The sequence below is a fragment of the Phaeobacter sp. JH204B genome (assembly GCF_048055755.1).
In the GTDB taxonomy this organism is placed as follows: domain Bacteria; phylum Pseudomonadota; class Alphaproteobacteria; order Rhodobacterales; family Rhodobacteraceae; genus Phaeobacter; species Phaeobacter bryozoorum.
Window position 1 is genome coordinate 57672 of record NZ_JAYMXF010000032.1, and the last position, 57382, is coordinate 115053.

49 protein-coding genes (2 of these 49 only partly in view) are annotated in these 57382 nt (G+C 62.4%); 25 read left to right on the top strand and 24 right to left on the bottom strand.

What is annotated here, in order from left to right; translation table 11 throughout:
• Positions 1–690 carry the 5' portion of a cobaltochelatase subunit CobS gene (gene cobS, locus VXL81_RS18050; RefSeq protein ID WP_416536769.1) on the bottom strand. 297 nt of this gene lie to the left of the window's left edge, so the window shows 690 of its 987 coding nt (coding positions 1–690); it begins with the start codon at positions 688–690; its stop codon lies off the left edge, out of view.
• A gap of 427 nt (positions 691–1117) precedes the next feature.
• On the opposite strand from cobS, the gene VXL81_RS18055 reads away from it, so the two are divergent.
• Complete coding sequence (locus tag VXL81_RS18055) at positions 1118–3265, top strand: DEAD/DEAH box helicase (protein WP_416555501.1); 2148 nt, start codon at positions 1118–1120, stop codon at positions 3263–3265.
• 224 nt (positions 3266–3489) lie between these two features.
• Here VXL81_RS18055 and VXL81_RS18060 read toward each other — a convergent pair whose 3' ends face one another.
• Positions 3490–4113, bottom strand: coding sequence for a DnaJ domain-containing protein (locus tag VXL81_RS18060; RefSeq protein ID WP_340545061.1), 624 nt, complete (start codon positions 4111–4113; stop codon positions 3490–3492).
• A gap of 118 nt (positions 4114–4231) precedes the next feature.
• Here VXL81_RS18060 and VXL81_RS18065 point away from each other — a divergent pair, with 118 nt between their 5' ends.
• Entirely contained in the window at positions 4232–4486 is a 255-nt protein-coding gene (locus VXL81_RS18065) for a BolA family protein (protein WP_340545062.1), read from the top strand.
• Between the two features lie 74 nt (positions 4487–4560).
• On the opposite strand, the gene VXL81_RS18070 is transcribed toward VXL81_RS18065, so the two are convergent.
• Both VXL81_RS18070 and gatB read right to left on the bottom strand, forming a co-directional pair.
• Positions 4561–5232, bottom strand: a complete 672-nt coding sequence (locus VXL81_RS18070; protein ID WP_416545368.1) for a DUF4177 domain-containing protein — start codon at positions 5230–5232, stop codon at positions 4561–4563.
• 232 nt (positions 5233–5464) lie between these two features.
• On the bottom strand, positions 5465–7024 hold the full coding sequence (gene gatB / locus VXL81_RS18075) for an Asp-tRNA(Asn)/Glu-tRNA(Gln) amidotransferase subunit GatB (RefSeq protein WP_416555538.1): 1560 nt from the start codon (positions 7022–7024) through the stop codon (positions 5465–5467).
• 287 nt (positions 7025–7311) lie between these two features.
• On the opposite strand from gatB, the gene VXL81_RS18080 reads away from it, so the two are divergent.
• Positions 7312–9693 (top strand): Tex family protein, encoded by a 2382-nt coding sequence (locus VXL81_RS18080; protein WP_416555503.1) that lies wholly within the window; start codon positions 7312–7314, stop codon positions 9691–9693.
• A gap of 19 nt (positions 9694–9712) precedes the next feature.
• On the opposite strand, the gene VXL81_RS18085 is transcribed toward VXL81_RS18080, so the two are convergent.
• The 3 genes from VXL81_RS18085 to pepN form a co-directional block, all read right to left on the bottom strand.
• A complete protein-coding gene (locus VXL81_RS18085; RefSeq protein WP_416555540.1) occupies positions 9713–11047 on the bottom strand; it encodes a hypothetical protein in 1335 nt (444 codons plus the stop codon).
• Between the two features lie 177 nt (positions 11048–11224).
• Complete coding sequence (locus tag VXL81_RS18090; RefSeq protein ID WP_416555505.1) at positions 11225–11701, bottom strand: hypothetical protein; 477 nt, start codon at positions 11699–11701, stop codon at positions 11225–11227.
• 105 nt (positions 11702–11806) lie between these two features.
• Positions 11807–14371: an aminopeptidase N gene (gene pepN, locus VXL81_RS18095; RefSeq protein WP_416555507.1), complete on the bottom strand. Its 2565-nt coding sequence runs from the start codon at positions 14369–14371 to the stop codon at positions 11807–11809.
• A gap of 121 nt (positions 14372–14492) precedes the next feature.
• Between pepN and VXL81_RS18100 the strand changes: the two genes are divergently transcribed.
• The 4 genes from VXL81_RS18100 (at position 14493) to VXL81_RS18115 (ending at position 18537) form a co-directional block, all read left to right on the top strand.
• Entirely contained in the window at positions 14493–14693 is a 201-nt protein-coding gene (locus tag VXL81_RS18100; RefSeq protein ID WP_340545069.1) for a hypothetical protein, read from the top strand.
• Positions 14694–14929: 236 nt separating this feature from the next.
• The gene (locus VXL81_RS18105) at positions 14930–17062 is read left to right on the top strand and encodes a malate synthase G (RefSeq protein WP_416555509.1); all 2133 of its coding nucleotides are present in this window, start codon (positions 14930–14932) and stop codon (positions 17060–17062) included.
• Positions 17063–17128: 66 nt separating this feature from the next.
• Positions 17129–17554, top strand: coding sequence for a GlcG/HbpS family heme-binding protein (locus VXL81_RS18110; RefSeq protein WP_340545071.1), 426 nt, complete (start codon positions 17129–17131; stop codon positions 17552–17554).
• A gap of 203 nt (positions 17555–17757) precedes the next feature.
• On the top strand, positions 17758–18537 hold the full coding sequence (locus VXL81_RS18115) for a gamma-glutamyl-gamma-aminobutyrate hydrolase family protein (RefSeq protein ID WP_340545072.1): 780 nt from the start codon (positions 17758–17760) through the stop codon (positions 18535–18537).
• Positions 18538–18624: 87 nt separating this feature from the next.
• Here the strand turns inward: VXL81_RS18115 and VXL81_RS18120 are convergent, their stop codons facing one another.
• Together VXL81_RS18120 and VXL81_RS18125 are read right to left on the bottom strand one after the other, a co-directional pair.
• On the bottom strand, positions 18625–20865 hold the full coding sequence (locus tag VXL81_RS18120; protein WP_416555511.1) for a molybdopterin cofactor-binding domain-containing protein: 2241 nt from the start codon (positions 20863–20865) through the stop codon (positions 18625–18627).
• 3 nt (positions 20866–20868) lie between these two features.
• A complete protein-coding gene (locus tag VXL81_RS18125) occupies positions 20869–21333 on the bottom strand; it encodes a (2Fe-2S)-binding protein (RefSeq protein WP_416536778.1) in 465 nt (154 codons plus the stop codon).
• A gap of 60 nt (positions 21334–21393) precedes the next feature.
• Between VXL81_RS18125 and VXL81_RS18130 the strand changes: the two genes are divergently transcribed.
• Positions 21394–22017: a TetR/AcrR family transcriptional regulator gene (locus VXL81_RS18130; protein ID WP_416555513.1), complete on the top strand. Its 624-nt coding sequence runs from the start codon at positions 21394–21396 to the stop codon at positions 22015–22017.
• An 83-nt stretch (positions 22018–22100) separates the two neighbouring features.
• Here the strand turns inward: VXL81_RS18130 and kynA are convergent, their stop codons facing one another.
• From kynA to VXL81_RS18150, 4 genes are all read right to left on the bottom strand, one after another.
• Positions 22101–22934 carry a tryptophan 2,3-dioxygenase gene (gene kynA / locus VXL81_RS18135; RefSeq protein ID WP_416555515.1) on the bottom strand — a complete coding sequence of 278 codons (834 nt, stop codon included), beginning with the start codon at positions 22932–22934 and terminating at the stop codon, positions 22101–22103.
• A gap of 152 nt (positions 22935–23086) precedes the next feature.
• Complete coding sequence (gene kynU, locus VXL81_RS18140; RefSeq protein WP_416555517.1) at positions 23087–24280, bottom strand: kynureninase; 1194 nt, start codon at positions 24278–24280, stop codon at positions 23087–23089.
• Between the two features lie 99 nt (positions 24281–24379).
• Complete coding sequence (locus VXL81_RS18145) at positions 24380–24763, bottom strand: MmcQ/YjbR family DNA-binding protein (protein WP_416539214.1); 384 nt, start codon at positions 24761–24763, stop codon at positions 24380–24382.
• On the bottom strand, positions 24763–25515 hold the full coding sequence (locus tag VXL81_RS18150) for an SDR family NAD(P)-dependent oxidoreductase (protein WP_340545079.1): 753 nt from the start codon (positions 25513–25515) through the stop codon (positions 24763–24765). The genes VXL81_RS18145 and VXL81_RS18150 overlap by 1 nt, the downstream gene beginning before the upstream one ends.
• 248 nt (positions 25516–25763) lie before the next feature.
• On the opposite strand from VXL81_RS18150, the gene VXL81_RS18155 reads away from it, so the two are divergent.
• From VXL81_RS18155 to VXL81_RS18190, 8 genes are all read left to right on the top strand, one after another.
• Entirely contained in the window at positions 25764–26717 is a 954-nt protein-coding gene (locus VXL81_RS18155; protein ID WP_416540413.1) for an MBL fold metallo-hydrolase, read from the top strand.
• Positions 26718–27016: 299 nt separating this feature from the next.
• The gene (locus VXL81_RS18160) at positions 27017–27478 is read left to right on the top strand and encodes a methyltransferase family protein (RefSeq protein WP_340545081.1); all 462 of its coding nucleotides are present in this window, start codon (positions 27017–27019) and stop codon (positions 27476–27478) included.
• A gap of 137 nt (positions 27479–27615) precedes the next feature.
• Positions 27616–29187, top strand: a complete 1572-nt coding sequence (locus tag VXL81_RS18165) for a Re/Si-specific NAD(P)(+) transhydrogenase subunit alpha (protein ID WP_340545082.1) — start codon at positions 27616–27618, stop codon at positions 29185–29187.
• 13 nt (positions 29188–29200) lie between these two features.
• Positions 29201–30634 (top strand): NAD(P)(+) transhydrogenase (Re/Si-specific) subunit beta, encoded by a 1434-nt coding sequence (locus VXL81_RS18170; RefSeq protein ID WP_416539218.1) that lies wholly within the window; start codon positions 29201–29203, stop codon positions 30632–30634.
• Between the two features lie 98 nt (positions 30635–30732).
• Positions 30733–31107: a VOC family protein gene (locus VXL81_RS18175; RefSeq protein ID WP_416536785.1), complete on the top strand. Its 375-nt coding sequence runs from the start codon at positions 30733–30735 to the stop codon at positions 31105–31107.
• Positions 31108–31177: 70 nt separating this feature from the next.
• Positions 31178–31546 (top strand): MerR family transcriptional regulator, encoded by a 369-nt coding sequence (locus tag VXL81_RS18180; protein WP_416539220.1) that lies wholly within the window; start codon positions 31178–31180, stop codon positions 31544–31546.
• Positions 31539–31910 (top strand): carboxymuconolactone decarboxylase family protein, encoded by a 372-nt coding sequence (locus VXL81_RS18185; protein WP_340545086.1) that lies wholly within the window; start codon positions 31539–31541, stop codon positions 31908–31910. Before VXL81_RS18180 ends, VXL81_RS18185 begins: the two co-directional genes overlap by 8 nt.
• A gap of 131 nt (positions 31911–32041) precedes the next feature.
• Positions 32042–33322: a DUF3422 family protein gene (locus VXL81_RS18190; protein WP_340545087.1), complete on the top strand. Its 1281-nt coding sequence runs from the start codon at positions 32042–32044 to the stop codon at positions 33320–33322.
• Here the strand turns inward: VXL81_RS18190 and VXL81_RS18195 are convergent.
• The 4 genes from VXL81_RS18195 to VXL81_RS18210 all read right to left on the bottom strand — a co-directional run bounded on the left by VXL81_RS18195 (position 33258) and on the right by VXL81_RS18210 (position 38423).
• Positions 33258–34331 (bottom strand): YeeE/YedE family protein, encoded by a 1074-nt coding sequence (locus VXL81_RS18195; protein WP_416555520.1) that lies wholly within the window; start codon positions 34329–34331, stop codon positions 33258–33260. The genes VXL81_RS18190 and VXL81_RS18195 overlap by 65 nt on opposite strands.
• A 266-nt stretch (positions 34332–34597) precedes the next feature.
• Entirely contained in the window at positions 34598–35569 is a 972-nt protein-coding gene (locus VXL81_RS18200; protein ID WP_416536789.1) for an ABC transporter permease, read from the bottom strand.
• Positions 35562–36569: an ABC transporter permease gene (locus VXL81_RS18205; RefSeq protein WP_416536790.1), complete on the bottom strand. Its 1008-nt coding sequence runs from the start codon at positions 36567–36569 to the stop codon at positions 35562–35564. Before VXL81_RS18205 ends, VXL81_RS18200 begins: the two co-directional genes overlap by 8 nt.
• A 153-nt stretch (positions 36570–36722) precedes the next feature.
• Complete coding sequence (locus VXL81_RS18210; RefSeq protein WP_416536791.1) at positions 36723–38423, bottom strand: peptide ABC transporter substrate-binding protein; 1701 nt, start codon at positions 38421–38423, stop codon at positions 36723–36725.
• Between the two features lie 329 nt (positions 38424–38752).
• Here VXL81_RS18210 and VXL81_RS18215 point away from each other — a divergent pair, with 329 nt between their 5' ends.
• The 5 genes from VXL81_RS18215 to VXL81_RS18235 all read left to right on the top strand — a co-directional run bounded on the left by VXL81_RS18215 (position 38753) and on the right by VXL81_RS18235 (position 45579).
• Positions 38753–40573 (top strand): ABC transporter ATP-binding protein, encoded by a 1821-nt coding sequence (locus tag VXL81_RS18215; protein WP_340545092.1) that lies wholly within the window; start codon positions 38753–38755, stop codon positions 40571–40573.
• Positions 40574–40577: 4 nt separating this feature from the next.
• Positions 40578–41744, top strand: coding sequence for an acetylornithine deacetylase (gene argE / locus VXL81_RS18220; protein ID WP_416555522.1), 1167 nt, complete (start codon positions 40578–40580; stop codon positions 41742–41744).
• A gap of 241 nt (positions 41745–41985) precedes the next feature.
• A complete protein-coding gene (locus VXL81_RS18225; RefSeq protein ID WP_416555524.1) occupies positions 41986–43152 on the top strand; it encodes a M20 aminoacylase family protein in 1167 nt (388 codons plus the stop codon).
• Positions 43153–43162: 10 nt separating this feature from the next.
• Positions 43163–44326: a M20 aminoacylase family protein gene (locus VXL81_RS18230; protein WP_416545408.1), complete on the top strand. Its 1164-nt coding sequence runs from the start codon at positions 43163–43165 to the stop codon at positions 44324–44326.
• An 89-nt stretch (positions 44327–44415) separates the two neighbouring features.
• On the top strand, positions 44416–45579 hold the full coding sequence (locus tag VXL81_RS18235) for a M20 aminoacylase family protein (protein ID WP_340545096.1): 1164 nt from the start codon (positions 44416–44418) through the stop codon (positions 45577–45579).
• Positions 45580–45662: 83 nt separating this feature from the next.
• Here VXL81_RS18235 and VXL81_RS18240 read toward each other — a convergent pair whose 3' ends face one another.
• The 3 genes from VXL81_RS18240 to moaA are packed head-to-tail and all read right to left on the bottom strand — an operon-like array spanning position 45663 to position 49072.
• A complete protein-coding gene (locus VXL81_RS18240) occupies positions 45663–46706 on the bottom strand; it encodes a glycosyltransferase family 4 protein (RefSeq protein ID WP_416555526.1) in 1044 nt (347 codons plus the stop codon).
• A 13-nt stretch (positions 46707–46719) separates the two neighbouring features.
• Positions 46720–48063: a 3-deoxy-D-manno-octulosonic acid transferase gene (locus tag VXL81_RS18245; RefSeq protein WP_416555528.1), complete on the bottom strand. Its 1344-nt coding sequence runs from the start codon at positions 48061–48063 to the stop codon at positions 46720–46722.
• Position 48064: 1 nt separating this feature from the next.
• Positions 48065–49072, bottom strand: coding sequence for a GTP 3',8-cyclase MoaA (moaA, locus tag VXL81_RS18250; protein WP_340545099.1), 1008 nt, complete (start codon positions 49070–49072; stop codon positions 48065–48067).
• Positions 49073–49174: 102 nt separating this feature from the next.
• Here moaA and VXL81_RS18255 point away from each other — a divergent pair, with 102 nt between their 5' ends.
• Complete coding sequence (locus VXL81_RS18255) at positions 49175–49645, top strand: hypothetical protein (protein WP_416543637.1); 471 nt, start codon at positions 49175–49177, stop codon at positions 49643–49645.
• A gap of 117 nt (positions 49646–49762) precedes the next feature.
• On the opposite strand, the gene VXL81_RS18260 is transcribed toward VXL81_RS18255, so the two are convergent.
• The 3 genes from VXL81_RS18260 to glmU are packed head-to-tail and all read right to left on the bottom strand — an operon-like array spanning position 49763 to position 53642.
• Complete coding sequence (locus tag VXL81_RS18260) at positions 49763–50482, bottom strand: DNA alkylation repair protein (RefSeq protein WP_416555530.1); 720 nt, start codon at positions 50480–50482, stop codon at positions 49763–49765.
• Entirely contained in the window at positions 50479–52287 is a 1809-nt protein-coding gene (glmS, locus tag VXL81_RS18265) for a glutamine--fructose-6-phosphate transaminase (isomerizing) (protein WP_340545102.1), read from the bottom strand. Before glmS ends, VXL81_RS18260 begins: the two co-directional genes overlap by 4 nt.
• Entirely contained in the window at positions 52287–53642 is a 1356-nt protein-coding gene (gene glmU, locus VXL81_RS18270; RefSeq protein WP_416555532.1) for a bifunctional UDP-N-acetylglucosamine diphosphorylase/glucosamine-1-phosphate N-acetyltransferase GlmU, read from the bottom strand. Before glmU ends, glmS begins: the two co-directional genes overlap by 1 nt.
• Before the next feature lie 132 nt (positions 53643–53774).
• On the opposite strand from glmU, the gene VXL81_RS18275 reads away from it, so the two are divergent.
• The gene (locus VXL81_RS18275; RefSeq protein WP_416536802.1) at positions 53775–54440 is read left to right on the top strand and encodes an HAD-IA family hydrolase; all 666 of its coding nucleotides are present in this window, start codon (positions 53775–53777) and stop codon (positions 54438–54440) included.
• A gap of 108 nt (positions 54441–54548) precedes the next feature.
• On the top strand, positions 54549–55757 hold the full coding sequence (locus tag VXL81_RS18280; protein WP_340545105.1) for a DegT/DnrJ/EryC1/StrS family aminotransferase: 1209 nt from the start codon (positions 54549–54551) through the stop codon (positions 55755–55757).
• A 21-nt stretch (positions 55758–55778) separates the two neighbouring features.
• Here the strand turns inward: VXL81_RS18280 and VXL81_RS18285 are convergent, their stop codons facing one another.
• A complete protein-coding gene (locus VXL81_RS18285; RefSeq protein WP_340545106.1) occupies positions 55779–56843 on the bottom strand; it encodes a Hint domain-containing protein in 1065 nt (354 codons plus the stop codon).
• A gap of 198 nt (positions 56844–57041) precedes the next feature.
• Here VXL81_RS18285 and VXL81_RS18290 point away from each other — a divergent pair, with 198 nt between their 5' ends.
• A protein-coding gene (locus VXL81_RS18290; protein ID WP_416539235.1) for an isovaleryl-CoA dehydrogenase crosses the window boundary here: on the top strand, positions 57042–57382 show its 5' portion. The gene runs 820 nt beyond the window's last position; only the first 341 of its 1161 coding nucleotides appear in the window; its start codon is at positions 57042–57044; the stop codon falls past the right edge of the window.

Sequence of the window (57382 nt, forward strand, 5' to 3'; positions counted from 1 at the left end):
CAGGACGATGGCGCTTTCGGCGTCGTGGCTGAGGTAGTTCAGCGTGGCCACCAGCGACCAGCGGTCCATCTGGGCCTGGTTGATCTGCTGGGTGCCGTGATAGAGGCCAGTGGTATCGCCCAGACCAACGGTGTTGGCGGTGGCAAACAGGCGGAAGAACGGGTTCGGGGTGATGATCTCGTTCTGATCGAGGAGCGTCAGCTTGCCGTCATGCTCCAGAACGCGCTGGATCACGAACATCACGTCCGCGCGGCCCGCGTCATATTCGTCGAACACGATGGCAACCGGGTTGCGCAGCGCCCAGGGCAGGATGCCTTCGTGGAATTCAGTGACCTGCTTGCCGTCGCGCAGCTTGATCGCGTCCTTGCCAATGAGGTCGATCCGGGAGATGTGGCTGTCGAGGTTCACCCGGACGGAGGGCCAGTTCAGGCGCGCGGCGACCTGTTCGATATGGGTCGATTTACCGGTGCCGTGGTAGCCCTGGATCATCACGCGGCGATTGTGGCTGAAGCCTGCCAGAATGGCCAACGTGGTCTCGGGATCGAATTTATAGGTCGGATCCAGAGCCGGAACCCGGTCGGAGCCGTCGGCGAAGCCCTTGACGGTCATATCCGTATCAATTCCGAACACATCGCGCACCGAAAGGGTCTCGGTGGGTTTCGCGTTCATATCCAGCATACCGTCGGTCATCGCAATCGATCCTTATCCTCATCCGCGCAGCGTCCGTCGGCTGGCGGCAATCCGGTGGATTGGTGCCTGATCTTGTCTGCAATCGCAAGGGGCCAAGGCCGGGTTTGACCAGCTGTCGTGACGTTTGGTCTCAATCTGGCACTAAGGCCGCGCCTGGCCGGGCCAGTTGCGCGCGTGTCGGGGGGGCATTCCGGCCCGCGCCCCTGTGTTCTGCCGGTGGCAGGGTGTGGCGGCAAACGCATAGCGGGGTTGCGTCTGCTGGTGGCTTCTGGTGCCGGATGAGCCAAATGAACCCTGTACAAAAGGGGGCAAAGCCGATATCAGCGCGCACTTGGATGATGCCATCCGCGTTCCTGCGCAGTCGGGGACATTCCCGATATTCGGCGTGCCCTTTGGCGGCGCGCCCCGCAGCAAGCGAAATGAAATCTTGAAAACAGCACTCGAACAAGCGCTTCAGGCGCGCGGCTACGAGCATTTGACACCCGTTCAACAGGCCGTCACCGCGCCCGAGCTGGATCAGTCCGACCTTCTGGTGTCGGCGCAGACCGGTTCCGGCAAAACCGTAGGCTTCGGCCTGGCGATGGCCCCTACATTGCTGGGTGAGGCCGAGAAACTGGACCGGGCCGAGCTGCCGCTGGCGCTGGTCATCGCGCCGACGCGCGAACTGGCGTTGCAGGTGAAACGCGAACTGGGCTGGCTCTATGCCGAGGCCGGTGCGCAGGTCGTCTCCACCGTGGGCGGTATGGACATGCGCGACGAACGCCGCGCGCTGGAGCGTGGCGCGCATATCGTCGTGGCCACCCCCGGTCGTCTGCGCGATCACATCATGCGCGGCTCGATCAACCTGTCGCAGGTACGCGCCGTGGTGCTGGACGAAGCAGACGAGATGCTGGATCTGGGCTTCCGCGAGGATCTGGAGTTCATTCTGGGCGAATCCCCGGAAGACCGCCGCACCCTGATGTTCTCGGCAACTGTGCCGACCGGTATCGCGCGTCTGGCGGAGACCTATCTCAAGGATCACCAGCGGATCAAAACCGTGGCTGAAGCCTCGCAGCACGCGGATATCGAATACCAGATGCTGGCTGTGGCGCAGCGCGACGTCGAAAACGCCGTTATCAACGTGCTGCGCTTCCACGAGTCGCCCAATGCGATCGTGTTCTGCAACACCCGTGCGGTGGTGAACCGGATGACCACGCGGCTGAGCAATCGCGGATTTTCCGTGGTTGCCCTGTCGGGCGAGCTGTCCCAGGCGGAGCGGAGCAACGCGTTGCAATCCCTGCGCGACGGGCGGGCGCGGGTTTGCGTGGCTACCGATGTGGCGGCGCGCGGGATCGACCTGCCGAAGCTGGATCTGGTGATTCACGCGGATCTGCCGTCCAGCCACGAAACCCTGTTGCACCGCTCGGGCCGTACCGGCCGTGCCGGGCGCCAGGGTGTGTCCGCGCTGATCGTGCCCCCAAAGGCCAAGGGCAAGGCCCTGCGCCTGCTGCGTGCCGCCAAGATCACCGCAGAAACCAGCCCGGCCCCCAGTGCCGATGATGTGCGCGCCCGCGACTTTGAACGTCTCTTGGGTGACAAGGCCTGGAGCGAGCCGGTCAGCGAAAATGAGACCGCCCCGGTGGCGGAACTGGTCGAGCGTTTCTCTCCCGAGCAGCTGGCCGCCGCCTATCTGCGCCTGTTCCACGACCGCCACAGCGCGCCGGAAGAGCTGAGCGATCCGCAGATGGACAAGCGCGAGCGGGAAGAGCGGGCGCCCTTTGGCCCCTCCGTCTGGTTTGCGGTCAGTGGTGGTCGCAAGGCCGGTGCAGAGCCGCGCCGCCTGCTGCCGATGCTGTGCAATGCCGGCAATCTGACCAAAGACGACATCGGCGCGATCCGCATTCAGTTCGACCAGAGCTATGTCGAGGTGCGCGAAAGCAGTGCCGATGCGTTCTGGGGTGCGGTCAAACATGGTGAGCTGGAAGAGGGCGCCACGGTAACGCGTCTGGACAAGGCGCCAGATCTGCCGAAATCGCCGCGCCCGCAGAACCGGGACCGCGATGGTTTCCGCGATGACAAACGTGGCCCCCGTGGCCAGGATCGTGGTGAGCGCAAGCCCTACGGCGACAAACCCAGCTATGACAAGCCGCGCGGTGACAAACCCCGTGGCGACAAGCCTGCCTATGGTGACAAGCCTGCCTATGGTGACAAGCCTGCCTATGGTGACAAACCGGCCTACGGTGACAAGCCACGGAGCAGCAAGCCCTATGGCGACAAACCCCGTGGCGACAAACCCAGCTATGGCGACAAGCCCAGCTATGGCGACAAGCCGCGCTTTGAGAAACCAAAGCGCACGGGCGAAGGCGGCAAGGCCACGGTGACTGCGCGCGGCCCGTCGGATCGTGCCGCCAGCCCCTCAAAACCCGCCAAACCGGCGGTTCCGGGCAAGCCCAAGGGCGATTGGTCCAATCCGGGGAAATCGGGCCGCAAGGGCGCACCGCCACCAAAGGGCAAGCCGACGAGCAAGAAGAACAAGGCCCGGGCAGCAGTTGCCAAAACCGGCGGAGCGGCGCGGCCGCAGCGCAAGGGCAGCTAACATCCGAGCCTGTCAGCAAGACAGAAAGCCACGGCACCGATCTGCCGTGGCTTTTTCATTTGGGGACAAATCTCTGCCCCGCGCCGATCCGTAGCTGTCGCGTGGCGGGCGTCTGAACGCTGCAAGCTTCTGGCGTTGCAAAACCCAGAGGTTGCACAAAGAAAAAGCGCCGCTTGCGCGACGCTCTGGTTTTCTGTCTGGCTGGTTCGGGGCGCAACTACCGCTTATTTGAAGCTGCGGCTGTCCTTGATCTGGTCCCAGGCCCAGACCACCTCTTGCAGCTGTTCTTCCTGGCTGCGGTCGCCACCGTTCATGTCGGGGTGCAGCACCTTGATCAGCTTCTTATAGGCTTTGCGGATGTCTGCCTTGCTCCAGTCGTCCTTGGCCTCAAGCACTTCCAGCGCGCGGCGTTCGGTCGGGGGCAGGCGGCGCCCGGCCTGGGCTGAGCGCCCCGGATTCCGGGTGGCGTTCTGGCCCAGCACCTGATGCGGATCCTCGATGCCCAGCCGCGCCCAGGCGCGCGCCTCGGGGTCACCCATCGGTTTGGTCTGGCGTTCCCAGACCTTGTCCTTGGATTGCTGGGCGTTCAATTCGGCCTCGGTGGTGCCTTCAAAGAAGTTCCACTTGGTATTGTATTCGCGCACGTGCTCCTGGCAGAACCAGTAGTAATCATCCAGCACATCCGGTGCCTTGGGCGCGCGGAATTTGCCGGGTTCATCGCAGCCATCCTTGTCGCAGATGCGCTGCGAGGTCTCGGACGCGCCGGTGGCGGCCCGCCGGCCGCGGGGGTTCTTTTTCTTCGCTGACCGGATGGACATATCGAAACCAAAGGGATCTGACTTGGTCATGGGGCGCACCTTCTAGACGCAACTGTTCGACTCGGAGGCAGCAGTTTAGTCTAAGGGGCGGCAGATTGAAGGGGGCTGGGAAAATTAATACGGGGATTTTTATGCAGGACACGCCAGAATGAGCATCCGTGAAGAGATCGAGACGCGTCTGCGCGACGCATTTGCACCACGCGCATTGCGGGTTGAGGATGAGAGCGACCAGCACGTCGGCCACGCCGGTCACGACGGGCGTGGCGAAAGCCATTTCAACGTATATATCCGGGCCGATGGCTTTGCCGAGATGTCCCGCGTGGCGCAGCATCGCGCCGTGCATAAGGCGCTGGGCGATATCGTGCCGCGCATCCACGCGCTGGCGCTGGATATCGGGGTCTAGCGGCGGAAGTCAGGCAAAGCCCCGCCGATGTGCCACAATGGCAACGCTGGCGGGGAATTGCATCCGGGGGCTGGTCAGCTGTTTGCCGGATCCTCGGAGGATTTTTCCGATCTGGTCAGTTTTGGTTCTGCTTTTGGCGCGGGTTTGGCGGCGCCATCTTTCGGGGTGGCGGCAAGGCTGGCGCGGGCTTTCAGGGCGGCGGTCAGGCCGGAGACCGGGCTCAGCTCCTCGACGCCGTCATCGGCGACCATGGAGCGGGCGCCCCGGCCCGGAACGGCAATTGCGCCTGCCGGGGCCTCTGGGTCGCCGGCGATGGCGATGGGTGGCGCGACAGCGCTGGTGGTGGCCGGGCCAAGCGTCGGGACTGCTGGTGTCTCCTCCGCGGGGGTCGCTGTGGCAGCTGCCGCTGTGCTGTGATCCGCCGCTTGGGCGGGGGGCTGCGCTGCGAGCTGCGCGGTGATCTGGGCGGCCAGCTGAGCCACGGCCTGAGCCTGCAACTGCTCGGCGGCGGCTGGCAGCGCACGGCGGAAGATCAGCACGTTGCGCCAGTTCGTCGTCGAGCCGGTCAGCCCGCTGCGCTCTTCGGATGGCAGCAGCTCCGCGCGCTGATATTCCCAGCCCTCTGCCGCCATGTCGTTCAGCAGGATATCAATGGAATTGGCAAAGCGGGCTTCGGCGGTTTTGACGCCCTTGGCCTTGGTGCCCTTGGCGGGGGCGGGGACAACTTTGTATTCAAAAGCTTGCATAAACGTCTCCTGTGTCGGCGGCAGGTTTAGCGCAAGCGTGCGGGGGGTCAAGCGTCCGCGTTCCCCATGGGCGGGGACCTGTCGGGCGGCAGTATACCCCAATTGCCGCTGCGGCTTCCAGATCATCGCGTTCGGGTTGGGGTGTGGCAGCGCCTTTCACAGGACAAAGGGCGCCACCGGGGCGCCCTTGCGTGGTTCTTATCTGAGGGGCGTTGCGTGCCCGGTGGCCGGATCAGCCGCCCAACTTCTGCGCCACCAGCTTGTTCACGGCGGCCGGATTCGCCTTTCCGCCGGTGGCCTTCATCACCTGGCCGACAAACCAGCCTGCCAGTTTCGGGTTCACCTTGGCCTTCTCCACTTGCGCGGGGTTGGCGGCGATGATCTCGTCCAGCGCGGCTTCGATGGCGCCGGTATCTGTCACCTGCTTCATGCCGCGCTCTTCGACGATCTGAGCGGGGTCGCCGCCTTCATTCCAGACTATCTCAAAAAGCTCCTTGCCAATCTTGCTTGAGATTACGCCTTCACGAGTCAGGAGAATGATTGCCCCGAGTTGTTCAGGGCTGATGGGGCATTCGCCTATTTCAAGACCCGCATTTTTCAAAGCACCAAACACGTCGTTCACGACCATGTTCGAGATGCCCTGTGCAACGGTGTGGCCAGAGCTCTGGCTTTGTTTCGTGTCGACACCTTTGGATTCGACACTTGAAACAACAGCTTCGAAGTAGTCAGCAGAAGCAACTTCAGCGGTTAGTACGGACGCGTTGTAGTCAGTAAGTCCAGAATCCTTGATGAAGCGCGCTTTCTTTTCGTCCGGCAGTTCCGGCAGGTTGGCGGCGATGTCATCCACCCAGGCCTGTTCGATTTCCAGCGGCAGCAGGTCCGGGTCGGGGAAGTAGCGGTAGTCATGCGCTTCTTCCTTGGAGCGCATGGAGCGGGTTTCGCCCTTGTCCGGATCGTACAGGCGGGTTTCCTGCATGATCTCGCCACCTGCCTCGATGATGGCGATCTGGCGACGGGCTTCGACCTCGATCGCCTGCTGGATGAAGCGCATCGAGTTCATGTTCTTGATTTCGCAGCGGGTGCCGAGGTGGGAGAAGTCCTGGGTTTCCTGATATTTCTCGTACTGGCCCGGCAGGCAGACGGAGACGTTGACGTCGGCGCGCAGGTTGCCGTTCTGCATATTGCCGTCGCAGGTGCCGAGATACTGCATGATCTGGCGCAGCTTGGCGATATAGGCGGCGGCTTCTTCCGGGCCGCGGATGTCGGGGCGCGAGACGATCTCCATCAGGCAGACGCCGGTCCGGTTCAGGTCGACAAAGGACATGTTGGGATCCATGTCGTGAATCGACTTGCCCGCGTCCTGCTCCATGTGGATCCGCTCCACACGCACGTTGCGCGCGGTGCCGTCGCCCAGTTCCACCAGCACTTCGCCTTCGCCCACGATCGGGTGGTAAAGCTGGGAAATCTGGTAGCCCTGCGGCAGGTCGGGGTAGAAGTAGTTCTTGCGGTCAAAAGCCGACCACAGGTTGATATCGGCCTTCAGGCCCAGACCGGTGCGCACCGCCTGTTCAATGCAGTATTCGTTGATCACCGGCAGCATGCCGGGCATCGCCGCGTCCACAAAGGCCACGTTGGAGTTCGGCTCGGCGCCGAATTTGGTGGAGGCGCCTGAGAACAGCTTTGCATTGGAGCTGACCTGAGCATGCACCTCCATACCGATGACCAGTTCCCAGTCATGCTTGGCGCCCGCGATCACCTTGGGCTTGGGGAGTTCATATGTCAGGTCGAGCATGGTTTTCCGCCGTATCCGAATGTCCGATGTTGGCAAGCGTTCTAGGCCCCCGCGCGGGCAGGGGCAAGGGGGCATTGAGGGGCAGAATGGTACATTGATTTGCCCTTTTGCATGGGCCGCAGGTCCGGGAAGCGCCCGTCCCGCGCCCATGGGCGGGCGCTTCACGCCCACCCTCGGGACGGACTCTGCCCTTCGCAATGGTTCGCTCGGGGCTGATTCAGCCTCTTGGCGAGACGTTCCGGCAGGGCTAGTACTGGCAGCCCGAGCAGAATTTTCAGGAGGCCGCCTTGGACACATCCGCCCGCATCAGCCAGACCATTGCCACGGAAATCGGCGCCGCCGCCAAACAGGTGAGTGCCGCCGTTGCGCTGCTGGATGAAGGCGCCACAGTGCCCTTTGTCGCGCGCTACCGGAAGGAGGCCACGGGCGGGCTGGATGACACCCAGCTGCGCACGCTGGCGGAGCGTCTGGACTATCTGCGTGAGCTGGAAAAGCGCCGCGCCGCCATCCTTGACTCGATCAAGGGGCAGGACAAGCTGACCGACGATCTGGCCGCCTCGATTGCCAAGGCGGAGACCAAAGCGCAGCTGGAGGATATCTATCTGCCCTACAAGCCGAAGCGGCGCACCAAGGCGATGATCGCCAAGGAGAACGGGCTGGAGCCGCTGGCGGATGCCATTCTGGCCGACCGCAGCACCGACCCGGAGGCGCTGGCCGAAGGCTATGTTACCGAGGCGGTCGTGACGGTGAAGGACGCGCTGAACGGCGCGCGGGATATCCTGACCGAACGGCTGACGGAGAATGCGACCCTTTTGGGCAGGCTGCGGGAGTTCCTGCAGAAGGAGGCGGTGCTCACCGCCAAGGTGGTCGAGGGCAAGGAGCAGGAGGGGGCGAAATTCTCCGACTATTTCGCGCATTCCGAACGCTGGGCGGATGTGCCCTCGCACCGGGCGCTGGCGATGCTGCGGGGATCAAACGAGGGCGTGCTGACGCTGGACGTCGGGCCGGAGCCGGAGGAAGGCGTGGCGCGCGCCGAGGCGATGGTGGCGGCGGTGCTGGGCGCGGGCGGCAACGGGCCGGGAGATGTCTGGCTGCGCAAGGTCGCGGGCTGGTGCTGGCGGGTGAAGCTGTCGCTCTCGATGATGCTGGAGCTGATGGGCGATCTGCGCGGCCGGGCGCAGGAGGATGCGATTCAGGTTTTTGCCCGCAATCTGAAGGATCTGTTGTTTGCCGCGCCAGCCGGTGCGCGGCCGACTCTCGGGCTGGATCCGGGCATTCGCACCGGCGTCAAGGCGGCGGTGGTTGACGCAACCGGAAAACTGGTGGCCACCGAGACGTTGTACCCGTTCCAGCCGAAGAACGATCTGCGCGGGGCGCAGGTGTCGATTGTGAAGCTGATTGCCGAACATGGCGTTGAGCTGATCGCCATTGGCAACGGGACCGCCAGCCGCGAGACCGAGCGGATGGTGGCGGAGGTGCTGCAACACCTGCCGGCCAAGGTGAAGGCGCCGACCAAGGTGGTGGTGTCTGAGGCTGGTGCCTCGGTCTATTCCGCCTCTGAGCTGGCGGCGCGGGAGTTCCCGGATCTGGATGTCTCCTTGCGCGGTGCGGTCTCGATTGCCCGCCGCCTCCAGGATCCGCTGGCGGAACTGGTGAAGATCGAACCGAAAAGCATCGGCGTTGGCCAGTACCAGCATGATGTGGACCAGCACAAACTGTCGAAATCGCTCGAGGCGGTGATCGAGGATGTGGTGAACGCCGTGGGGGTGGACCTCAACATGGCATCGGCGCCGCTGCTGAGCCATGTCTCGGGGCTTGGTCCCGGCCTGGCGGAGGCGATTGTGGCGCATCGTGACATGAACGGCGCGTTCAACTCGCGCAAGCAGCTGCTGAAGGTCGCGCGGCTTGGCCCCAAGGCATTTGAGCAATGCGCGGGATTCCTGCGGATCCGCGATGGCAAGGAGCCGCTGGATGCGTCCTCAGTTCACCCCGAAAGCTATGATGTAGCGCGCAAGATCGTGGTGGCCTGCGGCCGTGATATCCGCCAGATCATGGGCGATGGTGCGGCGCTTAAATCCTTGCGGGCAGAGGATTTTGTGGGCGGCGACGTGGGCCTGCCGACGGTTCGGGATATCTTTGCGGAACTGGAGAAACCGGGCCGTGACCCGCGCCCGTCTTTTGTGACGGCGTCCTTCAAGGATGGGGTGGAGACGATCACCGACCTGAAACCCGGCATGGTGCTGGAAGGCACGGTCACCAATGTCGCGGGTTTTGGCGCCTTTGTAGACATTGGGGTGCATCAGGATGGGCTGGTGCACGTGAGCCAGCTGGCCGACCGCTTCGTGAAAGACCCGCATGAGGTGGTGAAGACAGGACAGGTGGTCAAGGTCACTGTCACCGAGGTGGATGTGCCGCGAAAGCGCATCGCCCTCACTATGAAGAAGGACGGCGGTGCCTCAGCCAAAGAGGAGCGCAATGCTCGCGGCCCGGCCAAGGGCGCAGCTCCGCAGCGTGGTGGCAAGCCCGGTGGGCATTCGGGCGGCGGCAAGCGCCAGATGTCCGCTGGCCCGAAGGGTGGTCAGGGCAGGGGGCAGGGTTCAAGTCAAGGCTCTGGCCAAACCACGGGCGCGCTGGGTGCGGCCCTGTTGGATGCGTTCAAGAAAACCTGAGCGATGCTGCGCGGCCCGCCTAATCAGGCGAGACGCGCAGCCCTTTGGCGGAAAACTCCACCCGCTGGCCGGCCTCGATTTCGCTGCGAAACAGGCCGGCGATGAAGCGCAGCGCGTCCCGGCGGCCATGGTCGGCAAACCGGCGCGGTGAGGCGATGCGGAGGTTGTTGTCGAACCGCTGCGCGGCGTGGGCCCAGATCAGCGGATGAATTTCGCGCAGGTGGTCGCGGATCAGCCAATCCGCCGCCCCGGCGATCTCGGCGCGCTGCCCGGTGGTCGTCGTTGCGGTCTCTTCGACATAACGCAGCGCCACCGCGCAGTAAGAGGCCAGCAGGTTGATCATTTCCTGATCCGGTCGGCGTGAGACTATATCGCGCAAGCCATCCATGAAGAAGTCGATGTCGACGCGGGCGCAGGCTTCCGGGTCCAAGGCGATGGCGCCGAAATAGACCCAGGCGTAGCCGCCGTCGCCCCAGATCTCTTGTGTACGGGCGGCAATGCGGCGCGCTTCGAGGTCGAGGGCATCGTAGCTGCCGAACCAGCGCGGCAGCATATGGGTGCCGAGACTGCGCATGTGGCGGTGATTGTCGGGGTCCAGGTCGATGAGTGCGGCGAAATCATCCGCCACCTGCGTCGCGCTGGCGGATCGTTGCCCGGCGAGCAGCGCGGTTTTCGCTGCGGCAATAAACGGGCTGTCGAGGGCAATACCATCCAGCGGATGCAGCAAGGCGGCTGCCCTGTCGAAATGGGCGGCGCAACGCTGGCCATTGGCCACGGTGATTGACAGGACATCGGAATAGCCGCGCCAGATCCAGGCCACATCGATATGGGCGAGGGCCACCAGAGTGCGCAGATAGGGATCGTCGCGGTGTTCCACGCACATCGTCTCCAGCCCCATGACGCCTTCGATCATCTTGCGCCGGTCCCCGGCGTGGCCAAGGCTGAGCGCATGTTCGACGGCATTGACCACATCGCTGCGCGCGCCATGGGCCAGAAGCTCGGCAACGGGCAGGCCATGCGGCGTATTCTGGCGGGCCTTGTCGGCTTTTGCGATCTCTGCGGAGAGGTCGGTCCAGCGGTCCTGACGGGCCAGAAACTGTCCCTTGTCCTGAAGCGTTGCGCAGTCGCTTTCGCCCTGATCCGGCTCGCAGACCGGCACGATGAGCTGCTGCGGCGGGTGATCCGGGCGGTCTGCGGCGCGGCGGGGGGCGGTTGCCTGATCCTGCCTGCTGCGGGCGGCAGCGCAGAGGGGCGCCGCTGTGTTTTGCGTGAGGGTCGCCCGACCTTCACCGGGTAGCAGAGTTGAAAATACCTGTCTGATAAGGTCGCGCGCTGGGGTGTTTTTGTTGAGCATATCCATGTCCGCGTGCTGGCAGCTGAAATCACTGCAATCAGACTGGCTGTTCTTTGGGGCGCAATCATGGCGGGCGCGCGCCATTGCGATGGACGATTGGGATATTCCAGTGGCAGGTTAACGCGGGTTAAGATTTGCCTGTGTGGCGGCGGGGCGTCGTTTTGGGGAGGTCCGCGCTCAATAGATGCGGAAGTGATGCCGCCTGACGGGCAGGCCTGCTGCGGTGAGGGCCTGTTCAAGGATCTGATGCGGTGGCAGGCAATCGGGAGGAATGCGCAACCGCTTGCCCGCCTCCGTATGAACGGTGGCGCGGTGAGAAAAGTCCCAGCGCCGGTCGAGCGTCACATGGCTTATCCGATTGATCGGCAGGTCTACGGCGCCGGAGGCATTGCGCCAGCAGAGCCGTGTTGCATCCAGCTTCAGACTGGCAGTCGGGTTGCGCCAGAGTTCCCAGAGGCCGGGCAGCATTGGCAAGATCAGCAGCAGCGAGATCCAGAGCGCGACGGAAAGCGCCAGCGACAGCGCCGCAATCCCGGCCCCCCACAGGCCGAGGGCGAGCAGCAGGCGTGGCGAGCGGGCGGCCCGGCTGTAGCGATAGGCGGGAATGACTGCCCGGCGGCTCGTCGGCGGATCTATCATCGGAGCATCAGCCATGAGGCGGGGCCTCGATGACAGATGGTTCGCGCCGGGGCGCGGAGGAGTGGCGGCGGATTGCGAACGGGCCATGATATGGCCCGCTCTTCTGCGCGGCCTGTCGCATCACCCCTTCAGGATCCGGCTGACCATTTCATGGGTGTCCCGGCTCAGCCCGTCAGTGGCCAGAATGCGCTCCAGCTCGGCCCGGACCAGCGCCTGACGCGCGCTGTCGTAGCGCGTCCAGGTCTGGAAGGCAGCACACATCCGTGCGGTGGTTTGCGGGTTCAGCGGGTCCAGCGCGATGAGGTTCTGCGCCAGCAGGGAATAGCCTGCACCGCTGTCGTGGTGAAAGCCTGCGTGATGGCCGGCAAGCGCGCCCATGACGGCGCGGAACCGGTTGGGGTTCTTCATGCTGAACAGCGGGTGCTGGGTCAGCTCTGCGGCCGTGCGAGCGGCGGCGTCTGGCGCGGCGCAGGCCACTTGCAGGGCAAACCATTTATCCATCACCAGACGGTCGTCCTGCCACTGATCAAAGAAGGCCTGGCTCTGGTCCGCGCCTTTCTCCGCCTTCATCAGGCTTGCCAGTGCGGCATATTGCTGGGTCATGTTGTCGGCGGTCTGATACTGGCGCGCAGCCTGATCGCCACCGTCGAGACGGGTCAGCAGCGCCAGAATACGGCCGTTGAGCGCCCGCAGGCCCGCGCCATGGGCGTCGGGCTGATAAGGGCCATCGACAGTGGTGGCGGCATAGAGCCGGGGCAGGCTGGTTTCCAGCTGCTGCGCCAGGGTCTGGGTGAAGGTCTCCGCCGCGTCGTAGATTTTCTGCGGGTCGGGTGTGACCCCACGATCGTGCAGGGTCTGGGCGATTTCCGACTGGCTGGGGGGAGACAGAACCAGCGCGCGGAAGGCGGGGTCCAGCGCATCGTCGCGCACCAGTTTGACCAGCGCATCAAGATAGGCCGTATCGGGGGCGATGCCATCGGTCACCATGGCGACGCGGGTTTCTGTCGCGAGGAGATTGCCGGCCTCCCAGCGGTTGAAGGGATCAGTGTCATGGGCCAGCAGGAAGGCACGCTCTGTGTTGGTGGTCTCGCGCTCCAGGATCACCGGGGCCGAAAACTCCCGCAGGATGGAGGGCACCGGTTTCGAGGCGAGGCCGTCAAAGGTGAAGCTCTGTCTGGCTTCGGTCAGCTCCAGCACTTCGGTGCCGCGCAGGTCGTCGCCGTTGGGGGACAACAGGCCCACCGCGATCGGAATGACCCGCGGCGCCTTGTTCTGTTGGCCGGGTGTCGGCGGCGTCGATTGCTCAAATGTCAGGGTATAGGTGCCGTCGGCGTAATCCTCGGACACTTTTACCCGCGGCGTGCCTGCCTCGCTGTACCACAGCTTGAATTGGGTCAGGTCGCGGCCGGTTGCGTCCTCGAACACCTTTAGCCAATCCTCGATGGTGCAGGCCTGCCCGTCGTGGCGCTCGAAATAGAGCTTCAGCGCCTTGTAGTAGTTTTCATCGCCGACCAGCCGCTTCAGCATGCCGATTACCTCGGCGCCTTTTTCATAGACGGTGGCAGTGTAGAAGTTGTTGATTTCCTGGAACTGTTCCGGGCGCGGCGGATGGGCGAGGGGGCCGCCGTCTTCCGGGAACTGGCGGGCGCGCAGGGCGATGACGTCTTCGATCCGCTTCACCGGCTCCGATCGCATGTCGGCGGTGAACTGGGCGTCGCGATAGACGGTCAGCCCTTCCTTGAGGCAGAGCTGGAACCAGTCGCGGCAGGTGATGCGGTTGCCGGTCCAGTTGTGGAAATACTCATGGGCGATGATCGCCTCGATCCGTTCGAAATTGGCATCCGTGGAGGTTTCGGGTGATGCCAGTACGCAGGAGGAGTTGAAGATATTCAGCCCCTTGTTTTCCATCGCACCCATGTTGAAGTCGTCAACCGCGACGATGTTGAACAGATCGAGGTCATATTCGAGGCCATAGACGTCCTCGTCCCATTTCATCGACTTTTTCAGCGCCTCCATGCCAAAGGCGCATTTGCCCTCATCCCCCGGACGGACCCAGATGTTCAGCTCGACATCCTTGCCGGATTTGGTGGTGAAGCGGTCGGGGTGGTTCACCAGATCGCCGGCCACCAGCGCAAAGAGATAGGCCGGTTTGGGCCAGGGGTCATGCCATTCGGCCCAACCCTCGCCTGCGCCCACCGGGTTGCCGTTCGACAGCATCACCGGCGCGTCGCCTTCAATCCGCACCGAGAACGTCGACATCACGTCCGGGCGGTCCGGGTAGTAGGTGATCTTGCGGAACCCTTCGGCCTCGCATTGGGTGCAATACATGCCGCTGGACATGTAAAGCCCTTCCAGCGCGGTATTGGCGGCGGGGTCGATTTCCACCTCGGCCTCCCAGACGAAGGGGGTATCGGGGGTGGCGCAGGTCAGCCCGCCGTCGATCAGCTCGGGTGTCACCGGCGCGCCGTCGATTTTGGCCGAGATCAGCTTCAGCGCTTCGCCGTGCAGGAAGAACCGGGGATCGGCGGCCTCGGCTTTGGGCGAAAACCGGATCTTGCTCAGAACGCGGGTGGCATTCGGCGAGAGTTGAAACGTCAGCTCGACCTTCTCCACCTCAAATCCGAAGGGTTTGTAATCCTTTAGATAAATCGTCTCCGGTGCGGTGGCGGGCGCGGCATCTTTCATGGTTTTTTCCTGTTCCATGGAACCCGGATGGGTCCGTCAGCGTATCTATACCAAGACTATGTACCAGCGGCTGCGGCCCCGCGCCAGCAACCGCGCAATTTTGTAGACAAAGGAGCGGCCCATGTCGGCACCTGACACCAATGTTGAACGCGAAGAGAAACTGCACAAACCGGCCCTATTGGGCATTCGGGGCGTCGTTGTTGCGGTGCTTTTGATGTTCGCCGTCTTCCTGTTGTGGGTTTTCAACAAAGGTGGCGAGCAGGACGTGGTCGAAGCACCGCAGACCGCCGCCGAAGTGCAGGCGACCATCGCCGGTGACTGACCCTGTATGACAATCTGATATTCCTCCCCGACTTGCCCGGTAGCTCGCTACCGGGCTTTTTCTGTTTGGAGAGTGTCGCTAGTCTGAGAGACGGTCAGCGCTGTCGTGCATCTGTAGAGATTATTTGAAGCAGTTTCGCATGAATTGGTAAACTAATATTACCGCCAACGTTGATGATACGGAACTATTGGTGTATCGGGGGCAGTAATACGCCCAGTTAACAGGAGGATGGCCCCATGAGCGGGATGCAGGAACGTCATGATATGCAGGTGGCTGACACGCTGGTGTCCTTCATCGAGGACAAGGCGCTGCCCGGCACCGGTGTCACGACAGATGCCTTCTGGGGTGGTCTGGATGGTCTAGTCAACGGCATGGGTGACGAAAATCGCGCATTGCTGGCCAAACGCGCCGATCTTCAGGGGCAGATTGATGCCTGGCATATCGCGCGCCGGGGCCAGGCCCATGACGCGGCGGCCTATGAGGCGTTTTTGCGCGAGATCGGCTATCTGCTGCCCGAAGGGGATGATTTCGAGATCGAGACGCAGAATGTTGATGATGAAATCGCCAATGTTCCGGGGCCGCAGCTGGTGGTGCCGATCACCAACGCGCGATTTGCCCTGAATGCGGCCAATGCGCGCTGGGGCAGCCTGTATGATGCGCTTTACGGCACGGATGCCATGGGCGACCTGCCGGAGGGCAAAGGCTATGATGCCGGGCGGGGCGCGCGGGTGATCGCATGGGGGCGTGGGTTCCTCGATCAGACCTTCCCGCTTGCTGACGGGTCGTGGTCGGACTGCACTGGCCTGTCGGTTGAGGATGGCGCGCTGGTGCCTGCGCTCAAGGATGGGACGCAGTTTGCAGGCTATGACGGCGCCGCCGCCACGCCGGGCAGGATCCTGCTAAAAAACAACGGGCTGCATGCAGTGATCGTGGTCGATGCCGAGGGCAATATCGGCAAGGGCGATCAGGCGGGGATCAACGATATCATCCTGGAATCCGCGCTGTCGACCATCATGGATTGCGAAGACTCCGTTGCCTGCGTGGACAGTGAGGACAAGGTCACGGCCTATTCCAACTGGCTGGGCCTGATGAAGCGTGACCTTTCCGAGGAGGTGAGCAAGGGCGGGACCACCTTTACCCGCGTGCTGAATGACGATCTGTCCTTCACCGCGCCGGATGGGTCCGACCTGCGGCTGAAGGGGCGCTCGCTGCTGCTGGTGCGCAACGTCGGCCATCTGATGACCAATCCAGCGGTTCTGGACAGCGAAGGCCGTGAGGCGGGCGAAGGCTTCATGGATGCGATGATCACCGTGCTCTGCGCCATGCACGACCTCCAGGCGGAGGGCGGCAATTCGCTGCATGGTTCGGTCTATGTGGTGAAGCCGAAGATGCACGGGCCCGAGGAAGTCGCCTTTACCAACCGGATCTTTGACCATGTCGAAGACGCGCTGGGCCTGCCGCGCCACACGGTCAAGATTGGTATCATGGATGAGGAACGCCGCACCTCGGTGAACCTCAAGGCATGTATCCGCGCGGCCAAGCATCGTGTGGCCTTTATCAACACCGGCTTCCTGGATCGGACCGGCGATGAGATCCACACCTCGATGGAAGCAGGCCCGATGCTGCGCAAGGGCGAGATGAAATCGACCCCCTGGATTGCCTCCTACGAGGATCGCAATGTCGATATCGGTCTGGCCTGCGGTCTGAAGGGTCGGGCGCAGATCGGCAAGGGGATGTGGGCGATGCCGGATCGCATGGGCGAGATGCTGGAGGCCAAGATCGGCCACCCGAAATCCGGCGCGACCTGTGCATGGGTGCCGTCGCCGACGGCGGCGACCCTGCACGCCACCCATTACCACCATGTTGATGTCCATGCGGTGCAGGACAGCCTGAAGGCAGCCGGTGCGCGCGGAACCCTTGCGGATCTGCTCACCATTCCGATGATGGATGGTCAGAACCTGTCGGACGCCGATATCGCGCAAGAGATCGAGAACAACGCGCAGGGCATCCTGGGCTATGTGGTGCGCTGGGTTGATCAGGGCGTCGGCTGCTCCAAGGTGCCCGATATCCACGACGTGGGGCTGATGGAAGACCGGGCGACCTGTCGGATTTCCAGCCAGGCACTGGCCAACTGGCTGCATCATGGCGTGGTGGACGAGGCGCAGGTCATGACCGCGATGCAGAAAATGGCGGCGGTTGTGGACCAGCAGAATGCGGGTGATCCGAGCTATACGCCGATGGCACCCGGATTTGACGGGGTTGCCTTTCAGGCGGCCTGCGATCTGGTGTTCCGCGGTCGCGTCCAGCCCTCCGGCTATACCGAGCCGGTGCTGCACGCCCGCCGCCTGGAGCTGAAGGCGCAGGGCTGAGAAAAACGACTGGGGTCGGGCGGTCTGCCCGGCCCCTTTTTTATGTGCACATCAAGGACAATAGACATGACCCTCACTCTGGATCAGGCCCGCAGCATCATCGAACATACCCGCGCCAAGGGGCGGGAGATGGCGCTGAAACCGCTCTCTGTCGTCGTCTTGGACGCGGGCGGACATGTGCTTGCCTTTGAACGCGAGGACGGCGCCGCGCCCGGCCGGTTTGCCATCGCCCATGGCAAGGCCTATGGCGCGGTGATGCTGGGCATGGCTGGCACTGCGCAGATGGCGCGCGCTGAACAGCAGGCCTATTTCATGGCAGCCGTGAACGGTGTCTACGGCGGGCAGGTCGTACCGGTCCCCGGTGGCGTATTGCTGCGCAGTGATGCAGGTGCTGTGATCGGGGCTGTGGGGGTCACTGGCGATACCTCCGACAATGACGCCGAGGCGGCGATGGCCGGGATCCGCGCCACCGGGCTGACCGGGGAAGCGTGAGCCGAGGCGCCCGCTGACGAGCTGGCAGACGATCGCGATCTGCCGAAAGCTGCGGCGGAGATACAGCTTTTTACAGCAAAGCGGCAGGTTGCGCCCCATAGGGGAATTGCAACCCGCCGCGGCAGGGCTGTAGAATTGCGGTGATCCGGAGATGCTGTCCGAGGATGGACAGAAGGGCCGGCGCCCAAACCGCTGAGGACAGAATGACACGCCCCAAAGTCGGCATTATTGGCAATTCCTATCTCATCAATGATGAATACCCCGCCCATGCCGGGGGGACGATGAACTCCGAGGCGGTGGCCGAGGTTGCAGGCTGTATGCCACTGCTGATTCCGTCGGATCCCCGGTTTCTGACGGTGGAGGAGCTGCTGGAGAGCTTTGATGGCTTTCTATTGACCGGCGGGCGGCCGAATGTGCACCCGCATGAATACGGCGAGGCCGAGACGGATGCCCATGGCGCCTTTGACCGGGCGCGTGATGCCATCACCCTGCCGCTGGTGCGCGCCTGCGTCGAGCGGGGGCAGCCGTTTCTTGGCATCTGTCGTGGCTTTCAGGAGGTGAATGTGGCCATGGGTGGCACGCTTTACCCGGAAATCCGCGATCTGCCGGGACGGATGAACCACCGGATGCCCCCCGACGGGACACTGGAAGAGAAATTCGCCATGCGCCACATCGTTGAGCTGAGTGAAGGCGGCGTTTTCCATCGTCTGTTCGGTGCGGCGGAGGTGATGACCAATTCGCTGCATGGGCAGGGGATCAAGGTGCCGGGCAAGCGGATCGTCATCGACGGAACCGCCCCTGACAGCACACCCGAGGCGATCTATGTGAAAGACGCTCCCGGTTTTACCCTTGCGGTGCAATGGCATCCAGAGTGGGACGCCGCGAATGACCCGGTGTCGCGGCCTTTGTTCACCGCCTTTGGTGACGCGGTGCGCGCCTGGGCGGAGGGTGCGGGCAGACCAACCCAACGGAAATCGGCCTGAGGCACGACATCGGCCTGAGGCATCCGGTCTTTGACTACCCGTAGGCACCTCAATCGGCACCGCCTTTAGGGCGGTGCCGTTGGTCTTTCAGACCAGCAGATCAAACTCATGTATCAGCGGCAGCTGACGGGCGCGTTTGCCGGTCAGATCGAAGATCGCATTGGCCAGCGCCGGGGCCGCCGGGGGTGTGCCGGGTTCCCCGGCGCCGCCCATGCGGGGCTGGTTTTCCAGCAGCGCGACCTGCACCTCGGGCATCGTGTGCATGCGCAGGGCGTCATAGTCGGGGAAATTCTGCTGCTGGACCGCGCCACCGTCAAAGGTGATCTCGCCAAAGCAGGCCGCAGACAGACCGTAGACCATGCCGCCAAACATCTGCGCGCGGGTGTTCTGCGGGTCGATGACACGGCCCAGATCTGCGGCGATCCAGGCTTTGGTCATGCGAATCTGCCCGTCCTGGTCGGCGACCTCGATGACCTGCGCCACCGGCGTGCCGAAACTATAGGCAAGCGCCACACCCCGGCCGATGCCATCGGCTGTCTTGCCGGTCCAGCCGGACATGTCTCGCACGGTTTCCAGCACCTTGGCAGCAGGCTCCCACTCGGCGCGGGCCAGCTCCAGCCTGAATTCCAGCGGATCGCGCCCGGCGGCATGGGCCATTTCGTCGATGATACAATCGGAGAAGAAGCCGTTGAAGGAGGCCCCCACCGAGCGCCAGAAGCCGACGGGAATCATCGGTTTGGCCAGATAGCCTTCGACGCGGAAATTGGGGATGGCGAGCGGCTGGTTGAAGGCGGTATCCACATGCCCCTTGTCCGGGCCGGACATTGGCAGGCCGAGCATCCGGCCGGCGCCTTCGACGGTGGTCGATTGCGCGGCGATTTTGCCGTGGACCATCACCGCCTTGCCGTCCTTTACCGCGGCGCGGTAGCGGGCGATGGCGCCTGGGCGGTAGAAGTCATGGGTCATGTCTTCCTCGCGGCTCCATGTCAGCTGCACCGGGGTGTCGGGCATCTGCAATGCGATCTGAACGGCGCGGTCGGTATAATCGGTTTCAATCCGCCGCCCAAATCCGCCGCCGAGGTAGGTTGTATTGACCTCAACCGCCTCGGCATCGAGCCCGGCAAGCGCTGCGGCGTTTTTCTGCACCACGGTTGGCCCCTGATTGGGCGCCCAGATTTGCAGCGCATCCCCGGTGTAAAGCGCGGTCGCGTTCATCGGCTCCATCGTGGCATGGGCCAGATAGGGCAGGCAATATTCCGCTTCGATCACGGTTGCCCCGTCCGGCAGCTCGTCCACATCGCCGTCATCGCGCAGGGTCGAGTTGGGGGCAGTGTCAAAACTGCGGGCGATCTCGTCAAAAATCGCGTCGGTTGTCTCGGGGTAGGGGGCTGCCTCCCACGTTACGTCAATGGCATCCACGGCCTGCTGCGCGAGCCAGGTGTTGCTGGCAACCACCGCGACAGCATCGCCAAGATCCAGTACCTTTTCCACACCGGCCATGCCTTCGGCTGCGCTGGCGTCAAAGGCGGTCTTGCCCACGCCGAAATGCGGGCTTTGTTTGATGGCGGCGAATTTCATGCCCGGCAGGCGGACGTCGACGCCGAATTCTGCGGTGCCGGTGGATTTGGCAACCATGTCGATGCGGGGCACATCCTTGCCGATCAGGCGCCAGCTCGACGCCGGGCGCAGATCCGCCTCGACAGGGTCAAGGGCGGCGGCTGCAACGGCAAGGCTGCCATAGGGCAGGCGGGTGCCATCCGGCGCGATGACATGACCATCTTCGGTGGCGAGCTGATCGCGTCCGACTGCCAGCGGCTCCGCAGCGGCCTGTTTCAGGGTCTCGCGGGCGCTGGCGCCCGCATGGCGCATCCGCTCAAAGCCGTCGCGCATGGAAGAGGAGCCGCCGGTGACCTGAAGATCAAGGAACTTGGCCATGTGACCGACGATTTCGCCCAGTGAATGCTGCAGAGGCGAGCTGTCATAGCCCCGTCCGGGCAGCGCCTCTGACATCATGGCGCTGTTGTAATAGGCCTTGGCGGCGGGGCCGTGCAGGACCGTGACCTTGGCCGGATCCACGTCCAGCTCTTCGGCGATCAGACTGGCCCAGGCGGATTTGACGCCCTGTCCCATCTCCGCCCGGGGCGCAATCAGAGTGACGCCGGATTGATCCACAAACACAAAGGGGTTGAGCACCGCGCGACCATCCTTCTGGTCGAGCGGGTTGGGAGCGGGCTGGTGGTACTTATAGGTGCCAAAGGCGACGCCACCTACGATGGCAGCAGAGCCGATGAGAAAGCTGCGGCGGGCGATTCTGCGAATGCTGGCCATGGCTCAGACCTCCTTCATCATTTTGGCGGCGTCATGGATGGCGGCGCGGATTCGGGGGTAGGTGCCACAGCGGCAGAGGTTGCCCTGCATCGCCTCGTCGATATCGGCATCCGAGGGGGCGGGGTTTTCCGCCAGCAGGCTCGCGGCCTGCATGATCTGGCCGGACTGGCAGTAGCCACATTGCGCGACTTGATTGGCGACCCAGGCTTTTTGCACGGCGGCCATGGCGTCGGGTGTGCCGATCCCCTCGATGGTGGTGACCTCACCCCAGACATCGGACAGCGCCACCTGGCAGGAGCGCACGGCCTCGCCGTCAATATGCACGGTGCAGGCGCCACAGGCCGCGACGCCACAGCCGAATTTGGTGCCGGTCAGGCCGACTTCATCGCGCAGCACCCAAAGAAGCGGCACGTCGTCAGGCAGGTCAATCTGATGGGATTTCCCGTTTATGCGAAGGCTGGTGGACATTGGGTGTCCTTTCTGTGCTGGCTGCGTGACTTTGTGACAAAATGATGTATATGTGTCAGTGTGTCAATTGACAAATTTGGTATCGAATGTCAGAACTGCGCTATGGACATGCAGCAGATCGACCCCAAACAGCGCAACATTCTGGAATCCGCCTGGGAAGCCTTTGCGACCTATGGGTTTCGCAAGACTTCAATGGATGACATTGCCAAGCGGGCGGGGATGTCTCGCCCTGCGGTCTATCTGCATTTCAAGAACAAGGAGGCCATCCTGAAGGCGCTGATTGATGCCTATTACGCCGAGACAGCGCGAGCGGTTCACGCAGCGCTGACCGCAGACGGTGATCTTCAGTCGAAGGTTCTGAACGCATTCGACGCGCAGGGCGGCCCGGCTATAGAGGCTATGCTGAGCACGCCCCACGGGATGGAAACGCTGGAAGCCAGCATGAACGCCGCCGGCGATCACATTGAGGCCGGCGAATGCCTGATGCGCGGGGTTTATGCTGATTGGCTAAAGGATATGGCGGCTGCGGGACTGGTGCGGTTGGCCGGCACGCCGCAGGATGTGGCGCGCAGCTTTTGCAGTGCCATGAAGGGCGTCAAACATACCTCGGCAGATTATGCCGCCTACCGCTCGGGCGTTCGCCAACTGGCGCTGTTGTTCGCGGCTGCGCTGTCGCCGCGCTGATTGGAGCAGGTTGACTGAGGGCAGGTCCAAATGGGGCAGCCTGGGGGCCGGCAGGGCTGGCCTGCCGCCGATCCCATCTGGCGTCAGAGCGTGGTGCGCAGGTGCCAGAGCTCGGGGAACAGCTCCACCTCCAGCATCCGTTTCAGATAGCTGACGCCACCGGTGCCGCCGGTGCCGCGTTTGAAGCCGATGACCCGTTCCACCGTGGTGACATGGTTGAAACGCCAGCGGCGGAAATAATCCTCAAAATCCACCAGTTTCTCGGCCAGCTCGTAGAGATCCCAATGCGCTTCGGTATTGCGGTAGACCTCGGTCCAGGCCGCCTCAACCGCCGGATTGGGGCTATAGGTTTCGGAGAGGTCACGGTTCAGCACCTCTTCGGGCAGCTCAAACCGCTTGGACAGGGCGCGCAGGGCAACGTCATAGAGCGAGGGCTGGTGCAGTTCTTCTTCCAGAAGCGCCAGAATGTCGGGGCGGTGGGCGTGCGGGCGCAGCATCGCCTTGTTGCGGTTGCCGAGCATGAATTCGATCTGGCGATACTGATGCGACTGAAAGCCGGAACTCTGTCCCAGTTCATTGCGAAAGGCAGAATAATCCGAGGGTGTCATGGTGCGCAGCACATCCCAGGCAGAGTTCAGCTGTTCGAAGATCCGCGCAACGCGGGCCAGCATCTTGAACGCCTCATGCGGTTTTTCCGCCAGCAGGCGCGCGCGCGCGGCGGTCAGCTCGTGAATGGCGAGGCGCATCCAAAGCTCTGAGGTCTGATGCTGGATGATGAACAGCATCTCGTCATGGGTGTTGGTCCAGGTCTTCTGCGCGGTCAGCAGCGTGTCGAGCGACAGGTAGTCGCCATAGGACATGCGCCCGTCAAACGACATCTGCGCGCCTTCCTTGGCGGGATCATAGGGGGTGGACATGGAAAGGCTCCTTGGTGTTCCGGTAGTGTATCAGATTGCGGGAACGGGGGCCTTTCTTGCGTTGAGCGTACCGCATTGGGCCAGTCGTCGCCACAGGGCGATCCAGCCCGCTGGTCGGCACAGTGGCAGGCGATATGCGGGCAGGCTCGCCATCAGGTGACTGCGTTGCGGGTTTTGTATTCCGGGCGATCCCAGAGCGCGTTGGTCATCACGTCCTCGATGATATCAACAGCGGCCCTGACGTCGCCTTCGTCAATGTAGAGCGGGGTGAAGCCGAAGCGCATGATATCCGGCGCGCGGAAGTCTCCCACCACCCCACGGGCGATGAGCGCCTGCATGGCGGCATAACCTTCATGGAAGCGGAAGGACACCTGGCTGCCACGGGCGTTGCCGTCGCGCGGCGAGGCAAGAGTGAGATCGGGGCAGCGGGATTCCACCTCGGCAATGAACAGATCGCAAAGTTCGATGGATCTGGCGCGCACATCGGCCATATCGGCCATGTCCCAGATATCCATCGAGGCCTCGAGTGCGGCCAGCTGTAACACCGGCGGCGTGCCGACGCGCATCCGTTCGATCCCGCTGCCGGGTTTGTAATTCAGGTCGAATTCAAACGGCGCGGCGTGACCCAGCCAGCCGGAGAGCGCCGGGCGGACCGTGTCGGCATGGCGCGGCGCCACATAGATGAACGCTGGACCACCGGGGCCGCTATTGAGGTATTTATAGGTACATCCTACGGCGAAATCGGCCTTGCAGCCTGCCAGATCGACCGGCAGCGCACCTGCGGAATGGGCCAGATCCCAGACCGTCACGACACCGGCGGCATGGGCCTGTTCGGTCAGCGCCTTCATATCGTGCTTGCGACCGCTGCGGTAATCGACTTCGGTCAGCATCAGCACGGCAATGTCGTCGGTGATATGGGCGCTGACCTCTTCCGGTGCGACCACGCGAAGCGAATAGTCCGTGCCAAGCGATTTCACCAGACCTTCGACCATATAGAGATCGGAAGGGAAGTTGCCGCTGTCAGACAGGACCACCTTGCGCGATGGGTTCAGCTCCAGTGCCGAGGCGACGGCCTGATAGACCTTGATCGACAGGGTGTCACCCATCACCACATGGCCGGGTTCTGCGCCGATCAGCCGGGCAATCCGGTCGCCGATGGCGGTTGGTTTCTGCATCCACCCGGCCCTGTTCCAGCCGGTGATCAGCATCTCACCCCATTCGTCCTCGATCGTACTGCGCACCCGTTCGGCGGTTGCACGCGGCATCGGGCCCAGAGAATTGCCATCGAGGTAGATCATCCCTTCGGGCAGGGAAAACATAGCCTTGGTTGCGGCGAAATCGGTCATCTGAACCTCGTGATCATGGGCGGCCTGACGGACGGAGTGGTTTATTTTAGGCTTAAAGCTTCTCGAGTGCTACCGCATCGGATCTGTCCTGTCCAGAGATTAGCGGCTGGTGGGATCCAGCTGCGGTTCCGGAATGCCCAGTTCAGTTCGTTTTCGTTTCGACAGACCGGCGGTCACCAGACTGTACGACAGGCTGATCTGCTCTTTCAGCTCGGCATCGGTCAGGCCGGGATCTTTGAAATGTTGCAGCCACTTCATCCCGCGCGAGGCCAGATAGGGCGCCGGGCGGACGCCCGGTCGCTCCTGCAAAACCTCAAAGGCGATCTCGCCCGTCTTGAAGGTAAAGGCGTCCTTGCCCTCGGCCCAGCCGCAGATGGCAAAGACCTTGCCTCCTGCCTTCCACACGTCGGCATCGCCCCATTGGATGACATGCGATGTAGCGGGGAAGCTGGCGCAGAAGGCGTTGAACTCCTCGCGGGTCATCAGGTCTGCCCACCTGCGATTTCGATGGTTTGCCCGTTGATAGACTGAGAGCCGGGACCACAGAGCCACAGCAGCGCGGCGGCAACCTCATCTGGTTGGATCAGCCGCTTGTGCCGGTTAGCAGAGACCATGATCTTCAGCGCCTGTTCTTCGCTCACTCCGGCGCGCTGAGAGATCGAGGTGACGTTGCGGTCGATGATCGGCGTATCGACATAGCCCGGGCAGAGCGCGTTGAAGGTATAGGGCGTGCCCAGATAATCCTCGCTCAGCGATCGGGTCAGGCCGATCAGCCCGTGTTTGCTGGCCGAATAGCAGGGCGCGCCCTGCAGCCCGCGCAGGCCTGCGATGGAGGATACGGTGACGACACGGCCCCAGTCGGTCTGGCGCATGGATTTCATACATTCGCGGATCGTCAGAAAAGCGCCGTCGAGGTTGGTTGCCATCATGTTGCGCCAGAAGTCCATCGACATCTTGTGCAGGGCCTTGCCCTCGGCGATGCCTGCATTGGGGACGCAGATCTGCACCGGACCGCGAGCTGCGGTGGCGGCGTCAATTTTTGCGATCACGTCCTGTTCGTCGCGCACATCCATGGCGAGCGGATGCAGCCCATCGGTTGCGACCTCCTCCAGCACCTCCTGCCGACGGCCGGTGATCGTCACCGCAGCCCCCTCGGCGGCCAGCGCCTTGGCCATCGCCAGACCAATGCCGGTGCCTCCGCCGGTGATCAATGCGTGTTTTCCCTTGAGTGTCATGGTGTTGCTCCGCTGTTGTTCGTAACTGTTGGGGCCATGCGGGTGATCCCCACATGCAACCCGGATCTTGATATGAGCCTAACCGCCGCAGGGAGGCTGGCAAGATCTCCGTTCCGTCACTTTATCAACCGGCGCGGGCACAACGCTTGTGGCGGCGGGTCTCGGAGAAACGGTTTACAGAAATATTCCAATGTGTGAATGTCACGGCATGTGGCGACGAACCGCCACCAAGGCTGACGGAGGATCCCATGAAAGCTCTTGTCTGTGGCGTGGCAACCGCGCTGATGTTGCCTCTATGCGGGCTGGCCAGCGAAGATATCGCGGATCAATACCCGCAGTCCGAGCTTTACTCAAAGCCGGTGGAGGTGATCCCGCATGTGTTTTCGGCCATTGGAGCCACCGCGCCGCCAACCTATGAAAATGCCGGCCATAACAATAACCTGAGCTTCGTTGTGACCGAGGCGGGTGTTGTGGTGATCAATGCGGGGGCGTCTGATGCGCTGGCTGCCGCGCTCCATGCCGAGATCAAGGCGGTGACCGATCAGCCGGTGGTTCTGGTGATCAATGAAAACGGGCAGGGCCATGCGATGCTGGGCAACGGCTATTGGCGCGATCGGGGCGTTGACGTTCTGGCGCATGTAGATGCCACGGCCGAGGTGACGCAGAACGGTCATTTTATCCTTCAGGGGATGCAAGGCTACAATAAGGACAGGGCCGGGGACACGCGGGTGGAGCCTGCGAACCTGAGTTTTGAAGATCGTTACGATCTGTCGCTTGGCGGGGTCGACTTTCAGGTCCTGCATCTTGGTCCGGCCCATGATCCGGGTGACACGCAGGTCTGGATTCCGCAGTGGGGGATGCTGATCGCAGGCGATATTGCCTTTCACGAGCGGATGTTGCCGATTTTTGAACATACCTGCACCAGCTGCTGGATCGAGACCTGGCAGGACAAGCTGGAACCGCTGGCGCCGACCTATGTGATCCCCGGCCATGGTCATCCGACCAACCTGGATCAGGTCCGGCGCTACACGCTGGAGTATCTGCTCGATCTGCGCAGCAAGATTGGCGCCCATATCGAGGAGGGCGGCGATCTGGCCTCGGCCTATTACGTGGATCAGGCCCGCTGGCAGCAGCTCGATACTTTTGAGGAACTGGCGACCAAGAATGCCGGGCGTGTCTATGAGGAGATGGAGTGGGAATAGCGCGCCCGCCCGCTGATCTGTGCCCATCGTGATCCTTGCGACAAGAACTGTGAGCGGTAGCAGAACTCAGCATCCCGATCAGTTGCGGCAGGCATGCAAAAGTATACGTGGTCATTCGCAACAATATATGCAGGATCATGCCGCAAACGGAACGGATTCGCCGTTTCACGACCATTTTGGGCAATCTGTCCTTATCCTTCGGAAGTCATCTCCGAAGGCTGGACGTTCTGGCCACATGAGGGAAAACTGCCGCTGATGCGCATCAAGACCGACAAGGATCACCCGGAGTGCCGTCTGCAATGAAATGGATTGACGTGCCTCCTGTGTGGTTGCTGGGGTTTGCAGTGCTGGCCTGGTGTCAGGCACGTTTCCTGCCTATGGGGCTCGAATTGTCGCATGGCGTGATCGGCGCCGTCGTCGGGCTGGTCAGCGGCCTCTTGATCGGAGCGGGAGTCATTCTGATGCTGCTCGCGGTGATGGAAATGCGGCGTCATAGGACGACGCTGCATCCACACGGGCAGCCAAGCCAGCTGGTTCAATCGGGTATTTTCAAACGCAGCCGCAATCCGATCTACCTAGGTGATTGCCTGCTGCTGCTCGGACTGATCCTGCGGTTTGACGCGGTGCTGTCGCTGATACTGCTGCCGGTCTTTGTCTGGGTGTTGGAACGACGTTTCATCCTGCCCGAGGAAAACCGGTTGCGGCGGCAGTTCAGGGCGCAGTGGGGGCGCTACGAAAAAGACACAGGACGATGGCTGTGACGGATTTGCGGCACCGCAGCAAAGTGTTGCGGCGACGCAGCGAAACTGTTGCGCAAAAATATTGCGCAATGTAGTCAAAATATTTGCGATCCGTGCTCAGTCAGTCTGATGCGGACACAAAGAGGGGGACCGACAAGGTGAAAATAGGCACACCAAAAGAAGTGTTTGACGGCGAGGCGCGGGTTGCGATGACCCCGGACTCCGCGGTTCAACTGCAAAAGCTGGGGTACGACTGCGCGATTGAAAGCGGTGCCGGGGCAGCGGCAGGTTTTTCTGACGCCACCTACGAGGCTGTCGGCGTCGAGATCATCAAGACACCGGCCGCATTGTGGAAAGCCTGCGATATCGTTGCCAAGGTGCGTCAGCCCACCGAAGCGGAGCTGAAGCGGATGACAGCGGGCAAGACGCTGATCTCCTTCTTCAATCCCGGCGGCAATAGCGAAGGTCTGGAACTCGCCAAATCCAAGGGCGCCAATGTGATCGCCATGGAAATGGTACCACGTATCAGCCGTGCCCAGAAAATGGACGCGCTGTCGTCGATGGCCAATATCGCAGGTTACCGCGCCGTCATTGAGGCCGGGAATAACTTTGGCCGGTTCTTCACCGGTCAGATCACAGCTGCGGGCAAGGTTCCTCCGGCCAAGGTTCTGGTGGTTGGTGCAGGGGTTGCAGGCCTTGCGGCGATTGGCGCCTCTACCAGCCTGGGTGCGGTGACCTACGCCTTTGACGTGCGCCCCGAAGTGGCGGAGCAGGTCGAAAGCATGGGGGCCGAATTCGTCTATCTGGATTTCGAGGAAGACCAGCAGGATGGCGCGGCAACCGGCGGCTATGCTGCGGTCTCCAGCCCGGAGTTCCGTGAAGCGCAGCTCGCGAAGTTCCGCGAACTGGCTCCCGATGTCGATATCGTCATCACCACCGCGCTGATCCCCAACCGCGAGGCTCCCAAGCTGTGGCTTGAGGATATGGTCGCCGCGATGAAGCCGGGTTCGGTGATCGTTGACCTTGCAGCCGAAAAGGGCGGCAACGTCGAAGGCACGGTGATGGACGAAAAAGTGGTAACCGAGAATGGCGTGACCATCATCGGCTATACCGATTTCCCGAGCCGGATGGCCGCGCAGGCCTCGACGCTTTATGCCACCAACATCCGCCATATGATGACTGACCTGACGCCCGAGAAGGACGGTCAGATCAATCACAACATGGAAGACGACGTAATCCGCGGCGCCACGGTGACCTTTGAGAAGGAAATCACCTTCCCGCCGCCACCGCCCAAGGTGCAGGCCATCGCGGCCCAGCCGAAGAAAGAGGTGAAGGAACTGACGCCCGAAGAGAAGCGGGCGCAGGAGGTCGAAGCCTTCAAGCAGCAGACCAAGAACCAGGTCACCCTGCTGGCTGTCGGCGGTGCCTTGGTGCTGTTTGTGGGGCTGTTTGCCCCCGCGAGCTTCATGCAGCATTTCATCGTGTTTGCACTGGCCTGTTTCGTGGGCTTCCAGGTGATCTGGGGCGTTGCCCATTCGCTGCATACGCCGCTGATGGCTGTCACCAATGCGATTTCCTCGATCATCATCCTCGGCGCGTTGATGCAGATCGGATCCGGGTCGTTCCTGGTGATCTTCCTTGCGGCGCTGTCGGTGTTCATGGCCGGGATCAATATCTTCGGCGGGTTCCTCGTCACGCGGCGCATGCTTGCCATGTTCCAGAAATCTTAAGGAGGCCGGGAGTATGGACTTTGGCTTTACAACTGCCGCCTATGTGGTTGCGGCTGTTCTCTTCATCTTGTCGCTGGGCGGCCTGAGCGGTCAGGAAAGTGCGAAACGCGCGGTCTGGTACGGCATTGCGGGTATGGCGCTGGCGGTTCTGGCAACCCTGATTGGTCCCGGTGCCGGTCTTTGGCTGTTGTCGATCGTCCTGATCGCCGCAGGCGGTATCATCGGCTACTACGTCGCCAAACGCGTGCAGATGACCGAAATGCCGCAGCTGGTGGCGGCGATGCACTCGCTGGTGGGTCTGGCTGCGGTGTTCGTGGGCTTCATCGCCCATATCGAGCTGGGCCGCGTTCTGGCGATGGATGACACTGCGAAAAAGGCGCTCGAAGGCTTTGGTGCGCTTCTGGCCAAGAAAGACGGTGTCGAGATCGCGATCCTGCGGGTGGAACTCTTCCTCGGTGTCTTCATCGGTGCCGTGACCTTCACCGGGTCGGTGATTGCCTATGGCAAGCTGGCAGGCAAAGTGTCCTCGGCGGCGACCAAGCTGCCCGGCGGTCATATGCTGAACGCTGGTGCTGCGGGTCTCTCGCTGATCTGTCTGATCTGGTATTTTAACACTGGCGGTTTCTTCCCGCTGTTCCTGATGACCCTGGCAGCGCTGTTCATCGGCTACCACCTGATCATGGGCATCGGCGGCGCGGATATGCCCGTGGTTGTCTCGATGCTGAACAGCTACTCCGGCTGGGCCGCGGCGGCGATTGGCTTTTCGCTCGGCAACGATCTGTTGATCGTGGTTGGTGCGCTTGTGGGCTCCTCCGGTGCGATCCTCAGCTACATCATGTGTAAGGCGATGAACCGGTCCTTCATCTCGGTGATTCTGGGCGGCTTTGGCGGCACGGCTGGTCCGGCGATGGAAATCGACGGCGAGCAGATCGCGATTGATGCCGATGGTGTGGCCGCTGCCCTGGATGAGGCCGACAGTGTCGTCATCATCCCCGGCTACGGCATGGCAGTGGCACAGGCCCAGCAGAATGTGGCTGAGCTGACCCGCCGTCTGCGTGCCAAGGGCAAGAACGTCCGCTTTGCGATCCATCCGGTAGCCGGTCGTCTGCCGGGTCATATGAACGTGCTCCTCGCCGAGGCGAAAGTGCCCTACGATATCGTGCTGGAAATGGACGAGATCAACGAGGACTTCCCGGACACGGATGTGGCGATCGTCATTGGCTCCAACGACATTGTGAACCCGGCGGCACAGGAAGACCCGAACTCGCCCATCGCCGGTATGCCGGTGCTGGAATGCTGGAAGGCGAAACAGGTGTTCGTCTCTAAGCGCGGGCAGGGTACGGGCTACTCGGGCATCGAGAACCCGCTGTTCTTCAAGGAGAATACCCGCATGTTCTATGGCGATGCCAAGGCCAGCCTGGATAAACTGCTGACCATGATCAGCTGATTGTTCGACGTATCGCTGCACATACCGAAAGAGCGCTCCTGCCGGGGCGCTCTTTTTTCGTGATCCTGTGGTATCATTCGCCAGCCGAGGAGGATGATATGGAAAAGGCCCAAGGCATAGGTGGCGTGTTTTTCCGCGCCAAAGACCCCGAAGCGCTGAGCCGGTGGTACAATGACCATCTGGGGATTGACCCCGTCGGCGGAACCCCCTGGATGCAGGGCGGCGGCTATACCGTCTTTGCTCCATTTGCCGAGGATACCGATTATTTCGGAGATACCAGCAAACAGTGGATGATCAATTTCCGGGTGACGGATCTGGCCGCGATGATCGCCCAGCTGACCGCCGCCGGTATCGCTGTTGAGACCCGGCCGGAGTGGGACGGCGAGATTGGCTATTTCGCGCGGTTGCATGACCCGGAGGGCAATCCGATAGAACTCTGGCAGCCGATTGGACGCGCCGCAGATACCGCTTGAGCTGGAGTGTACTCCAACCGCTAGGGTGTCCCGACTCACCCACGAGGGGTGGGCAGCAAGAGAGATGTGCATGAAGATTTCAGAGGTGGCGATGGCCACGGGGCTGAGCGTGGATACCCTGCGCTTTTACGAGAAGATCGGGTTGATTGATCCGCCGGCGCGGGATGCCGCCGGGCGGCGGGTCTATGATCGCGAAATCCTGGGCTGGATCCGCTTTCTGGGGCAGCTGAACGCCACCGGAATGAAACAGGCGGATCGGGTCCGCTATGCCCGGTTGCGGGCGCGGGGGCGCGAAACCCTGGCCGAACGCCGCGCAATGCTGGAGGCCCACCGCGAGGTGATCCGCCAGCAGCTGGAGCAGCTTCATGACACGCTTGCCCTGATGGATCGCAAGGTTGCGATCTACCACGAGCTGGAGAAGGAAAGCGCAGATGTCTGACGCAGTGACCAAGGGCCGTAATCTGTTGGCCGAATTGAATCCGGAGTTGGAGAATATCCTGGCAGAGCGCTATGACGCCCATCTGCCCGGAATGTCGGAGAGCCTGGTGGAATGGGCCTATGGGCGCCACTACGCACGCGCGGGGCTGGACCTGCGGACACGGCAGCTCTGTACGGTTGCAGCGTTGACTGCGCTCGGCGGTCAGACCGCGCCGCAGCTCAAGGTGAATATCGCCAACACCCTCGCCGCAGGGGCAAGTGAAGCCGAGATTCTGGAGGTCATCTGGCAGATGGCGGTCTATGGCGGCATGCCTGCGGCCATCAATGGTTTGAATGCGGCGATTGAGGTGTTCGAGGCGGCATAATGTCGGCAAGAGCTGAGGGCTGCCTCATAATTGTATACGGTTGTATCCAGTTAAGGCATTGAAAAAACGTAATTCTTTACAGGTTGCTCCACCTCGGCTAACCTGTGGTCTGCTGCTCAGGGAGACCATAGATGCCGCCGATCCAAGACCACCCGCTGCGCTACCAGCTGGCCAATGAGCTGCACGCCCGCCCGTTCCCGACGATGAGCAACCCCTCGACGGTGATCTACCTGGCGATCAAGCAGCCGCAGGAGGCCGTGCATCGGGACCGCAGCCGGGACCTTGCGCATCTGGTCGATCTCTTGGACCGTCACGGTGTCGCCCACCCGACGCCGGGGGCGACCCATCATTCGGTGCAGCTGGGCCGCCATACGCTCAAATGGGAACAGCATACTGAATTTGTGTCCTACACCCTGTATTTCGACGGTATCAGCGCCCGCCCGTATGATCCTGCGGATTTTGATGTCTTCCCGTCGGACTGGCTGGCGGAGGCTCCGGGTCAGCGCATCACTTCGATCATGCTGCGGGTCTTGCCACGTGGCGAAACCTCTGACGTTCGGGCGGCTCTGACCGATTGGTTTGTGCCGGAAAGCCTCGCCGTGGCCCGAGTGCTGGACGACAGCTGCGTGGTGGCGGGGGATTTCCGCATTGATCCGGCTGGGCATATGCGGTTTGCGGTTTTCCCGAACCGGGAAACCGGCGCCCAGCGGATCGGCCGGGTGGTGCAGCGCCTTTGCGAGATTGAGACCTATCGGGCGATGTCGATGCTCGGGTTTTCGCGGGCGCGCGGGCTGAGTCCGACGATTGGCGCGCTCGACACCCATCTGAGCGAGATGATGGCCGAGATGACCGGGGATCGCATGCCGGCGGAACAGACCCTTGCGCAGCTGCTCACGGTCTCGGCTGAGCTGGAGGCGATGGCGGCGCAGGCGGCGTTCCGCTTTGGTGCGACGGGGGCCTATGATGCGCTGGTCAATCAACGGATCGCCCTGCTGCGCGAGACCCGGTTTGAAGGGTATCAGACCTTTGCCGAGTTCATGCTGCGCCGATTTGAACCGGCGATGCGCACGGTGAAGTCAACCGAAGGGCGGCTCGCTACGCTGGCAGACCGGGCGCGTCGCGCCGGGGAGCTGCTGCGAACCCGTGTCGATGTGGAACGCAGTGCCCAGAACCAGGCCCTGCTGGAAAGCATGGACCGCCGCGCCGATATGGCGCTGCGGCTGCAACATACGGTGGAAGGGCTGTCAGTGGTGGCGATCAGCTATTACGCTGTGTCGCTGGCGTCTTATGCGCTCTATCCCCTCGCGGCGGTGCTGGACCTCAGCAAGGGGATGATGACGGCAGCACTTACTCTGCCGGTTGTGCTGCTGGTCTGGCTCGCGGTGCGGCAGATCCGGAAGCGGCTGCATTGAGCAGGGCGTCTGCCGCCAAACCGCCTGCGCCAATCGACAGCAGTGCCAGAACAGCCGCTAGGCTGAGGGTTGGGATACCGGCGAGACCGGCCCCGACTGTGCAGCCGCCAGCCAGTACACCGCCAATCCCCATCAGCACCGCGCCAGTGAGGTAGCGGCCGGTCTGCCGCGGGCTTTCAAAGCTCTGCCACTGGAAGCGACCGCTCAGCAGGGCGGCGACCAGCGCGCCAATCAGCACGCCGCCCACCAGCCCGGTCCCGAAGCCCGCAGGCACGGCGCTGGACGCCAGCGTGTAGAATAGTGTTTCCGCCGAAGGCGCAGTGAAGGAGAGGCTCTCCATGGCGATGGGGTCAAATTCATCATACAGCACATAGCCGGTGCCGACCCAGGCCAGCGGCACCAGCGCGCCGATGGCGGCCCCTCCGGCCAGCATCAGAGGATGATTGCCCGAGCGCAGAGCGATGACAAGAGCGGCCGCAACGATCAGCCCGCCGCCCGTCAGCGCGCCGCCGGGCAGTGCGGTGAGAGAGGCGAAATCCCCAATCGGCACCGTGACGCCGCCGATCCAGCTGCGCAGCGGTGCCAGCACGCCTTTGAGCGTGGCGTGGGCGACAATTGCAAAGGTCACGATCACAACCAGCGCCCGCAGGTTGCCGCTGCCGGTCAGAACCATCAGGCGCGAGACGCAGCCACGGGTCAGCACCATGCCGGCCCCGAACATAAGGCCGCCCAGTACCACCGCAGCAATCGGCAGATCCGCGACCATCAGGCGGTGCTCGGCAAAGCTGATCCAGCCCTGCGCCACGGCGGCCTGCGTGCCGAGAACAGCAACGGCCAGCGCCATTGTCCAGACGCCTGCGGCCTGACGGCGATCAGCGCCGACAACAGCGCGGCGGAAACAGAAGCGGGTCAATTGCGCCAACCCGCCGAACAGGACACCGACAGAGAGTGCAAACAGTACCGAAACCGCCCGCGCGGTGGTATCTTCAAAGCCAAGTGTCTCGAACATATGCGGCCTCCATTGCTGCGAGCGGATTCGTCGCGTTTGGAATATTTTCCCGAAATGGCCGGTTTTTGTGATCTGAGCAACCCTATGGCACCAAGCTGGCGCGGCATCCGGCAGAATGATGTTCTCTGCCAGGTGTCCTTCGCAGGCTATGTGTCCCAGCCCTGCCGCTGCGGGCAAAAACAAACCGGCCACCTGAGAGAAGTGGCCGGTTGATATGTTTTTATTTGAATGTGTTGAGCTGTTCTGCCCTCACATCTCTGGCGTGGTCAGCGCCCGCGGATCCGTGGATCCAAAGCGTCGCGCAGACCGTCGCCGAGGTAGTTCACGCTCAGCACGGTGAGCGAGATCGCCATACCGGGCCAGAACACCCGCTCCGGGTATTGCTGGAGATAGTCCGTCGCATCATAGAGCAGACGCCCCCATGTCGGGAAATCAGGCGGGAAGCCCAGGCCGAGGAAGGACAGGGCGGATTCGGTGATGATCGCGGTTGCAATCCCCAGCGTGGCCGAAACCATGATCGGTGACAGCACGTTGGGCAGGATGTGCCGCGAAATCAGCTTGCTGTTGGTGGTGCCGATGGAGCGGGCCGCAAGAACGAATTCCCGTTCCTTGATCGCCAGGACATCGCCACGCACGATCCGCGCGGTGGGCATCCAGCTGGTGATGCCGATCGAGGCCACGATCAGGATAAAGATCCCCTGTTCCGGGCCGAAGGCGGCATTCAGCGGCTCGCGGAACAACAGCATCATCACCAGCAGAAGCGGCAACAGCGGCAGCGCCAGGAACAGATCGGTCAGGCGCATCAGCGGTCCGTCGAGACGTTTGAAGAACCCTGCGAGAACGCCAACCAATGAGCCGAGGAACAGCGCCAGAAGCATCGCGGTCAGGCCAACGGAGACCGAGGTCGCGCCGCCTGCCATCATCCGGGCCAGCATGTCACGCCCCAGCTGATCCGTGCCAAAAGGATGCGCCCAGCTTGGGCTCTGGTTGCGGGCCCGGATATCAATGCGGGTGGCATCAATGTCCCAGAAAAACGGGCCGAGATAGACGGCCAGTACGATCAGCAGGAACAATGCCCCGCCAAGCATGGCGCCCTTGTGTGACTTGAACTGATCCCACACATCCAGCCACTGGCTGCGGGGTGGTTGGTCCAGTTCTTCGATCACGCCCGCCGCAGGCAGCGCGGTCGAGGCGGGCACAATCCCTTCGTCGGGCACCAGACGGTCCTTATCAGTCATAGCGGATCCTCGGGTCTAGAATGCCATAGAGCACGTCGGCAATCAGGTTGAACAGCACGATCAGCACGGCAAAGATGAAGGTCAGCGTCTGCACCATCGGCAGGTCGTTGGCCTCGATCGCGCCGATCAGCAGCTGGCCGATGCCGTTCACCTTGAACACCTGTTCGGTGATGATGGCGCCACCGAAGATCGACGGAATCCCCAGCGCGATCACGGTTACGACCGGGATCATCGAGTTGCGCAGAACATGGACCATGACGACCACATATTCGCTGAGGCCCTTGGCGCGGGCGGTGCGGACGTAATCCTGATTGAGGTTGTCCAGCATCGAGGCCCGCATGAACCGGCTCAGCTGTGCGGTGATTTGCAGCGCCAGCACCATGACCGGCATGATCATCTGTTGCAGCTGCTTAACAAAAGACTCCCAACTGTTCACGACATGAGTGGTGTCGTAGATCGATGGGAACCAGCCCAGCTGGACCGAGAAGATCACAATCACCAGTACGCCGGAGAAGAAGGGCGGCACCGAGAAACCCACCATCGACACAAATGTGCCGACCTGATCGAACCAGCTATACTGGCGATAGGCCGAATAGATGCCGATGGGCAGGGCGATGGCGATGGCGACCAGATAGGCGGTGCCCACGACCCACAGGGTCTGGGGAATACGCTGCACGACGATATCCATCACCGGCGAGCGGGTCTGCCAGGAGATCACCCGCAGGTCACCTGCGGAGAAGCTGGTGCCAAAATAATAATCGATCAGAACCTGAGGTTCGATCCAGAAGAACTGCACGATCCATTTCCAGAATCGGATATGCGCGGGTTGGCCAAGGCCAAGCGCTTCGCGCATCTTTTCTTTGACTTCGGGGGGGACGGTCAGAGGGACCTGAGCCATCGGGTCACCGGGCGCAAGTTCAAGCAGCAGGAAGATCACCAGGCTGATGAACAGAAGCGTCGGTACCGACAGGACAAGGCGTCTGATTGTAAAGGTCAGCATCCAGTAGGCGCCTTTGCAATTGGAAGAATGGGGTGGAACTGGGCGGTCTTTTGCCTGAGATCCATTTCTGGCCGACGCAATGACGTCATTCGGACGTGAATGGCAAGAGGCCCCAGCGCGTTAACTGGGGCCTCTGCAGGCGTTTGACGCTGCTTACTCGGTGCGGTGCCAGTCAGCGGCGTTCCACAGTTCGCTGTCCCAGACGTTCAGATCCACACCGCCAAGGGTGTTGGAGCGCGCGGAGAGGCGACCACGGTGCACCAGCGGAATCATGCCACCTTTTTCGACAATGATGTCGTTCAGGCGCTTGGCGATTTCCGCGCGGGCTTCCAGACCTGCGGTCTGCGCCAGCTCTGCGTGCAGCTTGTCGAACTCTTCGTCACAGAAGCGGGAGATGTTCTCGCCCTGCCACTGGGTCTCGGGACGCGGTGCCTTGTCGCACAGACCGTTGCCCAGGTAGGACTGCGGATCGGTGCCATTGAAGGTGTTGGCGTACATTTCGACGTCAGCATAGAACTTCTGGAAGGTGTCGGGGGAACCCGGATCACCACCGAAGAAGACGGATGCGTTGATGTTGCGCAGCTCGGTTTCGATGCCGATTTCGCTCCACCACTGTTTGATCAGCGCCTGGAAGTCCTGACGCACAGCGTTGGTCGAGGTCTGATACAGGATCTTCATCGGCTTGCCATCGGGGGTTTCCCGTACGCCGTCGCCATTGGTGTCCTTGTAGCCTGCTTCGTCCAGCATGGCGTTTGCGCCTGCGATGTCCTGAGTGTCACAGGTCATCGAGTCGGAGTTGAAGGCCGCAGGTGCCGGTACCCAGTTACAGGTGACCTTACCAGCCTTGCCATAGCCGATTTCCACCAGCAGCGGGCGGTCGATGGCCATCGACATGGCTTTGTAGACCGCAGGATCGCTGAGGAACGGATGCGGGCGGATCACCGAACGCTCATCCGGGCCAAGTGCCGGATCGGGGTTGGTGTTGTTCAGCATGATGCGTTCGACCAGCGGGCCGAAGCCAGCAACTGGCACGCCTTTGCCGCCGGCTTCCATCTGGGCGACCACTTCGGGCGCCAGCTGAAGGTTCCAGGCGTAGTCGAATTCACCGGTTTCCATCACCGCACGGCCCGCAGCAGTTGCGTCGCCGCCCCCTTTGAACAGGAGCTTGGCAAAGGCCGGCTTCGCCGGGTCGCGGTAGTTGTTGTTGGCCGACATGGTGATCACGTCGTTGGGCTTGAACTCATCCACGACAAACGGGCCGGTGCCGATCGGGGCAAAGTTCGCTTCGGTACACTCAGGTGCCTTGGCGCCCAGGCATTCGGCAAATTGTGCCGCCTGAATGATCGGGCTTTCGCCGCCGACAAACGGGCCATAGGGGAAGGGGGTCGGCTTGTCGAAGGTGACCTTGACGGTCAGATCGTCAACGGCCTCGACATTGGTGACACCTTCGAATTTCGTCACCTGTGCGCAGCCGCCCTCGGGGTGCATACAGTATTCGGCGGTGAATTTCACGTCATTCGCGGTGAAGGGCGTGCCGTCGGACCACAGGATGCCGGGTTTGATTTTCCAGGTGATCGAGGTGAGGTCTTCGCTCACGCCGCCATTGTCGACGGTGGGAATGTCCTCAACCAGGTAGGGAACCATCTCACCTTGCGGGTCGTAGCGGGCCAACGGCTCGATCACGAGGGAGGCGGATTCCACATCCTTGGTGCCACCCGAAAGGAAGGGGTTCAGGATCGAGGGCGCTTGCCAATAAATAATGTTAACCTGGCCGTCGGATCCCCGTTCGGCAAAGGCTGCGGGAGCAAGCGCGGCTGACGCAATTGCACCCAGCAAAAGGGTCTTGATTTTCATAATTCACTCCTTGTCGGACACGTATGTGCCTTCTTTATGACCGGGGCTTTGGCGCCCCGGAGATTTGCCACATCACTGCGGTCTGTGCGTTTGAGCACGCGCTATCTGCCGGGCGATGGCTGCGATCACGTTACCGCGATCATGGCTTGCAACCGGAGGCAGGCGTGGCTGCACTGAAGGTATCGAATACAGACTCCTGCCAAATTGCAAGACTTCCGTCGGAGAAAAAATCGCGCAGGGTTAGGAGGTGGGTTTGACGGGGTCAACGCAGGTGCGTACACATTTCTGTTAACGCCATCGAAAAAGAAGAACACGAAGGGGACGTCACGGTGCTGGATCAACCAATCGCGCAAATTAAGGGACTCCGGGTGGAGTTTCAGACAAAGGACGGTCCGGTTGTGGGGGTGAAGGATGTCTCCTTTGACATCAATCCCGGCGAAACCGTTTGCATCGTTGGCGAATCCGGGTCCGGCAAATCAGTGTCCTCGCTGTCGCTGATGCGGCTGGTTGAGTTCGGCGGCGGCGACATTACCTCGGGGCAGCTGCTGTTTGACCGTCGCGACGGCGAGGAGGTCGACCTCGGCAAGACCGATCAGGCGCTGATGAAACAGATTCGCGGCAATGAGATCGGAATGATCTTTCAGGAGCCGATGACCGCGCTCAACCCGGTGTTCACCGTCGGCCGTCAGCTGACCGAAGGGTTGCGGATCCACAAGAACCTCAACAAGAAACAGGCCGAGGCCCGTGCGCTGGAACTGCTGCGTGAGGTGCGGATCCCCGAGCCGGAGCGCCGCCTGAAACAATATCCACACGAACTGTCCGGCGGTATGCGCCAGCGGGTCGTGATTGCGATGGCCATGGCCTGCGAACCGCGCCTGCTGATCGCGGATGAGCCGACAACCGCGCTTGATGTGACCATCCAGGCCGAGATCCTGGCGCTGATGGACCGACTGAAGCGCGAGACCGGCACTGCGGTGATGTTCATCACCCACGATATGGCCGTCGTGGCGCAGATGGCGGATCGCGTTGTTGTCATGTATCGCGGCAACAAGGTCGAGGAAGGCACCGTCACCGAAATCTTCGAGAACCCGCAGCACGACTATACAAAGGCGCTGCTGGCCGCCGTTCCCAAACTGGGCGAGATGCGCGGCAAGGACTACCCGGAGCCGATGAAGCTGATGGGTGTGGAACAGCAGGAGATCAAGCCGATCAAGGGCAGCGACGAGGTGCTGCTGGAGGTGCGCAACCTGGTGACCCGCTTCCCGGTAAAAGGCGGCGTTCTGCGCCGCACCATAGCCAATGTTCACGCGGTGGAAGATGTCTCCTTCAAGGTGTTTAAAGGGCAGACGCTGTCGCTGGTCGGGGAATCCGGCTGCGGCAAGTCCACTGCCGGGCGGTCGATCCTGCGGCTGGTGGAGCCGCTGTCCGGGTCGGTGGAATTTGAAGGGCGCGATATTCTGGGTCTGAACCCGCGGGAGCTGCACAAGGCGCGCCTTGATATGCAGATGATTTTTCAGGATCCCTTTGCCTCGCTCAATCCGCAGATGCAGCTGCTGGATCAGGTGGCGGAGCCGATGCGCAACTATGGGCTTGCCTCCGGCTCCGAATTGCAGGACCGCGTCGCCAATCTGTTCGACAGGGTGCATTTGCCGCGCAGCTTCATGCGCCGGTATCCGCACGAAATGTCCGGCGGTCAGCGGCAGCGCATTGCCATCGCCCGCGCGCTTGCGCTCAACCCGAAACTGATCGTCGCGGATGAGGCCGTTTCGGCGCTGGATGTGTCGGTGCAGGCGCAGGTGCTTAACCTGATGATGGAACTGCAATCAGAATTGGGCCTGTCCTTCTTGTTCATCAGTCACGATATGGCGGTGGTCGAACGGGTCAGCCATCAGGTCGGTGTGATGTACCTTGGCCGTATCGTGGAACTGGGACCGCGGGCGCGGGTCTTTGAGAACCCGCAGCACGCCTATACGCAGGCCTTGATGAAGGCGGTGCCGATTGCCGATCCAAATCAGCGCAAATCGGAGAAGGACCTGAATTTCAAACCGATCCCATCGCCGATCCATGATCTGAACTACGAGCCGGAGCCCTCGCAATATATCGAGGTCGAACCGGGGCATTTCGTTCTGACAACTGACAGCGGCTACTAAGGGTATGGCAGATCAGCTCAGCCCGCTGGAGATCATGACCAAGCTGATCTCCTTTCCCACTGTCAGCAGCGAAACCAACCTGCCGCTGGTGGATTGGGTTGAGGGCTATCTGGCAAGCCACGGCATCACCGCGCATCGCTGGGTCGATCCCGAGCAGCCGCATAAAGCGGCGGTTTTTGCCCATGTCGGCCCCGAGGTCGAGGGGGCTGTTGTGCTCTCGGGGCACACGGATGTGGTGCCGATCGAAGGCCAGCCCTGGGACAGCGATCCCTTCACCGTGGTCGAGCGGGATGGCAAGTATTACGGGCGCGGCACCTGCGATATGAAAGGCTTTGACGCGCTGGCGATCTGGGCGCTGGTGGCCGCCCATTATCGCGGCGTCGCGCGGCCCTTGCAGCTGGCGCTCAGCTTTGACGAAGAAGTCGGCTGCACCGGCGCGCCGCCCATGATTGTCGCGATGCAGGAGGTCCTGCCAAAAGGATCCTGTGTCATCGTTGGTGAGCCTTCGGTGATGCGACCGGTGACCGGGCACAAGGGCGGGATCGGCTACAGCACCCATCTGGTGGGTTTTGAGGTGCACAGCTCGCTCATGCACACCGGTGTCAGCGCCATCATGCAGGGCGCCCGGCTGATCGACTGGGCCAATGCCCGCAATGCCGAGAATATGGCCAAGGCGCCGGATGAGGTTGCAGCGCTGTTCACGCCTCCCTTTACCACCTGCCATGTCGGGATGATCAACGGCGGAACCGCGCATAATATCACCGCAAAGGACTGTCGCTTCGTGATGGATTTCCGCGTGGTGCCGGGCGAATCTGCCGCCGACTGGGAGGCCGCCTATCTGGCCAGGGTGCGTGCGGTTGAGGCGGAGATGCAGGCGATCCATCCCGACACCCGCATCGACGTCAGCAAGAAATTCAACGTTCCGGGGCTGGTCCCCGAGGTCGAGGGCGAGGCAGAGACGCTGGTGCGCTCGCTCACCGGGGATAATGGCACCCATGTGGTGAGCTATGGCACCGAGGCCGGACAGTTTCAGGAGGCGGGCTATTCCGCCGTGATCTGTGGCCCGGGTGACATTGCCCAGGCCCATCAGCCCAATGAATATATCGAGGTGTCGCAGTTCGACGCGGGCCACCACTTCATGCAGCAGCTGGTCGACCGGCTGGCATCCTGAGCCCAGAACAACGGCGCGTCGGCGACAGCTGGTTGGGCTGATCACGGCCTAAGGAGATCTGGTTGCACGTCGATACTTGATAAGGCAATTTTTCTGGCAGAGAGTGGCCGCAGACCCCGGACGTTAGCGCTGTCGCCGGTCTGCACGGCCTGACCGAACGCGCATCGCCGAGGTGCAGGCTCAGTGCGCATCAGCCAGCGGTGCGATTGGGGAACGACGGACCAAGTGTAGGGAGACACCCATGCCGATCAAGAATCGCCTGTCCGAAATGCACGCCGAAATCACCGGCTGGCGACGTCACCTGCATCAGATGCCCGAGCTGCTCTATGAGGTTCATAAGACAGCGGCCTTCGTCGAGGAAAAGCTACGCAGCTTTGGCATCACAGACATCACCACCGGGATTGGCCGGACCGGGGTTGTCGCTGTGATCGAGGGCAGGGCGAACACCTCTGGCCGGGTCATTGGCCTGCGCGCGGATATGGACGCGCTTCCCATCACCGAGGCGACCGGGCTGGACTATGCGTCGCAGACACCGGGGCTGATGCACGCCTGTGGCCATGATGGTCATACCTCTATCCTGCTCGGCACCGCCAAATACCTGGCCGAGACCCGCAATTTCGACGGCAAGGTTGTGCTGATCTTCCAGCCCGCCGAAGAAGGCGGCGCCGGTGGCAAGGCGATGTGTGACGATGGCATGATGGATCGCTGGAACATTCAGGAAGTCTATGGCCTGCACAATGCTCCGGGGATTCCTGTGGGCGAATTTGCCATCCGGTCCGGGCCTCTGCTTGCCTCCTCCGATGAGTTCGAGATCAGGGTGACTGGGGTCGGCGGCCATGCAGCAACCCCGCATGAGGCGATTGATACCACGCTGGTCGCTGCACAGATCGTGGTCTCGCTCCAGTCTATCGTGGCGCGCAATATCGACCCGCTGAAACGTGTGGTGTTGACCGTTGGCACATTTGAGACAGACAGTACCGCCTCTAATGTCATTGCCCATACCGCGCGTCTGCAGGGGACGGTGCGGACGCTGGAAACGGAGTGCCGCGGTCAGGCCGAGATCCGTGTGCGCCGCATTGCGGAGGATATCGCCTCTGCCTATGGCGCCCATGCCGAGGTGATCTGGACGCCGGGCTATCCGGTCACCGTAAATACCGAGGCTGAGACCGGATACGCGGTTGAGGCCGCGCGCGCTGTTGCGGCCAAGGTCAGCGATGACACCGACCCGATCATGCCCTCCGAAGATTTCGCCTATATGCTGGAAGAACGTCCGGGCGCCTATATCTTCCTCGGCAATGGCGACACCGCCATGTGCCACCACCCGGCCTATGATTTCGACGATGAGGCAATTCCGCTCGGATGTAGCTGGTTTGCCGAACTGGTCGAACGACGTCTGCCCGCAGCCTGAGGATTATCCGATGCCCGTGAAGAACCGCTTTGCCGAAATGCACGCTGAAATCACCGCCTGGCGTCGGGATATCCACCAGCACCCCGAAATCCTGTATGAGACGCACCGCACCAGCGCGCTGGTTGCCGAGAAACTGCGGACCTTTGGCTGCGACGAGGTGGTGACCGGTATTGGCAGGACCGGGGTTGTCGGGGTGATCCGGGGGCGCAGCGACACGCAGGGCCGCGTGATCGGCCTGCGGGCCGATATGGATGCACTTCCTATGGCGGAGGATACCGGCCTGCCACACGCGTCGAAGATCGACGGGGCAATGCACGCCTGCGGCCATGACGGTCATACTGCGATGTTGCTCGGGGCTGCGAAATATCTGGCGGAGACGCGCAATTTCGATGGTGCGGCGGTGGTGATCTTTCAGCCCGCAGAAGAGGGCGGTAACGGTGCGGAGGCCATGTGCAAGGATGGGCTGATGGACCGTTTCGGCATCGACGAGGTCTATGCCATCCACAATTCGCCGGGGCTGGAGCTGGGCCAATTCGCGCTGCGGCCCGGCCCCATTCTGGCATCGGTCGACGAGTTTATCATCCGTCTTCAGGGGCGCGGCGGCCATGCTGCCAAACCGCAGGAAACCGTCGATACCACGGTGATGATGTGTCAGCTGATCACCGCCCTGCAATCCATCGTGTCGCGGAACGTCGATCCGGTGATGCAGGCAGTTCTATCGGTCACCTCGGCAGAAACGTCATCGAAGGCCTATAACGTCATTCCCGACCGGGCCGAGGTAAAGGGCACCATTCGCACCCATTCTCCGGACGTGCGGGCGCAAATCCCGGAGCGGCTGTGCGCGGTGACTGCCGGTATCGCGCAGAGCTTTGGCGGTTCGGCGGAGGTGGAGTTCGTGAACGGCGTACCGGTGACCATCAATGACGCTGCCGCAACCGAACATGCCCATGCGGCTGCGGTGGCTGTGGCCGGTCGTTGCGCGGAGGTGCCCCTGGCGATGGGGGGCGAGGACTTCTCCTTTATGCTGGAGGAACGCCCCGGTGCGATGATCCGCGTCGGCAATGGACCCTCTGCTGGGCTGCATCACCCGGCCTATGATTTCAACGATGACGCAATTCCCAGCGGATGCAGCTGGTTTGTCACCCTGATTGAGCAGCGCCTGCCGCTGCCCTGACGGGCAGGCGCGCTGCGCCCTGATCCAATTACCCGAATACGGCGCAGACCATGACGGTCGGCGCATTGAGCAAAAAAGAGGATATTATCATGCCTGTGAAGAACCGCTTTGCCGAACTGCAAGAGGAAGTCACCGCCTGGCGCCGTGACATTCATGAAAACCCCGAAATCCTGTTCGAGACCCATCGCACCAGCGCTCTGGTCGCTGAGAAGCTAAAAGAATTCGGCTGCGACGAGATTGTCACCGGCATTGGCCGGACCGGTGTTGTGGGCGTGATCAAGGGCAAGTCTGACAGCTCCGGCAAGGTCATCGGTCTGCGCGCCGATATGGACGCGCTGCCGATCCATGAGCAGACCGGTTTGGATTATGCCTCCAAAACCGATGGCGCGATGCATGCCTGTGGCCATGACGGCCATACTGCGATGCTGCTGGGGGCGGCCAAATACCTGTCTGAGACCCGCAATTTCGACGGTACTGTCGTGGTGATCTTCCAGCCCGCCGAAGAAGGCGGCGGCGGCGGCAAGGAAATGTGCGACGACGGCATGATGGATCGCTGGAATATCCAGGAGGTCTATGGGATGCACAACTGGCCGGGTCGGCCGGTTGGATCCTTTGCGATCCGCCCGGGTGCTTTCTTTGCAGCGACGGACCAGTTCGACATCACCTTTGAAGGGCGCGGTGGCCATGCCGCAAAGCCGCAGGAAACCATCGACACCACCGTGATGACGGCGCAGGCGGTGCTGGCGCTGCAAACCATCGCCTCGCGCAATGCGGACCCGGTGCATCAGATCGTTGTGTCCGTAACCTCCTTTGAAACCTCCTCCAAGGCGTTCAATGTGATCCCGCAGAGTGTCCAGATCAAAGGCACCGTGCGTACGATGTCGGGCGATATGCGGGATCTTGCGGAGAAGCGCATCAAAGAGATCTGTGCCGGTGTGGCAGCGACCTATGGCGGCACGGCTGAGGTGACCTATCACCGCGGCTACCCGGTGATGGTCAATCATGAAGAACAGACCGAATTTGCAGCCAAAGTGGCCCGCGACATCTCCGGCAGCTGCGATGACGCGCCGCTGGTGATGGGGGGCGAAGACTTTGCCTTCATGCTGGAAGAGCGCCCCGGTGCCTATATTCTGGTCGGCAACGGCGATACTGCCGCCGTGCACCACCCGGAGTACAACTTCAACGATGAGGCGATCCCGGCGGGCTGTAGCTGGTGGGCCGAAATCGTCGAGCAGCGCATGCCTGCTGCCTGATCAGCCCGTCATCCAGTCGGTGACCTGCTTGCCTGTCCCATCGGGGCAGGCAATTTGCGTTCTCGCCGGGGAGGGGAGCTGGATCAGCCTGCGGACCAGAGGTCCTGATAGACCGCGTCAATCCCATCGGCCTCGGCGCTTGCGCTGAAGGTCGTTACCGCGAGGTCACGCCCGGCGCGCCCGAAATCCAGCAGCTGATCGGGTGTCGACAGCAGGCGATCAGCCGCTGCCGCCGCGGCCTCGACAGCTTCCAGCGGCACCACCGTCCCAACCGTTCCCTGTGCGGAGAACGCGCGGTAGTAGCCCGTGTCTGACCCGACAAAGGGGACGCCACTTGCCAGCCCCTCCAGCGGAGCCATGCCATAGCCCTCATAGCGCGGCAGCTGCATCACCAAGGACAGCGCCCGTATCACACGCGGCAGATCGCCAGCCGGAATTTCGCCGGGAAAGAGGATGCGATCGCCAAGGCCAGCCGCCGCAATCCGGGCCTGCAGCCCCTTCAGAAAGCCCTGATGCTCCCGCGCGGCGCGGCCGACCACCAGAGCCACCAGACCGGGGTGATCCGGCAGCAGGCGCAGCATGGCGTCCACGAATAGATCGGTGCCCTTCTCGGGGCGAATGCGCCCGATGGTGGCAATCCCCTGCTGGCCTCCATACCCCAGCGCGGCCCAGGCGGAACTGCGGTTTTCCGCCGGTGTGAACAGATCTGTATCGACGCCATGTGGCACCACCGCGCGGACATGCGGGACATAGGCCGCTGCGGCCTCGGTGGTTGCGATCACAGCGTCCATGCGCGAGATCAGCCAGCGGGGAAAGGCCGAGTGGCGCCGCTGCGCCGCCGAGGTGAAGACAATGCGGATGGGCAGGCGCAGGACGTCGCGTGCCCAGATCGCCGCACGCATTTCGGTGTTGCGCCTCACATGCCAGATGGCAAAGGGTTTGGCGGGATGATGCCTGCGTGAGGCCGCGCGGGCAGCGGCGATGCTGATGGGGTCCGGGCAGCCGGGCAGGGCGCGTCCGACCAGCGCCATATCATAGCGGCCCGCCTGCTGACGGATCACATTGGCGGCGGTTGCCGAGACGCCGGTGAAGTTGCGATTGAAATTGGTGACAAGAAGGTCGGCCATCTGCGGGTCCCGTTCAATGGGGCTGGCGGGCGGGCGACAGCGCCAGATTGTCGATCAGCAGATCAACCACGCCATCAAGCGCTGCCGCCTGTGCCGCGACCACGCCACGGGCCGCGTCGCGCGCAGCGTTGAGGGCGGCATCATCATCCATCCAGTGGCTTACGGCACCTGCTAGCCCCTTGGCATCATTGACCTCGACCGCGCCGCCCGCGCTGATCAACGGCGGATAGGTCTCGGCGAAGTTGGAGTATCCCGGACCCGTGATCACGGCAGCGCCTGCCTGTGCTACCTCAAAGGGGTTATGGCCGCCGATGGGCGCAAGGGAGCCACCAAGAAACACGATGGGCGACAGCGCATACCAGGTGCCGACTTCGCCCAATGTGTCGGCAAGATAGACCTGGGTATCCGCTGTCAGCGGCTGACCGGCGCTACGGCGCGCAACGCTGAGGCCTGCCAGCTCGATCAGCGCGATGATGTCCTCGGCTCGTTCCGGGTGGCGGGGGGCCAGCAGCAGGCAGATGTCCGGGTCCTCGGCCAGCAGCGCCTTATGCGCGGCGATCACGGTCTCTTCCTCGCCCCGGTGCGTGGAGCTGGCCACCCAGAGCGGGCGCTCGCCAAGCTCTGCGCGGACCGCATCAAGGGCCGCCTGATCGACGGGCAGCGGAGCGGAACCGGCCTTGAGGTTGCCGCTGGGATGGACTTTGTCCGGTGCGGCGCCCAGCTCGATCAGGCTGTCCCCCATCTGCGGGTTCTGGCTGAGCAGCAGATCAAACTTCTGCATCACAAACGCCGCGGTGGCCGGTTTCGATTTCCACCGCGCCACAGACCGGGCCGAGAGGCGGGCATTGACCAGCGCGAGCCGCACAGCAGCCTGTTCAGCGGCATGGAGCGTTACCGGCCAAAGCTCGCTTTCGACAAAAAGCGCTGCATCGGGCTGCCAATGGCGCAGGAACCGATCGACCGGGGCGGTGGCATCCAGCGGGGCGAACTGGTGGCGACAGTTGGCGGGCATACGCTTGGCCATCATCTCAGCCGAGCTGGCGGTGCCGGAGGTCAGCAGAAACTCCGCGCCGGGCAGCCGTGGGGCCAGTTTGTCAATCAGGCTGAGCGCTGCGAGGCTTTCACCGACCGAGGCCCCGTGCAACCAAAGCAGAGGCGCAGGCCTGCCGTCCGGTCCGCGTGGGGTCGGGCGCGGCTGGCTGGCATAGCCCAGACGCTCGCGCTGCCGTGTGGGAGAAACGCCATGGTCGGCGAGCTTGCCCGCCACCTTGCGAAAGGCGAATGGTGCCAGCAGCGCAGTGGCGCCACGGTAGAGGTGAAACAGCAGCGTCGGCGCGCTGGTCCTGCGGCTGGCCATGTCAGCCGCCGGTATGGCTCATGTGGCGTGGCATCTGCCCGTCCAGTTTTTGCCGGGAATAGTCGAAATCATGGCCCTTGGGCTTGAGCGTGATCGCAGCCCGTATGGCCGCTTCCAGCGCCTGATCATCCTCGGGGTGATCCCGTAGCGGCGCGCGCAGGTCCGCCATGTCTTCCTGCCCCAGGCACATGTATAGCTCACCGGTGCAGGTCAGGCGCACCCGGTTGCAGCTTTCGCAGAAGTTATGCGACAGCGGCGTGATAAATCCGATCTTCTGGCCGCTCTCCTCCAGGCGGACATAGCGCGCCGGTCCGCCGGTCCGTTCGGTCAGATCAGTGACGCTGTAGTGATCCTCATAGGCGCGGCGCACGTCTTTCAGCGACCAATATTGACCCAGTCGGTTTTCATTGCCGATATCGCCCATCGGCATGACCTCGATCCAGGTCAGATCCATATCGCGCTCGGCGCACCAGCGGGTGATGGCGGGCAGCTCGTCCTCGTTGAAGCCTTTCAGGGCAACAGCGTTGATCTTGATCCGCAGCCCGGCCTTCTGGGCCGCATCAATCCCGCGCAGCACCTGGGGCAGGCGGCCCCAGCGGGTGATCTCGGCAAATTTGGCCTCGTCGATGGTGTCGAGCGAGACATTCACCCGCCGCACACCGGCGTCATAAAGATCCTGCGCGTATTTTTCCAGCTGCGAGCCATTGGTGGTCAGCGTCAGCTCCTTCAACGCCCCGCTTTCCAGATGCCGGGTCATGGCGCGGAAGAAAGTCATGATGCCCCGGCGCACAAGTGGCTCACCACCGGTGATCCGCAGTTTCTCAACACCAAGATTGACGAAGGTCGAACACATGCGATCCAACTCTTCCAGTGTCAGAAGATCCTTCTTCGGCAGGAAGGTCATGTTTTCGGACATGCAGTAGACGCAGCGAAAATCGCAGCGGTCGGTGACCGAAACGCGCAGATACGTAATGGCGCGGGCGAAGGGATCGATGAGTGGCGCTGTCATTCTTCTTAGGTAAAGCGGGGCGGCGCTTGCGGCAAGGGCTGAGTTTGGCCGAACCCGGGATTGCCGCTGGCAAAGCCGTGAGCGCGGAGCTAGTGTCGCGATATGCGTTATTCTGTTTTGATCCTGTCGTCTGTCGTGCTGCTTGGAGCCTGTGGCCAATTGCAGTGGAATTCCTCGGTTCTGGGTGGGGGTAGGCCCTCTGGCCCGGTTGGTGATCCGGTCAGTGATACGGCCGCTACGGTCCCGCTGGCGCCGGGTGTCGAACAGACACCGCTGGACGCTGCGAACGGTTCGGTTGCCCCGGTCGGCGCGGCTGCGGGCTATACCGGGCGCGCCTCAACCGTGGCCAGCCTCGGGGATCCCTCGCAGCCCGGTCTGTGGATGGATACGCCTTTGGTCGATAGTGCGCAGGTGGCGCGCGTGCGCTCGCCTCGGGGCACCGAGGTCACGCTGACTCTGCGTCCAATCGGTGGAGACACCGGCGCCGGAAGTCGGCTTTCGATTGATGCGATGCGCGCACTTGGGCTGCCGCTGACGGAGCTGGTCGAAGTTGAGGTCCTGCCTGCCGCCTGATCGGCCCTGAGGTCGTCACCTCCGGCGAGCCCCCCAAAAAAAGAAATGGCGCGAAGGATATCTCCTGCGCGCCTATTTTGTTGGTAACAGCTGTTGCGAGATTCCTGCCTGCGCGGTTCAGTCGGCGTGACTGGCAGCAGGCAGATGTTTGGCCGCTTCCTTGCGGGCAAAGGGCTTCATCGCTGCGCCATGTTCGGCAAGGAATGCGCGGGTGCGATCAGCGTCATGTTTGCTCAGATCGCGCAGCCACCAGGCGATGGATTTCTGAATGAACCAGTTGCGATCGGGCACGTAGCCAGCGGCCCAGCCGAGGATCCGCTCGCGTGCGGCCAGTTCTTCAGCTTTGGGGTTGGGCAGCTTGGCCCAGGGCAGCGTGGCAACCAGGGCTGCCCGGCGGGTCCACATGTGATCAGAGCCGGTCCAGCCCTCGACGATATCCAGACGTGCGGGCTCAGCCTGAAGGCGTTTCTGGATGGCCGAGGCTGCGTGGTCTGCAATAGCCCAGCTGTCAAAATCCGGCAGCCAGCTTTGCAGCAGGTCCCAGACCGGTGCGTCGTCCCTGATCCGCGCCTGTGTCAGCAGCTTTGCCGCCGCGATGCGCGCCTCGAACACATCGCTGGCCCAGAGCTCCTGCGCCAGCGCGCAGCGCGCGGCAACCCCATCGTCGCCCGAACTCAGCTGCTTGCGCCACTCCTGGCTCAGGCTGTTGATGGTGGGATTCGGAACCCCCAGCACAACGCGCTTCTGCTTGTGATAGCTGGCCATCTGAGCCGCGCGCGCAGGCTCGGCGGCGCTCTCCAGCGCGGCCAGTGCCACCTCCAGTGTCAGATCGCTCATTCCACCGTCACCGATTTTGCGAGATTGCGGGGCTGGTCCACATCGGTGCCCTTGGCGATTGCGGTGTAATAGGCGATCTGCTGCGCCGGCACCGCATATAGGATCGGGGCCAGCGCATCGGGTACCTGCGGCATCACGATCACCTCATGGGTGCCATCACCGGCGATCTTGGCACCTTCGGTGTCGGTCACCAGGATCACCTTGCCCCCGCGTGCCATGACCTCCTGCATGTTTGACACTGTCTTGTCGAACAGTGCATCACGCGGCGCCAGAACCACCACCGGCACCTTCTCGTCAATGAGCGCGATGGGGCCGTGTTTCAGCTCGCCGCTGGCGTAGCCTTCCGCATGGATATAGCTCAACTCCTTGAGCTTCAGCGCGCCTTCCAGCGCCAGCGGATAGAGCTGCCCCCGCCCGAGGAAGATGATATCCCGTGCCTTCGCCAGCCCGCGTGCCGTAGCGGTGATCTGCTTGGCGCCCGTCAGTGACTGGTTGATCAGACCGGGCAGCGCGCGCAGATCGTCGGGCATTCCGGCAGGCAGGGCGATGCCGCGCTGTTGGGCCGCCCGCAGGGCGAGCAGCAGCAGGATGGTCAGCTGGCAGGTAAATGCCTTGGTCGAGGCAACAGAGATTTCCGGGCCAGCGTGCAGCGGCAGAAGCACATCGCTTTCCCGCGCGATGGAGCTTTCGGGAACATTGACCAGCCCCACGATCTGCTGCGCCTTGCCGTCCATGTAGCGCAGGGCGGCCAGGGTGTCGGCGGTCTCTCCCGATTGTGACACAAACAGCGCCATCGTCTTCTCCGACACCGGCGGCTCGCGGTAGCGGAACTCAGAGGCAACATCGACTTCGACCGGCATCCGGGCGATCTGTTCGAACCAGTATTTCGCAACCATACAGGCATAATAGGCGGTGCCACAGGCCACCATGGTCAGCCGCTCGATCCTGGTGAAGTCCAGCTCGGACGGCAGCGCCAGCTGGCCATCCTCGCTCAGATAGGCTTTCAGCGCGCGGTCAATGGCAACCGGCTGTTCGGCGATTTCCTTGGCCATGAAATGCTTGTGGCCGTCCTTGTCGACGCGCGCATTTGCCAGCTGGATCTGGCGTTTTTCGCGGTTGGCGATGGCGCCGCGCTGGTCCCAGATATCGAGGCTGGTTCGGGTCAGTACCGCAAAATCGCCTTCTTCCAGATAGGTGATCTGGTCGGTGAACGGAGCCAGCGCTATCGCGTCCGACCCGACGAACATTTCGCCCTCGCCATGGCCGATGGCAAGCGGCGAACCCTTGCGGGTGGCGATCATCAGATCCTCTTCGCCCTCAAACAGGAAGGCCAGGGCAAACGCTCCGTCCAGACGCGACACGGTTTCGCGCGCCGCTTCGACCGGGGACTTGCCGTCGCTGATCAGCGCCTCGCAGAGCAGGGCGACGGTTTCGGTATCTGTCTCGGTCTCAAAGGTGATGCCTTTTTGACCCAGCTCCACACGCAGCTCTTTGAAGTTCTCGATGATGCCATTGTGGACAACGGCAACCCTGCCGGCCCGATGCGGGTGGGCGTTGCTGACCGTCGGCGCCCCATGGGTGGCCCAGCGGGTATGGCCGATGCCGGATTTGCCGCGCAGCGGTTCATGAACAAGAAGATCGGAAAGGTTCACCAGCTTTCCCACCGCACGGCGGCGGTCCAGCGCGCCGTCACTGACGGTGGCGATCCCGGCGCTGTCATAGCCGCGGTACTCCAGCCGCTCGAGAGCCTTTACCAGGATTGGGGCCGCTTCATGATTGCCAAGAACGCCGACGATGCCACACATTATTCGGCTCCTTTGCCAAGACGGGCCTTCTTGGCGCGCAGCATGTCCATCAGCTTGCGCGCCCGCCCGGGTTTGTTCTGTTGCTCGGCGCGCGCAATGGCCAATGCGCCGTCCTCGACGGATTTCGTGATCACGGCTCCGGTTGCGGTCATGGCCTGATTGCCGACGCGCACCGGGGCCACCAGCATGGTGTTGGACCCGATAAAGGCACCGGCTCCGATTTCGGTCCGGTGTTTCATCACGCCGTCGTAGTTGCAGGTGATCGTTCCCGCGCCGATATTGGTACCGGCACCAACGCTGGCATCGCCGATGTAGCTGAGGTGGTTGACCTTGGCGCCCTCGGCAATTTCAGCATTCTTGATCTCAACGAAATTGCCGATGTGGGTGTTCTCTGCCAGCTCTGCACCGGGGCGCAGGCGGGCATAGGGGCCGACCTTGGAGCCGCGCGAGATATGGCAGCCCTCAAAATGTGAGAATGATCGGATGAAGACACCGCTTTCGACCGTGACATCGGGGCCGAAGACAACACTGGGCTCGATGATCGTGTCGCGGCCGATGACGGTGTCAAAGGCCAGATAGACCGTCTCAGGATCCATCAGCGTGACGCCATCCTCCATCAGCGCGGCACGTGCACGGCGCTGGAAGATGCGGTCGGCTTCGGCCAGATCCGCGCGGGAATTGATGCCAAGGGTCTCGGCCTCATCGCAGGAGACCGCAGTGACCCGAAGCCCATCGGCGCAGGCCAGCTCCACAAGATCAGTGAGATAATACTCGCCGGAGGCATTGGCGCTGTCGACACGGTCAATCAACGCAAACATCTGCGCAGCATTGCCGGCCATCAGCCCGGAATTGCAGAAATCAATCGCGCGCTCGGCCTCGGTTGCGTCCTTGTATTCGACAATACGTTCCAGGCTGTCGCCATTCATGACCAGGCGGCCATAGCGTGCCGGATCAGCTGCGGTGAAGCCCAGAACCACCAGATCGGCGTTCTGCCGTGCGGCGATCATATGTTCCAGCGTTTCGGCGCTGACAAAGGGCGTGTCGCCATAAAGCACGACGATATCGCCCTCGAAACCGGTCAGTGCCTCACGCGCCTGCGCGACGGCATGAGCTGTGCCAAGCTGTTCTTCCTGAACGACAATTTCGACATCTTCGTCGATATCGGCCAGGGCTGCCCGTACATAATCCGCGCCGTGACCGGCCACCACGATGGTGCGCTCGGGGGCCAGCGCGCGACCGGCGGACAGCGTATGTTCCAGCATCGGGGCGTGGGCAATGGGATGCAAAACCTTGGGCAGGTCGGAGTTCATCCGGGTGCCTTTGCCTGCGGCCAGAATGACGAGGGCGGTGCTCATGTGATGTTTTCTCTTTGTCTTTTCAGCGCCCCCGTTTTATCCGCTAACAGCAGGCGCGCAAGGCAAAGCGCCATCAAACAAGGTTGCGGCTTGCAACAAGCGGTGGCGGAAACGCGCCGAGAGAGGGCAGATATGCGAACGGTTATCTTCGATCTCGATGGTACTTTGGCGGATACATCCGGTGATCTTCTGGCTGCGGCGAATGCCTGTTTCCGTCAGATGGGACTGGGGAATCTGCTGTCCTTGCCACGGGATGCTGCGGTTGCCCTGCGCGGCGGCAAGAGCATGTTGACCACCGGGCTGAAACGCGCCGGGGAGTATCGTGAAGAAACCGTCGAGGAATACTATCCGCGGCTTCTGGAGTATTACCGCGATGCGATTGACCATCACACGGTGTTGTATCCGGGCGCCATGGCGGCGGTGGAGCAGTTGAAAACCGACGGGTTCCGGGTGGGGATCTGCACCAACAAGCCGGAGGCGCTGGCGGAGAAGCTGATGCAGAGTCTGGGCGTACGTGATGCGTTCCACTCTCTGGTCGGGGCGGATACGCTGCCGGTGCGCAAGCCTGACCCGGAGCCGCTGCGGGAGGCTGCCCGGCGGGCCGGGGGTGATCCTGAGCGTACAATTCTGATCGGTGATACGGACACCGACCGCAAGACCTCGGCAGCGGCCGGGGTGGCCTCGGTGCTGGTGACCTTTGGTCCGTCCGGCGACGACCTTGAGGCGCTGCGCCCCGAGGCGCTGTTACAGCGTTTTGAGGATCTTCCGGCACTGGCGGCCCGCTTGCTGCCTCTTTGATGTCAGGCGATGTCGTCCGGGCGATGTCGTCGTGACATCGTCGCCGTATTCTCGGGTGGTTCCATGGCAGGGCTTGACCTCCTGTGATCAGGGGCAGACAAAAACACCATGACAGAGATATTCAGCGGTAGCTTTACCCAGCAGGAACCCATCCCCGAAGACGCCATCGAAGCCGCCGTCGCGGTGATGCGCCACGGACGCCTGCATCGCTACAATGTGGTGGCGGATGAGGCGGGCGAGGTAACCCTGCTGGAAGAGGAATTTGCGGCCCAGATGGGCGCGCCCTATGCCCTGGCCGTGGCGTCGGGGGGCTATGCGCTGGCAACCGCCCTGCGCGCGGTCGGGGTGCGGCCCGGCGACAGGGTTCTGACCAATGCCTTCACCCTCGCGCCGGTACCGGGGTCGATTGCCGCTGTTGGCGCACAGCCGGTCTATGTCGGGGTAACCGAAGCGCTGACCCTTGATCTTGAGGATCTTGAGCGTCAGCTGGCGGCGGATGGTCACCCAAAGGTTCTGATGCTGTCACATATGCGGGGTCATCTTTGCGATATGGATCGGTTGATGGCCATCTGCGATGCTGCGGGCGTCACCGTGATCGAGGACTGCGCCCACACCATGGGCGCGCGGTGGAACGGGGTTCTGTCCGGCCGTCACGGCGCTGTCGGCTGCTATTCCTGCCAGACCTATAAGCACGTGAACTCGGGAGAGGGCGGTCTGATGATCACCTCGGACCCCGAAATCGCGGCCCGCGCCATCATGCTGTCGGGGTCTTATATGCTCTACTCACGGCATCGGGCTGCGCCCGGACCTGAGGTGTTCGAGCGGATCAAATATGAAACCCCCAATATTTCGGGCCGTATGGACAACCTGCGCGCCGCGATCCTGCGGCCGCAGCTGCGGCAACTGGACCAGCAGGTGCAGCGCTGGAACGAACGCTATCAGCAGATCGAGACAGGGCTGCGAGACACGCCCGGCCTGCAGGTCGTCGAACGCCCGCAAGCGGAGTTATATGTCGGCTCCTCCATCCAGTTCCTGCTGCTGGACTGGTCGGCTGACAAGATCCGTGAGGTGCTGCGCCGGTGCAGCGCTCGCGGAGTCGAACTCAAATGGTTTGGTGCGGCTGAGCCGGTCGCATTCACCTCCCGCTATGACAGCTGGCGCTACGCGGCGGCACCGGCAATGCCCGCAAGTGATCGTGTGCTGCACGGGATCATCGACATGCGGGTGCCATTGACCTTCTCGCTTTCCGACTGTGCGCAGATCGCGCGCATCATCCGGGCTGAGGTGGCGGCGGTGTTCCAGGCCGGAGAGCGCTGACGGGTCGGCTGGCTGCTCGGCTCAGATAGGATCCACGACAGCGCGATTGTTTTTGCCGATCCGTTCCAGAAGCCGCTTTTGTCTGGGCTGTGGCGGGATGGGTCTGGCGCTGGCAGGGCCGTGCTGCGCCGCGCCAACCAGATCCGGAAACAGCTGTTTCAACTCCTGCCGCGCGGCGGGGGAGAGGGCGGCCAGCGACGGTTCGGTGACCAGCAGGCTTTCGCTGGGGGCACCATTGGCGAGAACGATCTCGTGGTTGTCGAACAGCATGTGGAAATAGGCGATGCCCTCCTGCGGTGCGGATACATAGATCCCCGGCAGGGCGGTAAGGCGAATGGCCGGGATCAGCACCTCGAATTGGCCAAACATGCGCTGCGCCACGCGTGATCGGATCAGCATCCGATGCTGCCGCGAGACCAGCAGCGGTTTCTTGGGCAGTCCCGGCCCGAGGGCGCCGGCCTCGATCCGCACCGGGCGGAGCCTGGGGTCGTCCCTCATCTCGTTCGCCGAGACACGCCGCCTGCCAATCCAGCGCAGCGGCTTCAGCCCGTCCTCGGTCATGACCATGTCGCCCGGCGTGAGGGTTTCGATGGCGCGGGGACCGTCGGCCGTTTCGATCAGGGTGCCATTGCAGAAGCATACCAAGAGCGAGATATTGTCGACGATCGCGCCGAGACTATCGTCGCTGCCAAGTTCGGTCAGGCGCAGCGTGTAGTCTCCGGGGCTGGTGAAGTTCACATTCAGGCTGGTCTGGGTAAAGCTGCTGGTGGTCGGCAGCACCGACATGGAGGCGATAACGGCTCCGCTCGCATCCAGAATTTCGACGGTAAATCCCTCGGTGCCCGCCTGACTCAGCGAGGCAGTGCGCAGGGCGGCGTCCAGCGTCAGCGTGGTCTGGATCGGAGCAGTGACGGTAAAACTCTGCTCCATCACGGTGGTCTGGCCGGATTGACCGTCCATTTCGGCCACGCGATTGGATGAGCCATTCCCGAGATAGGCGCTCTCTGTATTGCTGGCCTCCAGGTCGGTGCCGCTCCAATTGGCGGAGCCGCTGTCAAATGTTCCGTTGATGATCAGATTTTGCATCGCGCCGGGCCTCTGCCTGCTTTTGGTAAACAATGCGTTAATCGCAAAGTAAGGCGCCAGTGTGGCAATCGCACCGCCGTGGCGGCGGGTATGCGCAGATTATTTCTGCACGCTGAGGTGTCATCTTATTGACTGAAGGCCAGGGATGTGGCTATTAATGAACGACTGTTCAATAACCGGCGACTTCGGGAGAAAACGATGTTTAACGCAAGCATGACCTTTGATCTGGGCGAAGATGTGAACGCCCTGCGCGACATGGTGCACCGCTGGGCGCAGGAGCGCGTCAAGCCAATGGCGCAGGAGATTGATCAGAAAAACGAATTCCCCGCCGAGCTATGGCAGGAGATGGGTGAGCTGGGATTGCTGGGTATCACCGTGCCTGAGGAATTCGGCGGTGCCGGCATGTCCTATCTGGCCCATACCGTCGCGGTTGAGGAAATCGCCAGGGCCAGCGCCTCGGTGTCGCTGTCTTATGGCGCGCATTCGAATCTCTGCGTCAATCAGATCAAGCTCAACGGCAATGCCGAACAAAAGGCAAA

Bases quoted from the DNA above. Each gene is read 5' to 3' on its own strand.
- VXL81_RS18060 (WP_340545061.1), bottom strand. From the start codon at position 4,113: ATGACCAAGTCAGATCCCTTTGGTTTCGATATGTCCATCCGGTCAGCG.
- VXL81_RS18065 (WP_340545062.1), top strand. From the start codon at position 4,232: ATGAGCATCCGTGAAGAGATCGAGACGCGTCTGCGCGACGCATTTGCA.
- VXL81_RS18070 (WP_416545368.1), bottom strand. From the start codon at position 5,232: ATGCAAGCTTTTGAATACAAAGTTGTCCCCGCCCCCGCCAAGGGCACC.
- gatB (WP_416555538.1), bottom strand. From the start codon at position 7,024: ATGCTCGACCTGACATATGAACTCCCCAAGCCCAAGGTGATCGCGGGC.
- VXL81_RS18085 (WP_416555540.1), bottom strand. From the start codon at position 11,047: ATGCTCAACAAAAACACCCCAGCGCGCGACCTTATCAGACAGGTATTT.
- VXL81_RS18090 (WP_416555505.1), bottom strand. From the start codon at position 11,701: ATGGCTGATGCTCCGATGATAGATCCGCCGACGAGCCGCCGGGCAGTC.
- pepN (WP_416555507.1), bottom strand. From the start codon at position 14,371: ATGAAAGATGCCGCGCCCGCCACCGCACCGGAGACGATTTATCTAAAG.
- VXL81_RS18100 (WP_340545069.1), top strand. From the start codon at position 14,493: ATGTCGGCACCTGACACCAATGTTGAACGCGAAGAGAAACTGCACAAA.
- VXL81_RS18105 (WP_416555509.1), top strand. From the start codon at position 14,930: ATGAGCGGGATGCAGGAACGTCATGATATGCAGGTGGCTGACACGCTG.
- VXL81_RS18110 (WP_340545071.1), top strand. From the start codon at position 17,129: ATGACCCTCACTCTGGATCAGGCCCGCAGCATCATCGAACATACCCGC.
- VXL81_RS18115 (WP_340545072.1), top strand. From the start codon at position 17,758: ATGACACGCCCCAAAGTCGGCATTATTGGCAATTCCTATCTCATCAAT.
- VXL81_RS18120 (WP_416555511.1), bottom strand. From the start codon at position 20,865: ATGGCCAGCATTCGCAGAATCGCCCGCCGCAGCTTTCTCATCGGCTCT.
- VXL81_RS18125 (WP_416536778.1), bottom strand. From the start codon at position 21,333: ATGTCCACCAGCCTTCGCATAAACGGGAAATCCCATCAGATTGACCTG.
- kynA (WP_416555515.1), bottom strand. From the start codon at position 22,934: ATGTCCACCCCCTATGATCCCGCCAAGGAAGGCGCGCAGATGTCGTTT.
- kynU (WP_416555517.1), bottom strand. From the start codon at position 24,280: ATGACCGATTTCGCCGCAACCAAGGCTATGTTTTCCCTGCCCGAAGGG.
- VXL81_RS18145 (WP_416539214.1), bottom strand. From the start codon at position 24,763: ATGACCCGCGAGGAGTTCAACGCCTTCTGCGCCAGCTTCCCCGCTACA.
- VXL81_RS18150 (WP_340545079.1), bottom strand. From the start codon at position 25,515: ATGACACTCAAGGGAAAACACGCATTGATCACCGGCGGAGGCACCGGC.
- VXL81_RS18155 (WP_416540413.1), top strand. From the start codon at position 25,764: ATGAAAGCTCTTGTCTGTGGCGTGGCAACCGCGCTGATGTTGCCTCTA.
- VXL81_RS18160 (WP_340545081.1), top strand. From the start codon at position 27,017: ATGAAATGGATTGACGTGCCTCCTGTGTGGTTGCTGGGGTTTGCAGTG.
- VXL81_RS18170 (WP_416539218.1), top strand. From the start codon at position 29,201: ATGGACTTTGGCTTTACAACTGCCGCCTATGTGGTTGCGGCTGTTCTC.
- VXL81_RS18175 (WP_416536785.1), top strand. From the start codon at position 30,733: ATGGAAAAGGCCCAAGGCATAGGTGGCGTGTTTTTCCGCGCCAAAGAC.
- VXL81_RS18180 (WP_416539220.1), top strand. From the start codon at position 31,178: ATGAAGATTTCAGAGGTGGCGATGGCCACGGGGCTGAGCGTGGATACC.
- VXL81_RS18185 (WP_340545086.1), top strand. From the start codon at position 31,539: ATGTCTGACGCAGTGACCAAGGGCCGTAATCTGTTGGCCGAATTGAAT.
- VXL81_RS18190 (WP_340545087.1), top strand. From the start codon at position 32,042: ATGCCGCCGATCCAAGACCACCCGCTGCGCTACCAGCTGGCCAATGAG.
- VXL81_RS18195 (WP_416555520.1), bottom strand. From the start codon at position 34,331: ATGTTCGAGACACTTGGCTTTGAAGATACCACCGCGCGGGCGGTTTCG.
- VXL81_RS18200 (WP_416536789.1), bottom strand. From the start codon at position 35,569: ATGACTGATAAGGACCGTCTGGTGCCCGACGAAGGGATTGTGCCCGCC.
- VXL81_RS18205 (WP_416536790.1), bottom strand. From the start codon at position 36,569: ATGCTGACCTTTACAATCAGACGCCTTGTCCTGTCGGTACCGACGCTT.
- VXL81_RS18210 (WP_416536791.1), bottom strand. From the start codon at position 38,423: ATGAAAATCAAGACCCTTTTGCTGGGTGCAATTGCGTCAGCCGCGCTT.
- argE (WP_416555522.1), top strand. From the start codon at position 40,578: ATGGCAGATCAGCTCAGCCCGCTGGAGATCATGACCAAGCTGATCTCC.
- VXL81_RS18225 (WP_416555524.1), top strand. From the start codon at position 41,986: ATGCCGATCAAGAATCGCCTGTCCGAAATGCACGCCGAAATCACCGGC.
- VXL81_RS18230 (WP_416545408.1), top strand. From the start codon at position 43,163: ATGCCCGTGAAGAACCGCTTTGCCGAAATGCACGCTGAAATCACCGCC.
- VXL81_RS18235 (WP_340545096.1), top strand. From the start codon at position 44,416: ATGCCTGTGAAGAACCGCTTTGCCGAACTGCAAGAGGAAGTCACCGCC.
- VXL81_RS18240 (WP_416555526.1), bottom strand. From the start codon at position 46,706: ATGGCCGACCTTCTTGTCACCAATTTCAATCGCAACTTCACCGGCGTC.
- VXL81_RS18245 (WP_416555528.1), bottom strand. From the start codon at position 48,063: ATGGCCAGCCGCAGGACCAGCGCGCCGACGCTGCTGTTTCACCTCTAC.
- moaA (WP_340545099.1), bottom strand. From the start codon at position 49,072: ATGACAGCGCCACTCATCGATCCCTTCGCCCGCGCCATTACGTATCTG.
- VXL81_RS18255 (WP_416543637.1), top strand. From the start codon at position 49,175: ATGCGTTATTCTGTTTTGATCCTGTCGTCTGTCGTGCTGCTTGGAGCC.
- VXL81_RS18260 (WP_416555530.1), bottom strand. From the start codon at position 50,482: ATGAGCGATCTGACACTGGAGGTGGCACTGGCCGCGCTGGAGAGCGCC.
- glmS (WP_340545102.1), bottom strand. From the start codon at position 52,287: ATGTGTGGCATCGTCGGCGTTCTTGGCAATCATGAAGCGGCCCCAATC.
- glmU (WP_416555532.1), bottom strand. From the start codon at position 53,642: ATGAGCACCGCCCTCGTCATTCTGGCCGCAGGCAAAGGCACCCGGATG.
- VXL81_RS18275 (WP_416536802.1), top strand. From the start codon at position 53,775: ATGCGAACGGTTATCTTCGATCTCGATGGTACTTTGGCGGATACATCC.
- VXL81_RS18280 (WP_340545105.1), top strand. From the start codon at position 54,549: ATGACAGAGATATTCAGCGGTAGCTTTACCCAGCAGGAACCCATCCCC.
- VXL81_RS18285 (WP_340545106.1), bottom strand. From the start codon at position 56,843: ATGCAAAATCTGATCATCAACGGAACATTTGACAGCGGCTCCGCCAAT.